Below are 57209 nucleotides of genomic sequence, written 5' to 3'. Positions count from 1 at the left end.
GCGGCCCGCGGCGCGGACGTGGTCGAAGAATGCGGGACCGGTGATGCCGCCGTCGTCGATCCGCAAGATTCGCGCCCCGGTGTCGCGGGCCAGTTGTTCGGCGAAGAGGTTCCACGACGACCAGGACGTCGCGTCGTCATCGACGAGCAGCAGGACGTCTCGCGCCCGCACCGGTGCGGTGTCCGCACCGGCGGACACCGCGTAGAGCCGGTCCGCGCCGAGCAGCCGGGCCTGCAGGCCGTGGTGGGCGAGATCCGACTTCCGCACCCAGCACACGGCCAGGTCGAGACTGCCGTCGGCGACCCGCGCGGCCTGGGAGTGCGAAGGCACAACCCACGGGTCCACATGCAACTGCGCCACACCCGAGGTGCGCGCGGTCAGGTCCGCGGGAAGCCAGTTGACGTAGCCGATCCGGACCGGCTCCGCCCCGGACAGGCGCTCGGCGCGGGCGCGCAGGTCGTCGGCGCGCTCGAGCAGTGCGCGGACGTGCGGAAGCAGTGCCGCACCGGCCGGGGTGAGGGCGACGGAACGGCGGTCGCGGGCGAACAGCTGCACGCCGAGGTCTCGTTCGAGCGCGATGATCTGCTGGGACAGGGAGGGCCCGGCGATCATCAGCCGCGTCGCCGCCCGGCCGAAATGCAGTTCCTCGGCGACGACGAGGAAGTATCTCAGCTGACGCAGCTCCACGCTTGCTCATGCTACGTGCGGTAAGAGGCTGCGCCTATCAGGCAGAAGTAAGGCGGTCGTGGCGGGCCGGCCGGATCAGGGCACACGATGAATCATGACCTCAACCCCCGAACCGAGAACGAGCATGCAGGAGTTTCTCGTCGAGATCACCACGACGATCCCCGACGGCACCGAGTCATCCGAAGTGGACGCGCGCCGCGCCGCGGAAGCGATACGCGCCAGGGAACTTTCGTCCGCAGGGCATCTGGCCCGGTTGTGGCGCCCGGTCGGTGAGCTGCGCAGTATCGGGGTGTGGCGCGCCGACGACGAAGCGGACCTCCACACGAACGTGCTCGACACGCTGCCTCTGCGGCCGTGGATGAGTATCACCGTCACCGCGCTGCGGCCACACCCGAACGATCCGGGCCAGTGGTGAGAGCGTTTTCTCCGCGGGCGCACGTCGGCCGGGCGGCTGCGGCGCTGGCGGCGAGCATGGGCGTCGGGCGATTCGTCTACACCCCGATCCTGCCGCTGATGCACTCCCAGGCGGGTCTGTCCTCCTCGCACGGGGCCGCGCTGGCCACGGCGAACTACATCGGATACCTGGTGGGGGCACTGGTCGGCATCCTCATTCCGGCGGCGGTGCGCTCGGCAACGGTCATGCGTACCTCCCTGGTGGTTCTCGTCGCGACCTTGGCGCTCATGCCCGCCACACACGATGGGTCGGCCTGGTTCGTCCTCAGACTCGTCGCCGGCATCGCGAGCGCACTCATCTTCATGATCGCCGTCAGCGCCATGCTCTCCCACCTGCGGTCGCACGCCCAGCACCTGGCCGGCTGGGCGTTCGGCGGAGTCGGAGCGGGCATCGCCCTGTCCGGCGTCCTCGTGTTCATTCTGGGTTCGATCGGCACCTGGCGCTCAGCCTGGTGGGCGGCTGCCGCTCTGGCGCTGGTCTGTGCCGCCGCAGCATGGGCACTGACACCGGAGCCGTCGCCGACCGCCACTGCCACCGGACCGGGAGCGCCCGGCCGCCCACGGACCGACCGCTGGTTCACGGCCGTGTTCGTCAGCTACTTCCTGGAAGGCATCGGCTACATCATCGCGGGCACGTTCCTCGTCGCCGCGATCGATCACACCGCGGGCGGGCGGGTCGGCAGCGGTGCCTGGATTGTCGTGGGGCTGGCAGCGTTGCCGAGTTGTGCAGTGTGGGCGTGGCTGAGCCGTCGGTGGTCGCGGCCGATCCTCCTGCTGGTTGCCCTGCTCATCCAGGCCGTCGGCATCGCGCTGCCCGCCGTCGTCGCCGGTGTCGGCCCCGCCCTGATCTCCGCCTTCCTGTTCGGTGCCACCTTCCTCGGCGTCGGGTCGTTGGCACTGGGTATCGGAGCGCATCTGCAGTTTCCGCGTGCGGTGGCGCTGCTGACCACCGGATACAGTGTCGGTCAGATTCTCGGCCCCCTCGCCGTCACTCCGTTGCTGCACGACGGCTACCACCAGGCCCTGCTGGCCGGTGCCGCTGTGGTCCTGGCCGCGGCCCTCTCCGCGGCAGCGCTGCGCTTTCGGTTCCCCGATCATGTCGGTGTGGTGCACGAACCATCGCACTCGAACAACCAACACGCGGAGACCCCGCAGGGTGCCCGCAGCGTTCCTTCCGCAGTAGTGGAGACGATCGCATGAGAACGCCCGCAAAAGATCTCGATCGTGGTCGACGACACGACGACTCGCATCAGGGCGCGTGACCCGGAAACTGTTGCTGCAATGAAGTTTCTGCCCGATCACGGCTTGTCCGGGCTACCGTCGAGCAGGATGCGGGGTGAGCTGGTCGAGACCGATTCCGGTCAGTGTCGAGGTTTCCCCATGGCTCGCGCGTCAGGAGGTCGATGACGAGATCAGTCGTACGCCTCAGTCCCCAAGCAGCTTTGAAAGAGCTTCTCACCGATGTGCCTCCTCGCACCCGGGTGGGCTGACGTGTACGCGGCACCACCCTGGAAAAGACCTCGCGATCTTCCGCAACCCGGGGAGAGTGGAAGCGGTGACGTGCAGCATCGGATCGGATGCACGCCTCCGATCCATTGCCATCCGAAGGCCGGCCAGCGCTTCCCGGAGCCGCTCATCAGCTGAACAGACTTGCTCCCGTGGAACAGCGGAACCATGCGCCGCGACCGATTACCCGCGGATCCCGACCGAGTAAGCTGTGGGGCAACGAACGTATGCAGCCGCCTGTCGACGGGCACTCGTCCGGTAGACGACTGGGAAATCGGTGATGCAGGATGGACCAAGGGCGCGGCCTCCGCCTCCCAGGCCCAGGGCTGAGCGATCGATGATGGACCCGGATGGTTCCGCTCCCATCCGCGGTGCGTACCCCACGCTCAAGGCTGAACTCGAAGCCGAGGGCTTCGGGGAAGTGGAGGTGATCGGCCGCGGCGGGTTCGGGGTGGTATTCCGGTGCCGGGAGCCATCGCTCGACCGGGTCGTCGCCGTCAAGGTGCTGGGTTCGGGGCTCGACGAGGAGAATCGAGCGCGGTTTCTGCGTGAGCAGCGCGCGATGGGGCAGCTCTCGGGGCACCCGAACATCGTCAATGTGCTGCGGATAGGGGAGACTCGGAGTGGCCTTCCGTTCATCGTCATGCAGTACCACCAGTGTGACTCACTGGAGGCTGCCATCCGGGGCCACGGACCGACGGGGTGGGAGTCTGCGATCCGAATCGCGGTGAAGCTTGCAGGAGCGCTCGAGACCGTACATCGCGCGGGGATCCTCCATCGCGATGTCAAGCCGGGCAACATCTTGCTGACCGATTACGGGGAGCCGCAGCTCTCCGACTTTGGTATTGCCCGTATCGAAGGCGGCTTCGAGACGGACTCCGGCGCGCTTACCGGTTCACCGGCATACACGGCCCCGGAAGTGCTTTCCGGCGAGTCTCCCAGCGTCGCATCCGATATCTATGGGCTCGGCGCAACCCTGTTCTCTCTCATCACCGGGCATGCGGCCTTCGAGCGCCGGTCCGGTGAACAGATCGTCGCCCAATTCCTGCGAATTACCGCCGAACAAGCACCGCGTTTGCCGTCCGCCGGCATCCCAGCCGACGTTCGCGCGGCGATCGAGACCGCGATGGCTCGGGATCCAGGCGCTCGTCCATGCACCGCAGCGGAGTTCGGAAATCTATTCCGCGAGGTCGAACGCAGGCACGATCTGGTTGTCGACGAGATGGCGATATCAACTCGAGCAGAGCGGCCACCTGTTCGTTCGGTTCAAGAACGTGCCACCGGCACAGTCAGCTATGTGCCAACCGAGACACACGCCGCTTCGCTGCCTGAGGCCGTCGGGTCGTCGTTGCAACCGCCGAGCGCGTCGACGAAGTATCGGCCGCCGACACCGACGCGGGCACTTGTACCACGCAGTAGACTCGCCGGACAGTTACGCGACGCCAGTCGCCGGCGATTGATCTTGATCCACGCCCCTGCAGGGTTCGGAAAGAGCACACTGGCCGCGCAGTGGCGCGACACCCTGATCAGTTCCGGTGTTGTGGTCGCGTGGCTGAGCATCGACTCGGACGACAACAACGTCGTCTGGTTTCTCTCACACCTGACGGAGTCGATCCGCACCGTCCGACCGGATCTTGCCGCGGAGCTCGGCCAGATTCTCGAAGAACGCGGCAACCAGGCCGACCGGTACGTGCTCACGACCCTCATCAACGAGATCCACGAACGCGGCGAGCTGCTGACCGTCGTCATCGACGACTGGCACCGAGCGACCGATGCCGCGACCATCGCCGCGATGGGATTCCTTCTCGATCATGGGTGCCACCATTTGCAGGTGCTGGTCACCAGCCGCAGTCAGTCGGGATTGCCACTCAGCCGCATGCGGGTCCGTGACGAACTGGTCGAGCTCGACGCCGCTGCCCTCCGGTTCGACCTGGACGAATCCCGGGAGTTCCTCGTCGATATGTGTGGACTGACCCTTGAACAGGGCGAGATCTCCGACCTGAGGGACTCCACCGAGGGGTGGGTCGCGGCCTTGCAGTTGGCGTCGCTGTCTTTGCGCGGGCGTGACGATCCAGCTGAATTCATCAGCCACCTGTCGGGCCGACACCGAGGCATCGGTGAGTACCTCGCCGAGAACGTTCTCAGCGCCCTCGAGCCCGACCTCCTCGAATTCATGCTGGCGACGTCGGTCACCGAACGGCTCTGCGGTGATCTCGCGGCCGTGCTCGCGCGCGTCGACGACGGCCAAGCGCTACTCGAACACATCGAGGAACGCGATCTGTTCCTCCGTGCACTCGACGACGAACGAGAGTGGTTTCGGTATCACCACTTGTTCGCCGATTTCTTGCGTCGTCGTATGCAGCGCGATCATCCCGCGCGCATCGCCGAACTGCATCGCACGGCGTCGCAGTGGTTCGCCGCGCACGATCTGCTGAGCGAGGCTGTCGGTCAGGCACTGGCCGCCGGGGACCGGGAACTCGCGGCGGACCTCGTCGACGCACGAGGGCTGGCGCTGATCGAGCACTCGCAGCTCGCGTCGGTGCTGGGTCTGATCGACAAGGTTCCCCGGGCACTGGCGGCGGATCGCCCCCACCTGCAGCTCGCCCTCGCCTGGGCGCACGTACTGCTCCACCATGACCACACCATCGTGGAGGAATCACTTCGTTCTCTCGATGCCTGTATCGCCGACCTACCCGCCGCCGACACCACTACGGCCGACCTGCGTGTCGACGCCGCGCTGGTGAGGGGAGTCGCGGACCTCTTCGGGGACCGCATCGACGGGCTGACCGAGTTGGTGTCGGACTGCCTGGACCGGCAGAAGACCCTGCGCCCGTTCGTCCTCGCCGCTGCATCCAACGTCGCGTCCTACGAGGCGATTCACCGCTTCGACTTCGACGCCGCACAGCGGTGGCAGGAATGGGGGGCGCCCTTCCACGCGCGCACGACGGGGCCGTTCACTGGGGTGTACGGGCACTGCTTTTCCGGGATCGCGGCAAACGAGATGCTGCGCGTGGAGGAGGCCGAGCGGTATTTTCGGTTGGCCTATGGTCTCGCGCGTGAGGCGGGAGGTCTCCACTCGTATTCCACGAGGCTCGCAAGCGCAATGCTGGGGGATCTGCTGTACGAGCGTGGCGAGTTGGACGAGGCCGAACGGCTGCTGGACGAGAGCTATCAACTCGGCTCGGAGGGCGGTGTCGTCGATTTCATGCTCGTCACGTTCGGCACCGGATCCCGGATCAAGGCCATCCGGGGAGATATCACAGCGGCTGCCCAGCGGCTGGACGACGGTGCACAGATCGCCGCCGAGTTGGTGCTGCCGAGGCTGGCCGCCCGTATCGGCAACGAGCGGACGAGGTTGGGGCTGTCGGCAGCCGATCCTGCGCAGCACCTGACCGAGGGCGACCCGGACACTCCCGCACCTGTGCCGGATCTGGTGGACGGGATCGTCGAGGTGACAGCAGAACTCGAGGAGGATTCGGCGATCCGGCGGCTGATGGCAGAGAAGTCGCTGCCGAGCGCGCTCGATGCCCGTGAGAGGGCAGCTGCCCTGGTAGAGCGCATAGCGACCCAGGCACGTCCCCGTGCGCTGCTGCGAGCGCGACTGTTGCACGTCGTGTCGGTTCTCGTCGCCGGTGATGAGCAGGAGGCCCTGGATGCTCTGATACCGCTTGCCGCACAGTGCGCGAGTCTGGGCGTGATCAGGCTTCTGTGTGACGAGGGGCCGCCCATGATGCACCTTGTTGCGCGGTTGCGGGGCATTCAGACGCAACGGCCCCGGCCGTCACGTGGGCCGGCGATCTCGGAGGAGTTCTTGTCGTCGGTATTGGCCGCGGAGGTGTCGACGGGCGGGTAGTGCCTGGACCAATGGCCGGTCGAACCAGGTGGCGGCCTGTCGCATGTCTTCGAACGGGTATTCGGCGGAGAACAGCAGGTGGTCGGCTCCGACTTCCTGAATGGTGTCGAGCAGGGCGGGTGTGCGGAAGTCTCCGTTTGTCCCGGTGTCGACGGCGAACGCCCACGCGGAACCGTAGATCCAGGGGCGGCCGTGCGTCGTGCCGGCTCGCCGCCTCGCACGTGGAGGGCGAGGCGGCGAGCATCGATTCGTCGGGGTGAAATCCGCATCGGCGAATCCGTCGGTGGAGGTGAAGCCGGCGGGTCCGGTCATGTAGTAGGTGACCCGCCCGCCGGGGGCGAACTCATGGTCGACCACTGTGGCCGGGTATGTCGGTGGGCCCCAGGTCTTCTCGAGCTGGCGCGGATCGACATAGATCTGCCAGATCCGCGCTCGGGGGGCGGCGAACTCGGCGGTGATGGTCAGGGTCAGTGCGTCGATGTCGTGGCTGACATTGGTGACAGGCATCGTTCATTCCTTCCGTTGGAGTTACGTTGCGATCAGTTCGTCGATGCGGGCGATACGTCCACGCCAGACCTGTTCCAGCTCGGTGAGCATGGACGACACTGCGCGAACTGCGTCCACATCGCCCGTGGCGAGTTGTTCACGGCCGCTGCGTCGTTTGACGAGTAGGCCAGAATTCCTGGAGGACGGCGACGTGTTTCTGTACCGCAGCGAAACTCAGGTCGTACTTCGCTGCCAGTGCCGAGACGGAATGCTCGCCGGCCAGCACGCGACGCATGATGTCGCGCCTCGTTCGGTCGGACAGCGCGTGGAACAGGGCATCGGCCCGGTCCTCATGGACCCTTCCCCCTTCCACGTTATACACGGTTGTCCGCCCTCATGAGATTCGGTTCTGTGGTCCATACTCGCCCGTAGAAATTCGTATCGACAGGTGGGGAAGCGGAATGAGTTATGTGCTGGACTTCCAGGAGACCGACCGGTCGCAGGGTGCCGTCATCGGCGGCAAAGGTGCGAACCTCGCAGAACTGTCGCGCCTCGACGGCATAGATGTGCCGGACGGCTTCTGCGTGACGACGGATGGCTTCCGGAGGGGCATGGCCGAAAAACCGGAAATCGACGATCTGCTCGAACAGTTGTCGCACGTCGAGCCGGATGATCGAGACGTGATCCGGGTGCTGAGCGTGCAGATCCGCCGGGTGATCGAAGAGAGCGACATCCCGGACGATCTGGCGACGGAGATCGTCTGCTCGGTCACCCGGCTCGGCGAACACGCCGCCTTCGCGGTCCGGTCCAGCGCGACGGCCGAGGATCTGCCGACTGCGTCCTTCGCCGGCCAGCAGGACACGTACCTGAACATTGTGGGCGCAGTGGCGATTCTCCGGCACGTGAGCCGGTGCTGGGGTTCGCTGTTCACCGAGCGGGCGATCGCCTACCGTCTGAAGAACGGCTTCGACCACCGGAAGGTCCACATGGCCGTGGTCGTGCAGCGGATGGTGTTCCCGCAGGCGTCCGGAATCCTGTTCACCGCCGACCCCGTCACCTCCGACCGGACGGTCGCCACCGTGGACGCGGGGTTCGGGCTCGGCGAGGCACTGGTTTCCGGCCTGGTGAACGCGGACGTGTACAAGGTGCGCGACGGCGCGGTCGTCGACAAGACGGTCGCCCGCAAACAGCGCGCCGTCCGGGCGGCACCGAAAGGGGGAACGTACATACAGGAGATCGAACCGGAGTGGCAGAACCGGCCGGTGCTGACCGACGCACAGATCGTGCGCCTTGCGCAGGTGGGGCGTGACATCGAAGCGCACTTCGGCTGCCCCCAGGACATCGAATGGTGTTTGGTCGACGATGGCTTTCTGATCGTTCAGAGCAGACCGATCACCACGCTGTTCCCGATCCCTGTGGTCGACGATGGAGAAAACCACGTGTACGTCTCCGTCGGCCACCAGCAGATGATGACCGACCCGATGAAGCCTCTCGGGATCTCGGTGTGGCAACTGACAAGTCCGGCGCCGATGCGTGAAGCCGGTGGCCGGCTTTTCGTCGACGTCACCCAGCGTCTGGCTTCGCCCGCGAGTAGCGCAGCCCTGGTGGAGACGCTCGGCAAGTCCGATCCGCTCATCGGGGACGCGCTGCAGACCGTCCTCGACCGCGGCGACTTCATCCGGTCGTCTGCCGACGAGGTGCCCGTCGGCGCACCGGCCGGTGGTGCACCCGCCCTGATCGACCCCGATCCGGCTATCGTCGCCGAACTGATCGCAGGCAGCGAGGTTTCGCTTGCGGCCATGAAGCGCGACATCGTGACCAAGTCCGGATCGGAACTGCTCGACTTCATCGAGGCCGATATCCAGGAGCTGAGGCGAATCCTGTTCGATCCGCGCAGCGGGCAGGTGATCACGACGGCAATGGAGGCCACCAGATGGCTCAGCGACCGCTTGCGGGAGTGGCTGGGCGAGAAGAACGCTGCCGACACGCTCACGCAGTCGGTTCCCCACAACGTCACTTCGGAGATGGGCCTCGCGCTTCTGGACGTCGCCGACGCGCTCCGGCCCCACCCGGACGTGGTGGCCTTTCTTCGGCACGTCGAGCATGCGGGTATCGAGGACGAGAGGTTCCTGGACGAACTGGAGAAGCTCACGGGCGGCCCGGAGGCACGAGCGACCATCGAGGGGTACCTCGACAAGTACGGCATGCGCTGCGTCGGCGAGATCGACATCACGAGGCCGCGCTGGAGTGATCGCCCCACCACGCTCGTGCCGACGATCATGAGCAACATCGAAAACTTCGGACCGGGCGTAGGCAAGCAGCGCTTCGAGCGCGGTCTCCGCGAGGCCGAGCAGAAAGAGAAAGATCTGCTGGATCGCCTACGCGCCTTGCCTGACGGGGAGCGCAAGGCCGAAGAGACCAAGCCCATGATCGACCGCGTCCGCACCTTTGCGGGATACCGGGAATATCCCAAGTACGCCATGGTCGGCCGCTACTTCGCCTACAAACAGGCCCTGTTGCGCGAGGCCGGCCGTCTCGTGGAGGCACACGGGATTCGCGAGCAGGAGGACGTCTTCTACCTGACGTTCGACGAACTCCGCAAGGTCGTGTCCACGCATCGACCGTGCGACCGCCTCGTGCGTGAGAGAAAGGAAGCGTTCCGCTCGTATGGGACGCTCACGCCTCCCCGGGTGCTCACATCGAACGGGGAAGCTGTTTCCGGGGAGTATCGCCGCGAGGACGTACCGGCGGAAGCACTGGCCGGTCTACCGGTGTCCGCCGGGATCGTGGAGGGGCGGGCACGGGTCATTTCGGACATGTCGCAGGCCGACCTGGTGGCGGGTGACATCCTGGTCACTGCCTACACCGATCCGAGCTGGACTCCCTTGTTCGTCGCCATCGACGGATTGGTCACGGAGGTAGGCGGATTGATGACCCACGGTGCGGTCATCGCGCGGGAGTACGGCGTGCCGGCGGTCGTGGGCGTGGAGAACGCCACCCGGCTGATCCGCGACGGGCAGCGAATCCGCGTGAACGGAACGGACGGGTACGTCGAGATTCTGCCCGACTGGTCCGGATGCCGAGCCGCTACCGGACACCGGGTTCCGGCACGGGATGGTGCATGGATGGATGCAGGCAGGACGGCTCCTCTTCGGATTCCGACAGGTCAAGGGACCGATACGTATTGGCCCCGAGAACCATTCGCTGCTCGGTGCTGTACACGGCAGGGCGGTGGTCGAGCAACTCGAGTGCGGTTTTGATCGGTGTGGTGCCCCCTGTGGCGGATACCTGGTCGGGGGAGGGTCTGGCTCAGCGTGTGCGCGTTGGTGAGTATTTCGTAGCGAAAGATTCTGTAAAGGAACGTAAGTACGGGGGGACAGGGTCACCTCCCTGATCCCTGCGGTGCGCTGACTGTGTGGTGACGAACCGGGGAGCGGATTGACACCGCCCCTCGGTGACTCGACCAGGTTGGGGCGTCGATCCGCTATCGTCTACGGATGAGCGATGACGCGACTCCGTCCGGTCCAACCCGCGCTCCGACGAGCACCCGGCGGGCGGTGCTCAACACGATGAAGGGCTCGGCAGGAAACCTCGTCGAGTGGTACGACGTGTACATCTACACGGTCTTCGCCACGTACTTCGAGGCGCAATTCTTCGACGAGAACGACGCCAACTCCACGCTGTACATCTATGCGATCTTCGCGGTCACCTTCGTCATGCGACCGGTGGGGTCCTGGTTCTTCGGCCGGTTCGCCGACCGCCGTGGCCGCAAGGCGGCCCTGATGCTCAGCATCACCATCATGTCGTCCTGTTCCTTCTTGGTGGCGGTCATGCCGACACGTGAAGTCATCGGGTATTGGGCGGCAGTGATTTTGGTCGTCGCTCGCCTGGTGCAGGGATTCGCCACGGGTGGGGAGTACGGCACCTCGGCGACGTACATGTCCGAAGCGGCGACCGCGAATCGGCGCGGCTTCCTGTCGTCTTTCCAGTACGTGACCCTCGTGGGCGGTCACGTGCTCGCGCAGTTCACGCTCCTGATCGCGCTCAGCGTTCTCGATGTCGAGACGTTGAACGATTGGGGGTGGCGGATCGGCTTCTTCATCGGCGGGATCGCTGCCCTGGTCGTGCTGTGGATTCGGCGCTCGATGGACGAGTCGCTCAGCGAGTCGCATCTGAAGGCCATCCGTGCGGGGGAGGACCGGACGGCGGGGTCCTTGACGGCGTTGTTCACCAAGCACTGGCGTCCGCTGCTGCTGGTGTTCCTCATTACCGCGGGTGGAACGGTCGCGTTCTACACCTACAGTGTCAACGCGCCGGCGATTGTGAAGTCCACCTTCGGGGCCGACCGGGCGCTGACGGCAACCTGGATCAACCTGCTGGGGCTGATCTTGCTGTTGCTGCTGCAGCCGATCGGCGGCATCATCAGCGACCGGGTCGGGCGCAAGCCGCTCCTGATCTTCTTCGGTGTGGGTGGAGTCCTCTACACCTACGTCCTGCTCACCTATCTTCCGCGGACCACCTCGCCGCTATCGGCGTTCGCGCTGGTCGCGGTCGGCTACGTCATCCTCACCGGGTACACCTCGATCAACGCGATCGTGAAGGCGGAGCTGTTCCCCGCCGACATCCGCGCCTTGGGGGTGGGACTGGGTTATGCGCTCGCGAATTCCATCTTCGGCGGTACGGCGCCGGTACTTTTCCAGGCGTCCAAATCGGCCGGTCACGTGGGCTGGTTCATCTCCTACGTGACGGTCGTGATCGGGGTCAGCTTGCTGGTCTACATCTTCGGGCTGAAGAACAAGTCGGTCACGGTGCTCGATCGCGAGCAGGGGAGCGCCTGGGGCGTGCCCGTGTCTTCGCGTCCAAGCTGATCCCCGGTCAGAGTTCCAGGGGAATCGGTGCCGGCACCAGTGTGAACAGGTCAGTTTCTGGCGGGTGGTGACTTCGCCGTCGGAGGTGATCGGCTCCGGTCTGGCGGGCGACCGGCATGCCGGTCGTATAGTGGCGACGACCTGGCCACCCTGGTGATCGACGAGCGGGACGGCGCGGTCGACGACCTCGACTCTGCTGCCGCATGGGGCGACACGGTCGTCAACTACCTGAGAGTCATTGTCCGGGATCGGGTCGTGCCTGCAGCGCCGGCGCGGCGGCGGCAAGCAGTGCGTCGCGGTCTCGGTTCAACGGAGGATAGATGCGTCGGGTGTTGATCGTGACCTTGGTGGCTTTGGCTTGCGCACCGCGCGACACCACCTGGCGATCCCACCCCTCGGTGTACACCGCCCCCGCCGGTCCCAGGTCGAGAATCGTAGCGTACCAAGGGATCCGGAGCGGGAGCATCGGCTCCCCGAGAAGATCGCCGATGACGTTGTAGCCCGCGTAGCGGCCCATCGGGCGCCCATGCTGGCACGACATCACCGACAGGTGGCCATCGTCCACGCGTGCCGCGGCGACGTCACCGGCGGCGAATACTCCGGGCGAGCCGACCACCCGCAGATAGTCGTCGACCGGCAAGCGACCGAGCCGGTCGCGGTCGGGACCGAGTTGCGCGGTCAGCGGATTCGCCCGCATGCCCGCACACCAGACGACGGTGCCCGCGGCCATCACCTCACCGGAGGAGAGCGTCACTCCGTGCTCGTCGACAGCTGCGACGCCGACACCGGTCATCGTCTCGACGCCGTTGTCGGACAGAGCCGCTTCGATTACCGGTCGCGCCGATGCTCCCATGTCGGAACCAACGTAGGGGTTGTGGTCGATCAGCACCACCCGCGGTTCGACGTTGCGTCCCGCGCACACCTTTGCCAGCATTCCGGGTAACTCGGACGCCGTCTCGATACCCGTAAGGCCGGCGCCGACCACCACCACGGTCGCCGCACCCACGTCCGCTCGGCCGTCGGACAGCGCGGCCAGGTGGCGCTGTAGCTTCATAGCGCCGTCGTAGGTGTCTACGTCGAAACCGAATTCCCGCAAACCGGGGATGTCGGGTTTCGCCACCCGACTGCCCAGTGCCAGGACCAAGCGGTCGTACCGCTGTGTGTGCTGTGCCCCGTGACCCGAGAGGGTGACGCTGCGCGCGGCGGTGTCGATCGCCGTCACCTCGGCGGCGACGTGCCCGACGTCGACCGGGTCGAGCACGTCGCTCAGTGGGATGCGGCACGCACTCAGGTCTGCCTCGTAGTTGCGGACCCGGATGTCGTGGAACGGCTGCTTACTGATCACCGTGACATCGACGGTGTCTGCTGCGTCGAGTTCGTCGAGCCGCCGGGCCGCTCCCAGCGCGGCCCATAAGCCGGCGAATCCCGAGCCGAGGACGAGGACCCGCTTGGAATCAGTCACCCCGATATCGTGCCAGGTCCACGCCGGGGCGACCGCTGGATCACGCGGGATCCGTTCATCCAGCCGAACTGGTTCCCTGCGTGAGCCGGGCTGCCAGGTCGACGTAGCCCTGCTTGGCATCGGAGCTGCTCGTACCCGTCAGCTTGGCCCAGGCGTCGTACTTGGCGCGGTTGACCATGTCGAGCCGACCGGGCCGCTTGCCCTCGACGTCACCCTTCGACCCCTGCTTGAACAGCGCGTACAGCTGCAGCAGTTCATCGTTGGCCGGCCTCGAGGTGAGCTTCTTGACGTTCTCCTGTGCGTCGGCAAACGCCTGATCCAGATCCGACATGGGTACCCCTGGCTCTCGGACGGACTCTTCGACGCAATCGTATCGCCGGAGCCGATGGCGCCTGATCCGTTCGCTCGGAGTCGGCGGCGCGATCGTGTTCGGGCGGAGCGAGCAGCTGCACGGGATACTGTGGGCGCGAGCACCTCGTCACCCGACAGAGGAGAACGCCCATGCGCACCTTCGTCCATCTGGTCCTGTTCGCGTGCGCCATCGCGGTCGTGGTCGGCGCCTTCTTTCCGATCGTCGGCGAAATACAGCCGAGCGATGTCGCGCTGATCGATCTGCGGGACGGTTTCCCCACCGGGTTCACCTTCGAGCAGGTCGAGAATCAGTCCGTGGTGTTCTACAAGTCGGCGACGGCGCTGCTGCTGCTGGCTGCGATTCTGCTGCTGGTCGCCGCCCTGGTGGGTTCACGCGCGGCCGGGTGGCTGGGCGTGATCGTGGGGGTCGGTACCTCTGCGGTGTTCCTGTGGCGGCTCGATGACCGCGTCGGTGACTTCGTCCGCGACAACTACGACAACTTGCTCAGCGGCCGTTGGGGGCTGTACCTCGTCGGCGGCCTGGCAATCGCGCTGCTTGCCCTGCTGGTGCCGAAGGAACGACAAACGGCGTGAGTCGAGCCCATTCGACGACGGCGAGTCGGCGTCGAGAAGCAGGGGTGACGCCGAGCGGGAATTGGTGTGATGGTGTGCGGCGATGGGGGTTCCGTCGATATGGTCGACGAGGTTGGTTTGCAGGACGTCTGGTGCGGGTTGACAGGCCTGTGGGTCACGACGAGCGCGGTGAACTGAGCAGCCGCGGTGGTGCGGACCCACACTCTGATGGAGGTGTGTATGACGGTCTCTGACACGGTGGCGCCGCTGGTTCGTGCCGTGCTGGGTGCGCAGGTCCCGGTAGGGATCAGGTGTTGGGACGGTAGTCGCAGTGGGCCCTCGGATGCGCCGTGGCGGGTGCACATCGTCAATCGGCGTGGTCTTCGGCGGTTACTGTGGGCGCCCAACGACCTCGGTTTCGCTCGGGCCTACGTCTCCGGCGATATCGACATCGAGGGCGACCTGCTTGCTGGACTGGATGTGTTGGAGCAGGTGTCGGACCCGAGTAGGGGTCCCGGTGTACGGATAGACAGACAAACGAAGAAGGCGCTGGTGACAGCGGCGCTGCGTCTGGGGATCATCGGTCTGCCACCGAAGCCGCCGGCGGAGGAGATGAAACTCGCGCGCGGGCACCGGCATGACAAGGGTCGTGACGCCGCCGCGATCAGTCACCACTACGACGTCGGCAACGACTTCTACCGGCTCGTGCTCGGTGAGTCGATGACCTACTCATGCGCGTACTGGGTGCAGCAGAGCGAGGATCTGGATGCGGCCCAGTACGCCAAATGCGATCTGGTTGCGCGCAAGCTCGGCCTGACCGCGGGGATGCGGGTACTCGACGTCGGCTGCGGGTGGGGGACCTTCGCGTTGCATGCGGCCCGGGAGTACGGCGTGCACGTCGTCGGTGTCACCCTGTCCCACGAGCAGGCGAAGTACGCCGGCAAACGGATGGTCGACGCGGGCGTGGGGGACTTGGTGCAGATCCGGGTTCAGGACTACCGCGACGTCGCCGACGGTCCCTACGATGCGATTTCGAGCATCGGCATGGCCGAGCACGTCGGTGCCGCGATGCTGTCGACCTACGCCGCGGACCTGTTCGCGTTGCTACGCCCGCGGGGGCGGTTGCTCAACCACGCGATCTCGCGGCGACCAGGCAAATCCGATGCCACGTTCTCCAAGACGTCCTTCATCGATCGCTATGTTTTCCCCGACGGAGAAATCGAACCGATCGCGCCGATGATCGAGGCGCTCGAAGGGGCCGGTTTCGAGGTGCGCGACGTCGAGTCGCTGCGCGAGCACTACGCGTTGACTCTGCGGGCCTGGGTGGGGAACCTCGAGGCGAACTGGGACGAGGCGGTGGCGTACAGCAGCGCCGGACGGGCACGGGTATGGCGGCTGTACATGGCCGGCGCGGCGTTGGCTTTTGCGGGTAATCGACTCGGGATCAACCAGGTTCTGGCAGTCAAATCCTCCGAACGGGGTCACAGCGGCATGCCCGGTACCCGTGACGAACTCTTGCAGCCATCCGCACAGATACCATCTCGACCGGGTCGCGAACAGGGAAAACCGTTGGGAAGTGGTTAATGTGACCGGCGGCAGCTCTGCTGCTGAGCGGTGGTCCGGTGTAAAGGCATAGCGCCGTTCTGCGCGTGCCGAGGGACCGCGTAAAACCCAGGCGGGTTGAACGGTGCCGAGCGCGGCGCGGCAATAGGGTCGTGATGAGATCCCCGAGTGAGAGGAGGGCGCGTGCGGTTCGCGCTGGACGATTTATTGGCTGACGTGCCTGCGGACCAGGTCGATGAAGCTCGGAGTTTCTACAACTCGCGGGCAGCTGGCCGTGGCCCCAGCACTCCCGAGGAGTTGAGGGAAACGCGGGCGAGGCGGTCCGCTCCTTCTCCCGCCGATCCACCGGCGATTGAAAAGATGGTCGAAGCCGCGGGAGTGCGTGTCCCGGTGAGGATTTTCACTCCCACAGAGGGCCGACCGCGGGGCGTCTACCTGGACATACACGGGGGCGGCTTCTACATGGACTCCGCAGCGCGAGACGACGGGCGTAACCGCAGGCTCGCAGACACTCTCCATATCGCCGTCGTCAGCGTCGACTACCGGCTGGCACCCGAGCACCCGTGGCCGGCCGCACCCGACGACTGCGAAGCGGCGGCGCTCTGGCTCGTCGAACACGCTGATGACCACTTCGGATCATCTCGACTGGCGATCGGGGGGCGATCGGCGGGGGCGACACTCGCGCTGGCAACCCTGCTCCGACTGAGGGACAGCGGCGACGTCGACGGGTTCACCGGCGCCGCACTCCAATTCGGCACCTATGACTTGAGCGCGCAGACTCCGGCCGGACGTCGGATCGCAGACGAATATTTTCTCCAGGCCTACGTCGGCCACGTGGAAGATCGCACCGCTCCCGACATTTCTCCCATCTACGGTGACCTCCACGGCCTTCCCCCGGCGCTGCTGGTCGTCGGGAGCACAGACGTGCTGTTGGAAGACAACCTCGCGATGGCAGGTCGGCTCTCCGCCGTCGGCAATGACGGCGAACTCCGGATCTATCCCGAGTCGCCCCACGGGTTCACGGGCCACCCCACGGCAATGGCCAGGACGGCGCTCAGCGGCATCGATTCATGGCTGCTCGAGCGGTTCGCCCAACCGTAGGATCACTCGATGGCGATCAAGGTTGGGGCGCTGTCCTCCACGCCGGAAACCGGCGTGCATTTTCTCGCTCTCCGCGTCGGGGCCGACCGGCAGATGCCTAGCCGTCGGGAGTCCGAGCCCGAGACGTCGCTGTGGCAATCTCGGCCAGGTGGTGCAGCGAGTTGGTGAGATGCTCAGGACCGAACGGCGGGAACTGGAGGTATTCCCGGATGAACTGCGGCACCGCCGACCAGTCGTAGGTGAGCGTGACCTCGGTCTCGGACGGACCAAGCGGCACCAGGTCGTAACGCCAGATCCAGCCGCCGAACTCCAGGTGACCGTCGTCCTTCTCCTGCCCGGTCAGCCAGCCGATGGCGCGAGGTGGGTCGAGCACCTGGACCTGGTTGGCCACCTGATATTCGCCGTGTGGATGGTTTGGGTGATACATGTCCATCCGGAAGATCTGCCCAACCTCGGTCAGCGGCGACCGGTCGGCGGCTTGCTGCACCCAGCCGGTGCCGTCGATCACAGAATGGGTTGTCGGGTCGGCCAGCACGGCGAACACCCTGGTAGCGGGCACGGCGACAGTCAGGGTGGCGCTCACGTTCTCCCGGTCCATGATGTGCACGCTCCTTCACCGAATCTTCGTGCCTCCCGCAGGAGCGGAAGGGGCATTCATTACATACAGACTGCGCGGCGACGCGGAATTCATCGGTCGTGTGGGCAGCAGTCGGTGGCCCGTCCCGAAGGCCGATCGGCTAGCGGTCTAGTTTGCCGGCGTGCGGTGATTGCGCCGTGAGGCCTGTGGCCGATCCCCGTTCGCGTATGCGTCTCGATCACCTCGAAGCCGGCCGTGACCAATTTCTGGCTGAGTTCGGCAACAGGCCATCGATAGGCAGTGGTTACGGCATGGTCGAATGTCCCTACGGTTGCTGCTTCGAAGAAGCCCACCAATAACCCTCCACCCGGCCGAATCACGCGCGCGAACTCGGCGAGCGGAGTCTGGATGTCCTGCGGACTGTGGTGAATGAGCGAGTACCAGGAAAGCACACCACCCAGTGATTCTGTCGTGGTGTCCAATGCCTCGAAGCCGCCGACTTCGAAGGAAAGGCCTGGATACTCCATTCGAGCTCGTTCAACGAACTCAGGCACCAGATCGATCCCGCTCACGGCTGGTCCGCACTCGGCCAAGAAGTCTGTCCACTGCCCCGGGCCGCACCCAGCGTCGAGCACGGGACCTGTCAGGGTGGCGGCCCAGCTGCTCACCAGGGCCCGATCGGTTGGGTGTGTCGACGTCATGGAGCCAAAGAGATTCGCGTACTCCTGGGATCTGGCCGAGTATGACTCTCGGACGGTGTCGCCTGGTTGGGTGCTCGTATTCGCCATGCCGTCCATGATTGTTCATGGGGTGCCCCGTTGCCGAACCAACGGTGGGATGAATTCTGCCGCCGCGCGTGGATCCTTGAATGCTCTTGTGGGACTTATTGTTTCTCCGGTGAGTAGAGATAGTTGGGCAGATCATTACTGCGGCCCATCAATGCAGGGGGAGACTCGAGGTCTCTGTGCAGCCGAGTTCTGAAAGAGCGTTCTCCCGTTGTGTCGGTGCAGCGAAGGCCGAAACGGACGTGGGTGACGCCCGGACCGCGCTCAGGCCTGCGACCGTCAGCTACGGCTCACTCTCGAAATGGTTACGCGTAGGCATAGTCGAAGACGGAACGAGCGCGACGCATGTCGGCGAAGTAGCGGATCATCGAGCTCGGTGCGGAATGTGCTTTCGCTCCGCGTGATTCGTGGCCGCTGCCCGGAAGGAAGGTCCTCAGTTGGCCAGCCGCTGAAGGATCGCATCCAATGCCGCGTCAGCGTTCTCACCGGCGAAGATGTTCTGTCCGTGGGCGGAACCAGGCAGAAGGATCACCACATTGTCATCGCCCGGTGAGCTGTCGGCGAGTTGCTGCGACACGTTGGCGACGGGCTCGTCCTCGCTCGCGATGAACAGCTTGGGCTCCCCGCCGAGGCCGTCGACAACCCGGTTGGGGGAGAGCAGAACCAGCTGGTCGGAAAGGTCGGGCTGCTGCGAGGCCAGTTGCAAGATCGCATCGGCGCCCGCACTTCCGCCCACCAGCGCAACGTCGGCGTGCCCGTCGTTCTGGAGCTTCGCTACGGCGGCGGCGATCGACTCCGGCGCGATGTCCTCGACTGCGATCACAGTGGCACCCTGGTCGGCGATCGCCGCGGCCTGCCTCTCCCAGCTGGCAGCGTCGAAGACGGCACCGTGGGCCAGAACGACTCCGTACCCGCCATCGCCCCACTGCAGTGCGTCGCCGCCGCCGACCTCGATCTCGGTGCCGTTGGTGTTACCGTCCGTCGATGGTGTGTTGTCCTCGTCGGAGCAGCCCGTGACGACGAGTGCGAGGAGCAGCAAAGGAAGGGCGAGTAAGGCCTTCATGTCTCAAACATACTGCCGAGGAGTCCACCGTTGGCGCGATTGCGGGACGCACACCGGCATACCGGTATACCGGATGAGGGTCGGTGACCGGTCCCTGATTCGGCTACTGGTCGGACGCCGTTGATCACAAATTTCTCGCCCTCCGCGCTTGACCTTCGAGTCGACTCGAAGGCTTACCGTCGTTGCATGAGTATTCAGTGAACTCGTGCTCGGTTGCCGCGACCCTGAGGTGCTGGCGCGGTTCTGGTGCGAGGTCCTCGACTTCGTAGTGCTCGACTGCGAGGAGGACTGTATCGTCGCGATCGTCACAGCAGCTCGTACTTCCGACGGATATGCCTACGGGTGGGCACGCCCGTCGTCCGGTCAGCGGGCGTAGCGCGGGTCGATCGGAGGCAGGGTGGTGGGGCCGAAGTTGTTCGCGATCGGCATCATCGCCGTGAACCAGGTGCGGGCCGGCTCGGTGCCGCCGAACAGGTTGCCGTCCCCACACGAGCGCAGCGGGCTGGTGCAGATCTGGCCGGGGGTCGGCGAGTCCCCGAATACGTAGACGCTGCCGGCCAGGTTGTTGGTGTACCCGATGAATGCCGACGACATGTGCGATTCGGTGGTCCCGGTCTTGCCGGACATCGGCAGCTTCCACCCGGCGGCCGCGGCCGCGGCCGACGCCGTGCCACCGGGCAGGTCGTCCTTGCTGAGCCCGTTGGACAGGGTGTCGGCCAGGCCGGGATCGACGACCTGCTCGCAGGCTTGCTGGGTGAGAGGGACCAGCCGGCCCTCGCGGTCGACGATCGAGTCGATCGGGGTCGGTGGGCACCACTTGCCGTGTGAGGCCAGGGTCGCGGCGACATTCGACAGTTCGAGCGGGTTGATCCACACCGGGCCGAGGGTGAACGACCCCAGATTCTGGTCCTTCTGCATGTCGGCCAGGCTCTGGTCTCCGAACCCGGAGGTGCCCGGTTCGCTGTACGACCGCATGCCGAGACGCACTGCCATGTCCACCGTCGCATCCACCCCGGTGGTCTGGAGAAGTTTCACGAACGCGGTATTCGGTGACTGGGCGAGGGCGTCGGTGACCGACAGTGCTCGCGGATACGGGGCGGCGTTCTGAACGCAGTAGGTCGCCGCCGGGCAACCGGGGGCGCCGCCGTCACCCATCCCGCGGGCGTCGAACCGGCCGGGCACGTCGAGGATCGTATTGAGTCGCAGACCCTTCTCCATGGCCGCTGCGGTGGTGAAGACCTTGAATACCGATCCGGCGCCGTGCCCGGACAGTGAATAGGGCAACTCCTGAACCGTCTCGGCGGCGGCCGCGTCCAGGCCGTAGTTGCGGCTGCCCGCCATGGCCAGGACCCGATGTTGGTCCTGCCCGGGCTGGACGACGTTCATCACACTCGCGATGTCAGGGAGTTTCGGGTCGGCGTGGGTGGACACCGCCGACTTCACCGATCCCTGCACGGCCGGATCGAGGGTGGTGCGGATCAGGTAGCCGCCCTTTTCGATCTGCTCCCGAGACAATCCGGCGGTCTGGAGGTACTGCAACGCGTAGTCGCAGAAGAACCCGCGGTCGCCGGCGGCGATGCATCCGCGGGGCAGGTTGTTCGGTTTCGGAAGCACTCCGAGCGGCGATTCCTTCAGGGCGCGGATCTCGGCGGCCCGGTCCGGAACATTGACGATCAGGGTGTCCAGGACGACATTGCGGCGCTCGAACACCCCCTCTGGGTTGGTGTACGGGTTGAGTGCGGAGCTGGACTGCACCATGCCCGCGAGCATCGCCGACTGCGCGAGGTTCAGGTCCTTGGCGTCGATGCCGAAGTACGTGCGGGCGGCGTCCTGCACCCCGAAGGAACCGTTGCCGAACGGCACCAGGTTCAGATACCGGGTGAGAATTTCCTCTTTGGAGAGTTCCTGATCGAGGGTCATTGCCATCCGGATCTCCCGGATCTTGCGGACGGGCGTGGTCTCGATCGCGGCACGGCGTTCGGCGTCGGTCTTGGCGACCACGTGCAGCAGGTAGTTCTTCACATACTGCTGATTGATGGTCGAGGCACCCTGTTCGATCTGACCCCTGGTGGTGTTGGTGAAGAACGCCCGCATCGTGCCCTGCCAGTCCACCCCCTGATGTTCGCCGAACCGCCTGTCCTCGATGGAGAGAATCGCCAGTTTCATGTCGTTGGAGATCTGGTCGCTGGGCACCTCGAAACGGCGCTGGTCGTACAGCCAGGCGATCGGGTTCCCGGTGACGTCGGTCATGGTCGTCACCGCCGGCACCACCCCGTCGGCCAATTCGGCCGAGGAATTACCGACGCTGTCGGCGGCGCGGTTGGATGCGTACCCGAGTCCGGCGGCGATCGGGAACATCACCCCGGCCAGCATTACCCCCGCGGCCAGGGTGGCGCCGGTGAGTTTGAGAACAGTCTTGGATTGCATTACGGCACCTCATTCGACGGTCCACCGGCAATGAATCAACCGGTGCTGGAACGATTATCGGGCCACGCGGCACGGCCGGGGCGGGAATGACACGCGTGCGGCGCACATTCCGGTGGCGGTCACGAGAGGGTGGGAGAGGTGATGGATCTGACGGTACGGCGGCGGCCGAGGCCTGGCCTGTCACACCCGCAGCACACAGGAGCTTCGTCGCACGGGCATCGGGGACACCGCCGAAGTCGAGGACGGTGCCCGGGCGCGGACCGGCCAGGACGGCAGCCCGCAGTCGGCGCCGCGCACCGGGGTGCGGCGCCGTGCGAGCGCGCTCACCAGCACCGCCAACGCTCCGGCGAACGCGGTCAAGGTCAGCTGCAGATGCACCGGCGGGTCCGTTCCCCGGTAGACCGTGTCGGCGGTGGCGGACGTGGAAGTGTTCGGATCCGCTTCGGCACCGAAGAGAGCCGGGAGCGCCTCGTGTACCGCGCCCGCCGCGTTGGTGTGGCTGGCCTGCAGGGCCGTCAGCACCGCACCGATCGTCGCGAGCACGGTGACGAGAAGCAGCGCCGAGCGCCGCCGCGAAGATTGCCGACCGCCACACACAAGGGTCAAGGTAACACCGATAGCGTGTTCCCTGACCGGTTCCGGGGATAGGGGATCAAGGCGGTGAACCGGTGGGCGATCGGCCACCCGTAGAGGGGACCGATCAGCGACCACGCGAACGGAACTTACTCGACCGGAACATAGGGTCAGACCAGTTGGTCCGCGTCGGGATCGTCTGCGATCTCGGTGCGGCGGACCTGTTGGGCGTGTCCAGTCGACGTGGGTGAGCGTTGGGCGGTGGGTGAGACAGGCGATGATCGACGGCAACCCGTCGGATGGCCCGGTGGCCGCGACCGGGGTGTGCTTCGTTATGGTGGAGTGCGCTCGCTCGGTCCTCACTTCCGTTGCAGGGGTGGTGAAATCGACACCAAACAGCCCCCAACCCACAGAAGGGTTTTGGTGACCCGCGGACCTGCGAGATCAGTGACCACCTGCCGGAGTGGATGTCGGCGCCCCCTGGCGGGAGGGGATCATCGCCCAGGGCCATGAACCGGGAGAACGTCGAGGAAGCCGATCGCGCGTTCACCGAGGAGGACGTATGCCGAGCCGGTCAATTGACCGACGGTGACGAAAAGTCACGTTCCTCGGGCTATCCCGCGTCGGCGCGGTGCGCGGTGCCGAAGCGGCGTTGGTAGACCGTAGGCGACATCGACAGCTCCCGCACGAAGACTCTTCGTAGGCTCTCGTAGCTGGGGAATCCGGCGAGTGATGCTGCCTGCGTCGCGTTGTGTCCCTGGTCGAGGAGGGCCTTTGCCAGGTCGAATCGGACCAGTTCGACGTACCGGGCTGGTGTGGTGGACAGCTCGGTTCGGAAGAGTCGCGTGAGGTGTCGAGGGCTCACATTGAGATGTCGGGCGAGTTCGGCGAGCGAGTGGTTCCCGGCGGGGTCCGCCGTCACAAGATCCACTATTCGGCGGAGGGCTGGAGTGCGCGGCGGTGGGCCCTGGAGTGGGGCCGAGAACTGCGATTGTCCGCCCGCACGCTGCAGGTAGACCACCAGGCGGCGGGCGACGTCGCGGGTCAGGTCGGGGCCGTGGTCGTCCTCGACCAGCGCCAGCGCCAGGTCGATGCCGGCGCTCACGCCCGCGGATGTGTACGTGGTGCCGTCGCGAACATAGATCGAGTCGGGTGAGACGAGGGTCGTGGGGTGCCGGGCGGCGAGTTCGTGTGCGACTTTCCAGTGCGTAGTCGCGCGTTTGCCCTCCAGGAGGCCGGCCGCGCCGAGGATGAACGCTCCCGTGCAGATGGAGCCGATCCGGGCGGCTCGCATCGCGAGGGTGGCGGTGGCCTCGACGAGGTCACCGGCGATGGCGGTGCGCGGGTAGATGTCGCCGCCTGCGACGAGGAAGGTGTCGGGGGCGGGCTCCGATCCCGCGTTGCCGTCGACGGAGATCGTGATGCCGATCGAGGACGCGACGTCGGCACCGGTCGGTGACAACAACACGATCTGGTAGTCGGCGCCGCATCGATTGGCCTCCGCGAACACCTCGGCGGGGCCGGCGACGTCGAGAAGCTTCACCCCGTCGTAGACGAGGATCGCGACCCGATGCGGGTGGGGGCTCGTGTGCACGCTCACCGCCTGTCCGGATTCGGGTGCTTTGTGGCCGGACGGAGGCGGCGCCGGAGGGCCGAGGGAGGGCACCGTGGAGGGACGGACACACCGTCCGTTCTACAACATCGACACCGGAAAGTGCAGGACCATGACCGAGATCATCGCAGGAGTAGAGATTCCCGAGACGCGGGCGGCAGCCGAGGCCTCTCGTTTCATCAGGGAGACGACGAACCCGCTGATCTTTCATCACTCGCGGCGCGTGTTCCTCTTCGGCACGCTCGAGGCCCGCGAACGCGGCCTGCAGCCGGACCCTGAGCTGCTCTACATCTCTGCCCTTTTCCACGACACGGGCCTGCTCACACCCTTCTCGGACGTCGAGCAGCGGTTCGAGCTCGACGGGGCCGATCACGCCCGCAAGTTCCTGCTCGATCGCGGTTTCTCCGACGCCGCCGCGGAGGTGGTCTGGACGGCGATCGCGCTGCACACCACGCCTGGGATTCCCGGCCGGATGGGCGACGAGGTCGCTTCCACGAATTTCGGTGTCCTCACCGATGTGGTCGGGCTGGGTCTGGACGGGCTGGCCCCGGACCAGGTGGAGGAGATCACCGCCGCCCATCCGCGGGGTGACTTCAAGAACGAGTTTCTGCGTGCCTTCGTCGACGGGCTCGGCCATCGCCCGGACACCACCTACGGGACGGTCAACGCCGATGTGCTGGAGCACTTCGTTCCCGGCTTCCGCAGCATCAGCATGGTGGAGCGCATCATGGGGTCGGCGTGGTCTGCGTGACTGGCAGGCACCGTGCGATCTTCAGGCAATTCTCGTTTCAGCACTATCGGCGTGGGCGCCCTGATCCCACGACCATTCGGCAACCTACACAGAAGGACCATTATGACCAGCGTGAATATCGGCAAGCAGCACCCGTGCGTATACCAGAGCCTGATGAAGATGGATGCCGAAGTGAAAGCTGCCCTGGAAGCGGCGGGGGTGGACCCGCTCCTGGTGGAGTTGGTGAAGATCCGCGTCTCCCAGCTCAACGGCTGCGCCTTCTGCCTTCGCCTGCACACCCGTGACGCCCTGGCGAAGGGGGAGACGACGGATCGACTCGCGGTCGTCGCGGCGTGGTGGGAGGCGCAGTACTTCAGCGACCAGGAGCGGGCGGCGCTCGCCCTCGCCGAGCAGGTCACCGCGCTCGCTGTTCCGGAACGGCGGACCTGGGATGACGGCTCCCTCACCGACGCGCAGGTGTCCGCGATCAGCTGGCTCGCGACGGTGATGAACGCCTGGAACCGGGTTGCCGTCACCAGCCACTACCCGGTTGCGCCGTAGAGTTCTCGGCCCTCGGCGCTTTCTCCGAGGGCCGATTTACGGATCGTCGGGGCACCCGCGCTCGGCGCCGTGGTGACAGGGGATCGCGATGCCGAGGGAGAAGAGGTCCGTCAGTGAAACGTAGGCACTCACGCCCAGGTCGCGATCCGGGTGGACCCCTTCGGCCGTTCCGCCTGCAGACGCAGCAGTTCACCGCGGACCTCGGCGTCCAGCGCGATGTCGAGGACCGTCCACGCCAGGGCCGTCGCACCGTCCAGGACCGCGGCGTCGGCGGCGGGACTTGCTGCGGCGTCGGCGAAGTCGGAGTTGTGTGGAATGGCGGTGCTTCCGAGCACGGCGACCGTGGGATGGATCGACGGCACGACCTGGGACACGTTCCCCATGTCGCTGGACCCTCCGCCCAGTGAGGCGGACGTCAGTTCGCGACCGGTGGCCTGCAGGTTCCGGTCCCAGATGTCCGCGAGCAGCGGGTTCTGGATCATCGGTGCGTACGGCGGTTCCGTCGTCGTGTACGTCCACTCGCATCCCGTGGCGAGGGCTCCCGCTTCGAAGCAGGCGAGCACACGGGTCTTCACTTCGCGCCACTCCTCGATTTCCGGCGCCCGCACCTCGACCTGTACGACGGTCCTGGCCGGGATGATGTTGGTGACCTCACCGCCGTGCGAGACGAACGCGTTGACGCGTGTTTTCGCCCGGAACTGCTGGCGGACCAGCCCGATGGCGTTCAGCGCGATCGTCGCGGCGGCACCGGCGTTGATTCCGTGCTCGGGTGCGCCGGCGGCGTGCGCGGCGCGACCGGTGAACGTGACCTCGAACCGGTCGACCGCCTGCATCCACAGTGAGGCACAAGGCATGTCCGTTCCCGACGCGCCATGCACCATCAGGGACAACGCCGCGTCGTCCCACGCCCCTGCCTCGAGCATGGGAATCTTGCCGCCGCCGTGCTCCTCGGCGGGGGTGCCCTGCAGTTTGACCCGGAGACCGGCCTCGTCGGCGACCGCCGCGAGAGCGAGGGCGGCGCCGACCCCGGCGGCCGCGATCATGTTGTGCCCGCACGCGTGCCCGACCTCGGGCAGCGCGTCGTACTCGGCGCAGATCGCGACGGTGAGGTCGCCGCTCCCGTAGATCGCCTCGACGGCCGTGTCGAGTCCGTAGACGCCGACGGTCGTGTCGAAGCCTGCTCTTCGGAGGGCGTCCCCGACGAGCGCGGCGGCCTGATGCTCCTCGAACGCGATCTCGGGTGTGCCGTGAATGCGATGGCTCAGTCCGAGCAGTTCGTCCTCGTGGTTCCGGAGCACTTGTGCCGCCGTGTCCTTCAGCGCTCCCGTGCGCGAGTCGGTGGTGTCGCCTGCGGAGGTGGCGAGAGTCATGTGCGGGTTCCTTCCTCGGGGTGGGTGACAGAAGATCACTGCGCGGCGACGGCGTCGCGAAGAGGCGGGGCGACGACCCCGTCGGGAAGTGGTGAATCGTAAGGGGTCTCGGAGGTGCGCGCCGTGAACTCCTTGCGCGCCGAGGCCAGCAACTCGGTGTCCGTGAGGAGGTCCGCGGCGGTCGTGGCCATGATCTTGGCGGCATGGATCATTCCCTTGTGCGCGGCGGGAAGCTTGCCCTGGGCGACCATCTGCCACGAGTGGGCGGCCGTGCCGGCGCTGACGCACGCCGTGGCACACTGCACGAGCGGTGTCACCCAGCTGACGTCGCCGAGGTCGCTGGATCCGGTCATCGTCGGCCGCGGAGTGCGTGCGTCGAACGTGACGATCCCCGTGTGCAGCGCGCTTCCGTCGCCCTCGAATTCACCGCCGAGAGTGCTCGCCGCGCGTCCCGTTACGGCCCCGGTGACGAACGCTGCCGCGGACTCGAGGTCGGTGTCGTCGAAAGGGACCGGCCCGAGGGCGCGGAGCCGCTCCTGCATCGAATCCTCGAGGACCGTGTTGGGCAGGATGTCCGAGCATCCGCCGTCGATCTCGATCTCGATCTCGACCGCGGTCTCGGTCATCAGGGCGGCGCCCTCGGCGATCTTCGTCACGCGGGCGAACAGCTCGCGCATGCCGGCCACGTCGGGCGACCGCACCAGGTAGTAGGCCTCGGCGGTGGCCTGGACGACATTGGGTGAGCGACCGCCGGTGTCGAGGATCGCGTAGTGAATCCGGCAATCCGACGGCATGTGCTCACGCAGGAAATTCGTGCCCACGTTCATGCCCCGATCCGTGGTCCTCACCTGCTTGGCCATCACGATCCTCGATGGTGTCGACCTCATCATGTTCGGCGCAGTTCTGCCAACGTTGTTGGAGATCAAACAGTGGGGAATCAACACCGCGACAGCGGGATTGATCGGAAGTCTGTCACTGTTCGGCATGATGGCGGGTGCCATGCCGGCCGGCTACATCACCGACCTCATCGGCCGGCGACCCGTCGCACTCGCCTGCATAGTGAGCTTCAGCCTGTTCACCGGGTTGTGCGCTATTGCGCCGAACGTTGAGGTCTTCGGTCTCTTCCGGCTGCTTGCCGGACTCGGTTTCGGCGGAGCTCTCCCCACCCTCATTGCGCTCACCCAGGAATACGTCAAGGTCGACCGACGACAGTTCTACAACGGGGTCATTCAGACCGGCTTCCCGATCGGCGGGTGTCTGGTCGCCGTTGCTGCCATCTTCATGATTCCCGCTTTCGGATGGAAATCGATGTTCGCCGCGGGTGGCCTGCTCGGCCTCGTGTTGTTTGTGACTGCCTATCGGAATCTGCCCGAATCGATCGCATTCCTGACCGGCAAGGGTCGGCACGATGAGGCACGCACGCTGGCGCAGCGTTACTCGATCGATGCCGCCGCCGAGTCGGGAATTGCCCTCGAGCAGTCGAGAGGCGCCACTACCGAAGCGAAGTCGGGAGTGAGGCTCCTCTTCGCGCCCGGTTATCGGATCGCGACGATCATGTTCCCGCTCGTCACCTTCTTCGGCCTCCTCGTCTCCTACGGGATGAACACTTGGATTCCGCAGATGCTGAGGGCTTCCGGCTACGACCTCGGATCCGCGTTGGTGTTCCTACTCGCATTCAACCTCGGCAGCGGGTTCGGCATGGTAGTCATCACGGGTCTGGCGGATCGGCTGGGATCGCGCACGGTGATTTCAGTGAGCTTCATCGGTGGTGCACTCGCAGTCTCCGCGCTGACCCTGCAGCCGGCGCAGGCGCTCGTATTCGGATTGGTTCTGCTGATCGGTTTCTGCGCCTCGTCCACGACCGGTGTCTACGGATTCGTCGGCGTCTACTACCCGGCAGCGGCGCGCGGGACGGCGCTCGGGCTGGCGGTCGGGCTTGGGCGGTTGGGCGGCGTTTGCGGGCCCATTCTCACCGGCCTGATCATGAGTTCAGCTCTGGGATCGAGCTGGGCCTACTACTCATTCGCGGTGGCCGGAGTGGCTGCGGCAGTGCTGGTGTCGTTGGTACCCCGAACGAATCGAGTCGTGGACGTAACGCCTGCGACCGTCGAGAAGACCGCAGAACTCACCTGAGTCCGGCTCTTCCCGACCGCAGTGAAGTGAGGTGCGACCTCGTGTGCGAGAACGGCACGGCTGCCGGTGGGAGCGGTGAACCCGCTGCGGTGCACGGTGTGGCGAGTGGTGACATGGAAAGGCCGACTGATATGAGAACGAAAACGAGACTGACATGCCCGTGTGGAACTGCGATCACCGGCACGGACGTAGACGATCTGGTGGCGAAGACTCAGATGCACCTGACCGAGTCGCATCCGGGAATGGACTACTCGCGCGACGAGATCCTTTTCATCGCGTACTAGATGAGAACGAGGGGAGAACTCCGAGGGCAACACTGATTGACGTTCCAATTCACCAATATGTGACCGCGGTCCGACGACAGCGCGGGCTCGAGAGTTTCTGTCGTCCAATATCTTCCGAGCTGTTGAATTTTCGAACTGAGGAGTGTCTATGAAACTCGAAGGTAAGGTCGCGCTGATCACCGGTGCCGGGTCTGGGCTGGGGCGTGAGGCGTCACTGTTGTTCGCGTCGGAGGGCGCGAAGATCGCGGTGGTCGACATCGATCCGGAGCGTGCGAAGGGCACAGTCGAGTTGGTCGAGAAGCAGGGTGGTTCGGCAGTCGCGGTCACCGCGGATGTTCGGGTGGAGCGGCAGGTGATCGACGCGGTGGCGGCGACAGTGGCGGCATTCGGCAAGCTCGATATCGCATGGGCTAATGCGGGGATCGTCTCTCGTGGTGGTGTGCCGTCAGTGGCCGGTGGTGAGCAGGTCGAGTTCCAAGATCTGACGGATGCGGACTGGCAGGATGTGATCGGTGTGAACCTGTCGGGTGTGTTCTACACCGCGAAGGCTGCGGTGCCGGCGCTGCGGGCGAATGGGGGTGGTGCCATCCTGGCGACATCGTCGGCTGCGTCGTTCGTCGCGTAACACAGCATCGCGGCGTACTCGGCTACGAAGGCCGGTGTGAACGGAATGGTCCGGGGTTTGAGTCTGGATCTCGGCAAGTATGGGATCCGCGTCAATGCGATTGCCCCGACACACGGAATGTCGCCGAACTTCCTGGCGCCGGCGGGTGCGCCGGTGGTGGGTCGGTCCTACGAGGAAGTGGCTGGTCCCTGGGATCCTGAGGTGTCACCGATTCCGCTGAAGCTGAATCGTCCACCCTCATTGACGGATAACGCACGGGCTGCATTGTTCCTGGTGTCGGATGAATCGGCGTATATCTCCGGTGTGACGTTGCCGACGACCGACGGCGGCACGTTGTCTCGTGTGGCGATGATGTTCCCGGAGGATGGGAACGATCCTCCGCCGATGGTCACAGGCGAAGAGTGACGGTCATGACTGTCCGTGACCCGGAACCGAACCACCGGGACGTGTCGCCTCGTCGTGGATCGATCGGTGTGTGCGGGACACGGCCACTGTTACGGCCGTTCCCCTGGGGTCATCGACTGTGATGATGCCGGGTATCCGGTGATCCTCCCGGAGTCACTGGAGCTGGACGAGCACGTCGGGGCGGCCGAGGAGGCCGAGGAGGCCGTCATGGTGTGCCCCGAACGAGCCCTGGTACTCGAAGCGCTCTAGATCTGGGAGTCGCCCCGGTGGCTGCTGACGTGTCGATGGTCGCGGAACAACTGGTTGATGTGCGGGGAGGCGGACAGGTGTACGTGGGTGAGGTGCCGCCTCCCCGTGTCGGTCAGTCGCCGATGACGGCGTCGGCCTCGATCTCGATGAGCAGGCCGGGGGCGATCAGCGCGCTGACCTCGAGGATCGTGGTGGCGGGACGAATCTCGCCGAAGACCTCGCCGTGCGCGATGCCGGCCTCTTCCCACCGGCTCATGTCGGTGAGATACATGCGGGTGCGGATCACATCGGTCGCGCTCGCGCCGGCCTCCGTGAGTGCTGCCTCGATCCGGCGCAGCGCCTCCCGGGTCTGTTCACCTAGATCGTTTCCACCGACGGGGCCGTCGGGACCCGACGCCGTGGTGCCCGACACGGACACGAGCTGACCGATGCGCACGGCACGGGAATAGCCGATCTTGGCCTCCCACTCGGAACCGGACGAGATGTTGTTTCTGTTCGACATGAGCGACATTGTCGCAAGCCCCGATCTGACGCTCACCAGTGCGGTCGAGGGAGTTCCCGTTCCGGCTCCGCGAACCGTGCCGTCGCGGACGTCATACGCTCGGCGATCCCCGGATGACCGGCAGCATGTCCGGCGCCGTCGACGACGTCGAGTGTTGCAGCGGGCCAGGCCTGCGCGAGTGTCCAGGCGATGTCCGGGGGTCCGCTCAGGTCGAGACGCCCGTGGACGAGCGCGCCGGGAATCTCCGCGATTCGGTGCATGCGGTCGAGGATCTCGCTGTCGCCTCGCCACGCCGTGTGCCGCCAGTAATGGGTGACGAGGCGTGCGAAGCAGGCCCGGAACCGGGGATCCTCGTACCGCGGATTGGTGCGGTGGTCGGCGGTGACGTGGACATGCCGGTCTTCCCACTCGCACCACTTCCGTGCTGCCTCGTATCGCACGGAGGGATCGGGATGCTCGAGGAGGTCGCTGTACGCCTCGGCGAGGCTGCCTGCTTGCTGCGCGACCGGAACTCCGTCCCGGAATCGGGCCCACTCCGCGGGGAAGAACCGTCCCACATCGCGCGTGACCCATTCGACTTCGCGAGCGGTGGTGGTCACGACCAGACCGAGTACCAGTTCGGACACACGGCCTGGATGCGCCTGGGCGTAGGCCAGACCGAGAGTCGAACCCCACGACCAGCCGAGGACGAGCCATCGATCGATGCCGAGTTCCGCACGCAGGCGTTCGATGTCCGAGACGAGGTGGTCGGTGGTGTTGGTGGAGAGGTCGACGCGCGGATCGCTCGCGTGAGGAGTGCTTCGGCCGCAGCCGCGTTGATCGAAGAGGATGACGCGGTACAGCTCGGGATCGAAGTACCGCCGCATTCCCGGAGTGCACCCGGAGCCGGGGCCGCCGTGCAGCACCACTGCGGGTTTGCCGACGGGATTTCCGCACTGTTCCCAGTGGATGAGGTGTCCGTCGCCGACGTCGATCCTGCCGTCAGCGTGTGGTTCGGTCGCGGGATAGAGGCCGTTGGCGTCCCTGGCGGTCACACGTCGACAGTAGTCCGATCCGGCGAAGCCTTGACACCGGTTAGAACAAATGTTCGCATGTACTCATGAGGTGGGATGGGCAAGCGGTCGACGCCGACGACGGTGCACTGCCGGGGCTGGAACGCGCCGGGCTCGTGCGCAGCGTGCAGACACCCGAATTCGACGGCATCACCTTCCACGAGGTGCTGTGCAAGAGCGCGCTGAACAAGATGCCCGAGGAGTCACAGCTGCCGTTCCGGTTCACCGTCAACGCCTTTCGCGGATGTTCGCACTCGTGTCGCTACTGCTTTGCGCGGCCCACCCACGAATACCTCGACCTCGACGCGGGCCGCGATTTCGACAGTCAGATCGTCGTGAAGACCAATGTCGCGGCGGTGCTGCGCAAGGAGCTGGGGCGTCGGTCGTGGAAGCGTGAACACGTGGCGCTCGGCACCAACACCGATCCCTATCAGCGAGCGGAAGGCCGGTACCGCCTGATGCCCGGCATCATTCGCGCGCTGGCCGAATCCGCCACCCCGTTCTCGATTCTGACCAAGGGGACGTTGCTCCGACGCGACCTCCCGCTGCTGGCTCTCGCTGCCCAGCAGGTGCCGGTCAGCATCGGCGTGTCGCTCGCGATCCACGATCCCGACCTTCAGAAATCGATCGAGCCGGGAACGCCCACTCCGAAGGCGCGCCTCGATCTGATCCGGGCGATCACGGACGCCGGCCTGCCCTGCAATGTGATGGTGGCCCCCGTCATTCCCTTCCTGACCGATTCGGTGCGGCATCTGGACGGACTACTCGAATCCATCGCCGATGCCGGCGCCTCGGGTGTGACCGTCTTTCCGATGCACCTGCGCGGTAGCACCAAGGGCTGGTTCATGAACTGGCTGTCGACGGAGCATCCGGCGCTCGTCCGTCAGTACCGGCAGTTGTACGGGCGGGCGGCCTACGTTCCGCCCGAATACAAGTCGTGGCTGAAGCAGCGAGTCGACCCTCTCGTCGACCGGTACGGCCTGGGCGGTGGGGCGAACCATCGCGAGGCCGGGAACACCGAGGCCGTCGAGTCCGATCGCGGTGAACTGGTCGGAGCCGGTCGTCCCGGGGCGGCGCTCACTCTCTTCTGACGTGAACCGTCCGCTTCGGCTCGTACCACTCTGTGCCGGCAGGTTCTCCCGCCATGTTCCAGCTCCACGAAATGGCCGGTGCGATGCGAACATAGAGGCCGGGGCCGACCATGCCGTCCCGTTCCACCGGCTGATCGGCCGTGCCGTAGATCCGGATGGACCGCGCGACGAACGGTTCGAACGACACCAGGTCGTCGACGACCAACGACACCTTGGCGTTCCCGGCCCGGATGTTCCGGAACTTGCGGGTACCGGCGACCGACGGGCCGGAACCTCCCACCCAGAAGTCGGTTCCGTCGAACTCGAATGCGAGTGGAACCACGTCGGGTTGCCCGTCTGCGCCTACGGTGGCGACGCGAGCGATCGGCTGCGACCGCAGGTAGGCGATCTCTTCGTCCGTGAACGACATGGAAGTCTCCTTTTCGATGTCACCCGATGTCACGGTGTCGACACTAGAGCGTGTCTGCTTATGGCGGACGCGATGATGGATGACGAGCGCCGCGTAGGAGGTACCCGGGGGCCTGTCCCGTACGCCATTGCCAGGTCTGCGCTGCCACGCAGCGGGTAGCCTGAGACTGCACCAGGGTCGGGATGGATCCAACTCGAGAGGCTGACGCCGTGCGTCGTGCAGGAATTCGTCGTTCGTTCGTAGCCTGGGCCGCGGCATCGGTGGCGGTCCTCGCGATCCCGATCTGCTCGTCCGTCACCGCGATGGCGGACACGCCGCCGGTCCCGGCAGCGACGACCACGGCGTTCCAGGTCCCGGTGCGGTTCGTCGCAGGATGCCTGTTGCTGACCGTGTTGGCCTGTGACTACCCGCCGCCGCTGTCGACCGTGACACCGTCGGCAACGACGGGTGCATCCGGCGTGGTGGCCTTTGCGGTGGAGCGTTCCGCGACGACCTCGAGATACTGCGTCGCCGTGTCGGTGAATTGGCGGAACCTGACCACCGGCGTCGCCGGCACCATCGCCCTCCAACTTGTGGAGCGCGACCCCAGTGGGCCCACCGCACCGGGGGATTGGTGCCGATACGCGCCCGCGACGGTCGTCACCGGCAGCGGGATGATCGCCGCGGTCGCCGACGTCGGCGCGTACCCTCCTGTCGATGGGTACCAGATGCTGGTCCACCCGGGGCTCGGCACCTTCCCTGTGCCATAGAGCATCTGTGCTAAATGACGGGCTCGAGTGCGGACCTGTGGGCTGTGATCGAGCCGGCCTTACCTGCCCGGTCGGACCCAGGGACGTCCTTGGAATGGCCCTTTGAATCACCGCTCGTTGCTGGCGGTGCGAAGTCCGGATTGATCGAGTTGATCATCAGTTCTCGCTGGGTGAGTGCCATCTGCTTCTTCGTTGCGCTCACAGCTGACCTCCCTGTCCCGTGGACCCGAGGGTATTGCCTCGCCTGCGACACGGCCGTGCGCAGCCACCAACTGGCGCATCATCGCCGGCCGCGGCGTCCGCGAACTCCGCTTCGTGCGGCCGGTACGCCCCGCCGACATCCTCACCGGATTCTTGGTGATCGAGAACATTCGGGCGGCGCGAGGAACCGGTGATGTGATCACCCTGAAAGGGACACTGGTGAACCAGACCCGGGACACGGTGTTCACCATGCGCACCGGCATCGAGGTACACCACCGACCCTCCTGCGACGCTCACTGCGACGTCTTGTCGAAATCCGGTAACTGCCACGACCCATCGAACGCCGGCGCGTCGGGGCCGTAGATGCGGAAGTAGACGAACCAGCCCTGCCCCGGGAGGGTCTGAATCCAGCGGCCGGCCTCCTCCGACGCCGGGGAGTCCGGACCGAAGTGCAACACGATCGGGGCCTGCGGGTCGAGGTCGGACAGTTCGAACAGCGACCGGAGCGCAGCCCGGTTCTGCTCGGTCCGGATCTCACTGCGGGTTTCGGCGTCGTAGACCGTGATCGACCAGAACAGTGTCGCCGGCACCGGCTGCGGCACCGTCAGGGTGTAGGTATTCGAGCCGTTCAGGTAGGTACCGTTCGCGTCACGTAGTCCGAGCCAGTACAGCGATCCGGCGCCCGGGCTGCGGGCGAACATCGCGGGGGATTCGATCTGCGGCTGGTAGAACCACTTCTCCCGGGCGTACAGATCCACGTAGTTCGCCGTCTCGAATGTTCCGTTCTCCGGCCGGAGCACCGCCCATTCCCAGTGCCGCCCCTCCCACACCGTGCGTTCGGGACGCCGGTCGGCGAACGACTGCACACACAGCTGGGCGTGCCCCAGTTCGGCGGCCCGGGTCAGGATGATGCTCATCCGTTCGTCCGGCTCGAACGGGGCGCCCTTGGCGATTCCGAGCGCGGCGAGCTCACCGTACTGACTCCGATACCCCTCGTACGCGGGTTCGGCGTCGATGATGTCGTGCAAAACCTGCCAGTACTGGAGATCGTCCTCCCACCGCACCGGGGTGAAATCGAGATCCGCCTGGCGGCTGAGATCGATCCAGGTCGGCTCAGTCCATTCGGCGACCGGTTCGTGCGGGTACACCGTCACCGACTTCATCAGCGTGATCGCACCGGCGACGTCCTTGCCCTGCGGCAATGCCCGCACCAGCACCAGCACCCGGTTGGTCGTGGACCGCCCCGAATAGACATCGTCGGGGATAACGCCGTCGTATCCCGGCGGGATTACCAGATGCTTGCCGCCCGCGGCCTTCGCCGGACCTGGGAGCCCGATATCCATCACCCACAGTTGATTCAGGTCGTTGACCGCGCCCATCAACGGTCCCGGGGGCAACTCCAGCACCATCGGGCCATCGCTCAAGTCCAGCGCCAGCCCGGTATATGGGGTGTCGGAGTTGGGGGTGAACACGAACTGCTGCGGGGTGCCCTCGAGCAGGGCGAAGACCTTGTTCGGCACCACCCCACCCGAGAGGTTGCCGCGCCAGGTCGCCTCGAGCGAGACGGTCGGATAGAAGAACCGGTAACACTGGATTGCCCGCACCAGATCCACGTCTTCGTATGCCCGCCGAATCGTCTCCTCGGTGGGATACCCGCCCTCGAATCGAGTCCTGTCACCATCGAACATCGTCGACACCTCCGCCATCGAGCCGGCAACCCCTTCCGTTCATGCTTCGCATACCGCCTGGAGTGCGCCTTCACCCGAAGCGGGTGAACCGGGCTGAGCTCTCGCGCCTGATCACAAGAGAAGCCCGACTCGCCGCCCTCCTCGCCCGCGTAATGGTCTTCCCGACGAAATGGTCCGGTGCGGTTGAGCCGTCGTGGTGGTGACCTCTTGCGGGCCGTGCCGTCGGCAGGCTCGACGGCGGGGCACCGGTATGCCCGACATCCGAATCCCCGGGCGGTCGGATGGGTGCCCTGTGCTAGTTCCCTGTTCCCGCAGCCTGATGTGCGTGGGCACGGCCGGTCGCAGCGCGCATGGCGGAGCGGCGGTCCCGGTTTCTCGAGGCCGCGCCGACCGTCTTCGCCGCGAAGGGGTACGCGACGAGCAGCGTCGTCGACAATGTCGGTGCCTGTTGGGTCGATGCAACAGCAAGGCCCGTGACCTGCAGAAGAGCGCAACCCCGCCTCAGCTGCTGTTCTGATGCCGCCGATCCGAGGGGCTTGCGTCCCTTCTCGCACTCCTCCGTCTGATCTGGTACCCAACCCGACGGATCAAGGAGTCACCATGACCAACCCCCACGAGTTCGAGAACCCGGCGACGGATCGGACGGACCGAACCCCACAGGCTGCGGCGCCCACGTGTTGCAGCACCGAGAGGCAAACCATCTGCTGCGACCAGAGTGAGAAGTCGACGTGCTGCGGTCCGGCGGCGACGGCGGGTGGTGGATGCGGCTGCCAGTAGCCCTCAGATGACAACGGTGCGGTGCGAGCGTTGGGCTCGCACCGCACCGTCGTCTGTGCGTGGTGCCGCGCGGTCTACCGGTGCGCCGCTCCCGAGCGGGTGTGACGGTCTACTGGTCCGCGGGTGAGGGGGCGCCGCAGGCGCAGGATCCGCTGCGGGGCTGGTAGTCGTGCACGTGACCGGTCCGGTCCTGGCTGATCTCACAGCAGGCGTGCAGTCGGGCCTGGAGGGTGGCACGGCCGCGTTGAACGCGGGATTTCATGCCGGACACCGAAATCCCCGCCTCCCCGGCCGCGGCGGCGTGGGTTCGGGCGTCGAGGTCGACCATCTTCACCGCCGCGGCCTGCTCGGCGGGCAGTCCGGAGAGCATCGGCACCAGGCAGGAGGCGAGTTCCTTCTCCGCCGTCTCGTCGTCGTCCGGTTCGCCCTCGCGCGGGTTGTCGGGGACAGTGTCGACGGCCAGCTCCCGCCGATGGGGCGCGGACCGGTAGTAGTCGGTGATCGCGTTGCGGGTGATGGCATACATCCACCCCAGGAGCCGGTCCTGCTCGCGCAGGTTGTCCAGGCTCTTCGCCATCCGCAGGAACACGATCGACAGAATGTCGTCGGCGTCCTCGAGACGTGAAACCCGGCGGGCGATGAAGGCCCGCAAGTCGCTCGAGAAGCGGCGCCAGAGCTGGTCGAGATCAGCTGGTGCCGACTGCGGTGTCGTCGTGGTGGTGGTGGCCGTGTCCTCATTCATGATTTGTGGTTCCTCTCCGTCTTACAGGATCCCCGCCCCGAGGCGCGGTGGCGACCCCCTGGGTCAGGGTCGTTCCAGAGGTACGGACGACATTGACCGTCATCGGACGCACCTGCGTCCGAATCCGAAGTTCCTCGTCTGTATGGGTGTCGATGTCGATTCCGGGTTCTCCGGTTCGACGTACCAGTAGAAGCGCGGTGAGGAGGTGAGAGCGATGCTGACCACACATCTGTTGTCGGGCCTGACCGACGAAGAGGTCGATCTGATCGTGGCGGAGGAACTGCATCTGCTCGACGCCGCCGCATGAGCGCCGTCGACGCCCGCACCGGGCGCATCCGCTGACCACAGCACTCTCTCAGCCTCTGCCCCCTCCACCGGGGTAGGGGCCAGAGGAGTGCCCGGATCCGGACGGACAGCAGACACGAAGAACCCGCCCCATCCTTGGGAGGAGGACAGGGCGGGGTGTCGTCGTTCAGCGGGTGCGTGCGGACCGAACCACGCGGGTGAAGGCGGGCGCGGCGGTCACCACCGCCCACAACCCGATCGCCGCAACCAGGGCTGCGGCGGTGTCGCCGGCGGTGGCGGTGCCGAGGACGTGGCCGCGCAGGGCGTCGGTGGCGTGCGCGACCGGATTCACCGTCGCCATGGCCTGCATCCAGCCGGGCATGGTCTCGATCGGCGCGAACGCACTCGAGATGAACATCAGCGGCATCATCACCATCATCCCGGCGAACTGGACCACGTCCGGCCGACGGAGCCGGTCCCCGATCAGCCCGAACAGGGCGCTCATCGCCCCGGCCAGCACCACCAGCACGATGACCGCGGCGACGGCATCACCGGCGGTGCCGTGGAACTCGAAACCCAAAGCCACGGCGGCGATCCCGAGCAACGCAGCCCGGGCGAGGGTGAAGACGGCCTCGTTGATGGTGCGAGCCACCCCCGTCAACGCCGCCCGCATCGGCAGGGCAGCGAAGCGGTCATGGAGGCCGTTGGTGTGATCGATCGCGGCGGACACTCCGGCGTTGGTGCCGGCCATCACGGTGGAGACGGCGAGCATCGCCGGAGTGAGGAAGACGATGTAACTGACCCCGGCCGGAAAGCCGGGTCCGGCCGCGACGCTGCGGAACACCTGACTGAACAGCACCAGCATCGCCATCGGCATGGTGAGCGAGAACATCAACAGCTGCGGAACACGTGCGCTGGTGCGCAGGTTCCGGACGGTGAGCGCGGCGAGCTGGTCCAAGGCAGAGGGCCGCCCGATCGCGTTGGTGGTGGTCATTTGTGGGCTCCTGTGTGGGCGAGGTGGGTGAAGACGTCGTCGAGGCTCGGGGAAGCTACGTCCAGGTCGGTGACCTCGATGCCGCGGTCGTGCAGGTCGGCGACCAGCGCGATCGCGGCGGGGGCGTCGTCGACGGTGACCGACGCCCGAACCCGGTTGTCGTCGACCCGGTCGGCGTCCGGGATGAACGGCAGCGCGACGAGCTGATGGGCGGGGACCGTCGCGCTGACGACCTTGCCGCCGACGATCCGTTTCAGCTCGGCGGGGGTGCCGCGGGCAGCGACCCGGCCCCGGCTGAGGACCACGATGTGGTCGGCGAGCCGGTCCGCCTCCTCGAGGTACTGGGTGGTGAGCACGACCGTGGTGCCCGCGTCGGTGAGCTCGTCCACGACGTCCCACAGCCCGGCGCGGGCGAGGGGGTCCAGGCCCGTGGTCGGCTCGTCCAGGAACAGCAGCGACGGGGATCCGACGAGACTGGCGGCCAGATCGATCCGGCGGCGCGAGCCCCCGGAGAGTTCCCCTACCCGCCGAGCCGCGTACTCGTCCAGACCGAGCCGGTCGATCAGCGCGTCGGCCCGCGCGCGGGCGGTGCGCCGCGGCCCGGTCAGGCGGCCGATCAGCTCCAGATTCTCTCGGGCGGTGAGGAATTCGTCGAGACCGGCGTATTGGCCGGTCACCCCGATCCGGCGGCGGACCTCGGTGGCGTCGGCGACGACGTCCAGGTCCTCGATCTGCACGCGGCCGATGGTGGGACGCACCAGGGTGGTCAGCGTGCGGATCAGGGTGGTCTTGCCGGCACCGTTGTGGCCGAGCACACCGAGCGTGGTCCCCGCGGCAGCCTCCAAGTCGACACCGTCGAGGGCCCAGTTCTTGCCGAAGGCGACGTGCAGATCCTCGACGAGGACGGCGGGGGCGGTCATCTCACACCCCCGCCGTGGCCGCCGGCCTCGAGGCCGGTTCCGGGGGGAGAGAACAGGTGGGTGGTCATCGGAGGGTTCCTCTCGAAAGAAGGTGTGCTCTCACCCGGTTCTGGATGAGAGTCCGCTTCCTCAGACGAAGCAACTTCGCGTTGGACGCGCCCACCGCCGAATCAGGCCTCGAGGATCGCCGGTTTCAGGCCGCGGCGCAGTGCGTGATGGGCGGCGGCCAGGCCGGACTGCCAGCCGCCGACGACGAGGACGTCGTAGTCGCTCAATTCAGTTGTCCCTTCCAGGGTTGTCGAGAGGGTCAGGTAGTGGTGGCGGCATCGTGGCGCCGATGCCGGGGGATGCTGGCGGCGCCGATGAGGGAGGCGACTACGGCGAGGGCGGCGAGGATCAGGTAGGCGTGGGCGTAGCTCCCGGTCCGCGCCGACAGTGCGGTTCCGGCCCAGGGGGCCAGTGCCATGACGATGACCACCGGGGCGGACATGAGCCCATTGAGGCGCCCGTAGTGGGTGGCGCCCCATCGGTCGGTGATCGCGGTGGCCTGGATCAGGGTGAAGATCCCGCGGATCAGCCCGGCCCCGATCGCCACCCCGATCAACGCGGCAGTGGTGGAGGCGATCCCCAGCAATGCGGTGCTGGCGGCGGTGGCGGCGAGGATCACCACGATCCGGGTGCGGGCGGTGGTGCGGGCGGCGATCGGGAGGTAGCCGAGGCGGCCGAGGACCTGACCGGCCCCACCCAACCCCAACGTCAGGGCCGCGAGGGACGGGGAGAAGCCCTGCTCGATCAGCAGTGGCACCAGGTTGAACACCCCGGCGAACGCGGCGAACGCCCCGAGACTCAGTGCGATGACGAGGGCGAGGAACGCGCGGCTGCGAGAGGCATCCCGGTGATCGACCGGATGGTCCCCCACTGGGGTGGGTGGGTGCGGCCACCGCCCGCGCAGGCCGAGCAGGTGCCCGGGCACGGTGATGACGGCCAGGATGGCGGCGAGGACGAGATAGGTGGTCCGCCAGTCGTACCGGTCGACCAACGCCGCGGTGAGCGGGGCGAAGACGGTGCTGGCCAACCCGGCGGCGAGGGTGAGGATCATCAGCGCCTTGACGTAGCCGTCGCCGTACCAGCGGGTCAGCGCCGCGAACGCGGGCGGATACAGCACCGCGCCCATCGCGATCCCGGCAGCGAGCCACCCGGCGTAGAAGGTCGGCAGGTTCGGGGCGGCCGCGACAACCAGCAGCGCGGGGACGGCGAGGACGGATCCGGCGGTCATCACCGCCCGCGGCCCGAACCGGTCGATGATCCGTCCGACCGGGATCCCGGTCAGCGCGGCGGCGAGCTGGGACAGGGAGAACGCCGCCACGATCACCGGCAGGGACCACCCGGTGTCGGCCGAAATGGACACCGACAGCACCGGAAACGCGTAGTAGAGGATGCCCCAGCTGGTGATCTCGGTCAGGCAGAGCACCGCAAGGACCCGTCGCAGACCACCCTCGGCGAGCGTCGGGGTGTTCTGCGGCAGGGTCGTGGTCGGGGCCATCGGTTATCCGCCCGCGCGGGCGGACAGGGTGATCAGCTGCGGGTCCGGGGCGACGCAGCACCCCACGGACTCTTCCGCTGCCGCGGGGGTGTCGGGGTCGTCGAAGACCCCGGCTCCGCCGCAGACTCCGGTCTCCGGCAGGGTGAGCTCCACCCGGGCGGCGGCGTCGTGGTCGCCCGCCAGGGCGGCGGCGATGCTGCGGACCTGCTCGTACCCGGTCATCGCCAGGAATGTCGGGGCGCGGCCGTAGCTTTTCATCCCGACCAGGAACACATTCGGCTCCGGATGCGACAGTTCGGCGACCCCGTGTGGGTAGACGGTGCCGCAGGAATGCACGTTCGGATCGATCAGCGGCGCCAACTCCACCGGCGCCTGCAGCACCGGATCCAGGCCCAGGCGAATCTCCGAGAGCCAGGACAAATCGGGCCGGAACCCGGTAAGCACCACCACCCGATCGACGTCCTCGATCCGGGCTCCGGTGTCGGACACCAACACCACCCGCTCACCGTGGGACTCGATGGCTGCGGTGCGGAATCCGGGAACCACCTGCAACAGCCCGTCGTCGACCGCCGCCTTGGCGCGCAATCCGAGGGCGCCGCGGGCGGGCAGCTGATCGTCCTCGCCGCCGCCGAAGGTGGAGCCGGCGTCGCCGCGGCGCAGCACCCAGCTGATCCGGGTACCCGGCGCCTGCTTCTCCAGATCGGCCAACGCGACGATGGCGGTCAGCGCCGAGTGCCCGCTGCCGGCGATCACGATGTGCTTGCCCGCGTACCGGGCCCGCACCTCGGGGTCGTCGATGTTCGGCACCCGGTACTCGATCCGGTCGGCCGCGGACTTCTCGCCGAGTGCGGGCAGGCCTTCGCCGCCGAGGGGGTTGGGGGTGGTCCAGGTGCCGGAGGCGTCGATGACGGCCTGCGCGAGGATGCGGTCCGCGGTGCCGTCGGCGCGGCGCAGGTGCACCGAGAGCGGTTCGGTGTCGCGGTCGGCGTCGACGACCCGGTCCCGGCCGCGGCGGGCCACGCCGACCACCTCGGTGCCCAGCTGCACGATGTCGCCGAGGGCGGCGGCCAGCGGCGAAAGGTAGTCGCGGGTCCAGTCCTGGCCGGTCGGGTACGCCTCGTCGTCCGGGGCCACCCAGCCGGTGGCGTCGAGCAGGCGGCGGGCGGCGGGGTCGATCAGCTCACCCCAACGGGAGAACAGCCGCACGTGGTTCCACTCGGAGATCGCCGCACCGGCCACCGGGCCGCGTTCGAAGACCAGCGGGGTCAGGCCGCGCTCACGCAATTGTGCCGCGGCTGCGAGGCCGATCGGGCCGGCGCCTACGACGACTACGGGCAAGGTGTTCATCTGGATAATCCTTTCATCGACGTTCATCGATCCTCTAACGTCGGAGAGTATCGATGAGCGTCGATTAATGCAACCATCGATGGATGTCGATATAGTGAAGGGCATGACTTCCCTGGACATGCCGGCCGTCCGCACCCCCGGCACCGCGCAGGTGGATGCGTTGGCGCCGGAGGACGCGGTCACCTACGCCGGCTGGTTCGCCTGCCTGGCCGATCCCACCCGGGTGCGGTTGCTGCATCAGGTCGCCTCCCGCCCGGCTGGGATCACCGTGGGTGAGCTGGCCGAGGCCCTGGGCATCGGTCAGCCCACCATTTCGCACCACGTGCGCAAGCTTGCCGACGTCGGGTTCGTCTCCGTCCACAAGGACCGCACCAGCACCGTCGTCACGGTCAACCCCTCCTGCTGCACCGGACTCCCGCACGCCGCCGACGCGGTCATGGGCGTGCTGACCCCGCGGCCGTGCTGCCCGGACGACCTCCCCGACGACGTGACCGTGCGCCCCATGACGGAACAGGACTGGGACGACGTCCGCCGCATCTACGGTGAGGGCATCGCCACTCGCACCGCCACCTTCACCACCGAGGTCCCTACCCGGGAAACCCTGGACGCCCAATGGCTGCCCGGGCATCGGTGGGTCGCCGAGATCGACGGCGTCGTGGTCGGCTGGGCCGCACTGGGTCCGACCTCCGGGCGGGACTGCTATCGAGGCGTAGCCGAGAACTCCGTCTACGTCGCCGTCGGGATGCGCGGGCGCGGCGTCGGCAAGGCCCTGCTGCGCACCCAGGTCATCGCCGCCGACGAAGCCGGGATATGGACCTTGCAGACCTCGATCTTTCCGGAGAACCGGGCCAGCATCGCCCTGCATCACTCCGCCGGATTCCGCACCATCGGCGTCCGCGAACGCATCGCGCGACTCGACGGCATCTGGCGCGACACCGTCTTCCTCGAACGCCGCTCAGCCGCCGCGGACCAGCCATGACCGAACCTCCACGACCGGTGGATCGAGCAGCGATCGCCGCGGATCTCGAGCGCGCCAGGGTCCTCCTGCACGAGCTCGTCGACGGCGCGAGCGGCGACAAGCTCGATCGACGCTCGTCCGGTACCCGATGGACGAACGAGCAACTGCTGTTCCACATGGTGTTCGGCTACATGGTGGTTCGCCGCCTACTGGTGCTGGTCCGGGCGTTCTCCCGGCTACCTGACCGCGCCGGCCGAGGATTCGCCCGCGTCCTGGACGCCACGACACCGGCGTTCCACCAGATCAAACTACCTCGGCTCGTGCGCGGCGGCCACCGTCTTCGACCACCGCCGGATGGGCCGGAAGTGCGACCGCGTCATCGCCACGCTGCAACGCTCCCTGGCCGACGAATCAGAAGCAAACCTGCGGCGCAGCATGGCCTTTCCGGTGCGGTGGGACCCGTTCTTCACCGAGACCATGACCCTCGAGCAGGTCTACCGGTACCCGGGCAAGCACTTCGACTTCCACCGCGCCCAGCTCACACTCGGCTGAACGCATTCCGCCGAAATCAGCTCGCGTGCGTCCTTCCGAACCGGCCGTCGTCTATTGATGTGCCGACATCCCGGCACCTGGCATCGAGGACGAGGACACGACATGACCACCATTCCCACCGATAGAGACACCGACCGCGCGCTCAAGGCCAAACACCGAGCGTTGTGGGCCTCCGGCGACTACCCGACCGTCGCCGCCGAGCTGATCCCGGCCCTCGGCGAGGTACTCGTGGAGGCAGCCGACATCCGCGCCGGCCAGCGGGTGCTCGACGTGGCCGCCGGCAGCGGCAACGCCGCGATCCCGGCTGCCGCGCGCGGCGCCACCGTCGTCGCGTCGGACCTGACGCCGGAACTGTTCGTCGCCGGGCGAGCGATCGCCGCCCAGCGCGGCGTCGAACTGGACTGGGTCGAAGCCGACGCGGAGGCGTTGGCGTTCGACGACGACAGCTTCGACGCCGTCATCTCGGTCGTCGGGGCAATGTTCGCGCCGCACCATCGGCAGACCGCCGACGAGATGCTGCGAGTCTGCCGGCCCGGCGGCACCATCGCGATGATCAACTGGACACCGCAGGGCCTGATCGGCAACCTGTTCAAGACCATGGGACCCTACGCACCGCCCCCGCCGCGCGGTGCGACCCCGCCGCCGTTGTGGGGCGACGAGCAACACGTCCGCGACCTGTTCGGCGACAGGGTGACTGCGCTCGACGCGCACCGCCAGTCGCTCGTGATCGACCGCTTCGCAGACCCGACGGAGTTCCGGGAGTTCTGGAAACGCAACTATGGCCCGACGATCACCGTGTACCGCCACATTGCCGCGGACCCGGATCGGATCGCGAACCTCGAGCGGGATTTCCTGCAGTTTCTCACCGCATGGAATCGGGCCGATGCGCCTGGCCGGACACTCTACGAGGCCGAGTACCTGCTCGTCACTGCACGCAAGAGGTAGCCCACATCGGCCCTCGGTCACCGGCAGCGCATCCCAGGATCGCGCTCGTCGACACCCCCCACCGGGCACACCTCGCCGAGGGCCGTGAACATGCGGGCCAGATCCCCGGCCCGGTCCTCGGGCGGCCGGCAGCACGATACACGCGCACACGCGTCGGCGAGTTTGATGTCGAGAAGCGATCCCTATCGGACGCAGCTCTGAACTGCACATTCTGCTGAGTAAAAGGCACTCGCTCAACGCCTGTACGACGCAGGTGAACACACCTCGCGCAGATCGCCGACATGCTGAAAGTGCCGCGCACCACGGTCTATGGGCTTCTGCACAAGCGCGTGGACATCGCGCCGGTCACGCAGGAGATCCTGGTCGCCGATCCACGTGCACCTGTACCCACTTCTCGCACGTGCCCGACCTGCGGACACGAGCCCACTACTCGCGCCGAGGCAGCACACCAACGCGCTGACCTCGCGGTGATCTGGCTCCACCCCGATCCCGATCACCGCGGAACGCTGATCGGTCGACAGCAATGCCGCCACTGCGAACCCGGGCAACCAGCGTTCGACCTCGGCTGCAGTGTCTGCGGCGACGGGCCCATCCACGCCGACTACTTCGCCGAACTCGCCGAGGACGGCGATCTGGCCAAGCCGGTTCAACGATGGCTCACCACAGCCGGATGGACAATCACCCCAGATCTTCTATGCCCAGACCATGCATGAGACGCCGTGGGGTCACGACGCCGCGGACAGAACGGATATCCATTCACGGGGAGAGGGGTTCACCCGACGCACACGACCGAGGAGCGCCATGCCTGTGGGAAATCTGGTTGTCCGTTCGGCGGTGGCGGGTTCGCTCGCCGCCGCCGCACTGTTCGGTGCACCGGCGGCCGCCGGAGCGGAGACGGCGACGCTGACCCCCACCTACACGATCGGGCACGGGCTGAACCCCGGCGACATCAGCGTGTGCGGAGGGCGGATCGACGCCCGGGCGTCGTCCGATTACCCGGCGCCGTACGGGCCGAACTACGTGCTGTTGACGACGTACTTCGCGGGCCCCTCCCGGGTCTGCCTGGTCGACGGAACCCTGCATTGGCGCAACCTCGACACCGGCGCCTCCGGAACGAAGCAGTGGGCGTTGAGCGGATGGGACGGTCCGGGCGCGCCGACAGCCGTGTACTTCGATCCGGGGGCCGGAAGGGTCAGCGTCGAGATCACCACGAGCACCCCGAACATTCCGGGCGGGGGCGAGTTCACGGCGTCCTGAACGGGGGTACGACGGGTTCAGGCGAAGACGTTGTCCAGCCAGGACTTCCACGCGTCCTGCGACTTCTCCTGGTCGACGCCGACAGCGAACAGGTGGTGCGCCGCGTCGACCGTACCGCCGAACGCGTTGCGGCCGTAGAACCGGTACAGCGCATCGTCGGTCCGGATGCCGATGAAGTGCGGCGTCAGGTAGTCGACGACGCCGTCGACCGTGCCGAAACCTGGGACGTCAACGGACACCGTGTCGTCGGTCGCGGAGGTGTCGGTCAGGCCGAGCGCGCCGCGGAGCGCGGCCATTGCGCCGGGACCGGTGGAGGCCTCCGGACCGCCGGTTGTGATGTAGGTGGCTGCGCGGCCGGCGAAGTACTGGACGTACTGGCCGAGGCTGTGGAGGTAGAACGTGGTGTGTTTGTCGGCGCCGTCGTACTGCGCGTCCCAATCGTCCGTGAAGATGCCGCTGTGGACGTAGCGCAGCGCCGCGGTGCCGCCGTCGCGGGCCTCGATGAGGTATTCGAGGGCGTTGAACCAGCCGTCGGGGCCTTCCTGGCGCACGGCGAACTTCCGCGGCGGCTCCCACGCGACGACGGTCGGGTCGTCGGGTCCCTCGCTGCCGACGCCGGGATCGAGTTCGGAGGGAAACATCCACCCGCCGGTGCCGCTGGTGACGGCGGCGAACACGTCTTCCGGGGTGGCGTTCAGGACGACCTCGCGGCGAATCTCGAAGTTCTCGGACATGGCTAGCTCTCCTCGTGACGGTTGTCGGGTGACTTCGCTTGCTCGGACGGTGTTTTCAGGCTGGGGTGCAGTGCGACGACGAGGCGGTGCCTGCGCCCGTTCGGGGCGTTCTCGTCGTGGTATCGGGCCACCAGATGCTTCACCGACTCGCCGAGTTCGTCGGCGAAGGCGGACCGGTCGGCCGCGGACGCGAACCGGACCTCGCTGTCGATCGCGTAGGTGGCCAGCGGCTGACGCGCCGCGGTGGCGCCGGCGATCAACTCGCCGACCTCACGCACCAGTCGCGCCGCCAGTGCGACCAGCCAGCGGGCCGACAGTTGGTCCGGTGACCGGTCGGGATCGGGTGCGAGGGCGGCGAACGCGGCGGGGGAGATGACGTAGGACGCCGCGGTGGCCTGGAACACCCGCTCGGTGACGTTGCCCTTCTTGCGTTCCTCGACGAGTTCGACGAGGCCGTGCTCCTCGAGTGCGCGTAGGTGGTAGTTGGCCTTCTGCCGCGTCAGTCCGACCGCCGCGGCGATGGAACTCGCCGAACCGGGTTCGGCGAGCGCCGCGAGCAACCGCGCCCGGACCGGGTCCAGAGAGATCTCCGCGGCGGCCGCTTGGTCGATCACTGCTACGTCCAACATGCCTCAACTGTCGCACCGACAGCAATTTCTGTCAAGACAATATTTATTGTCGGAGATCGAGTGGTCAGCGCAGCGCGGGCGGGTTGTTGAGATCGCGTGCGGAATAGGTGTCGCAGGCCTGGACCTGGCCCGTCCGGTAACCGGTCGCGAACCACTTCTGGCGCTGCTCCGAGGAGCCGTGCGTCCAGCCCTCCGGATTCACCCGGGCGCCCGCGGACTGCTGGATCCGGTCGTCACCGACCGACGAGGCGGCGGAGAGAGCGTCGTCGATATCGGTGTCGGTGAGCGTGTTCAGGAACGGCGGTCCGCCGTCGGGTCCGGGGAGAGTGTCGGCGTAGTGGGCCCACACGCCCGCGTAGCAGTCGGCCTGCAACTCGGTTCGCACCGCAGCCGAGTCGGCGCCCCGCGGGTCGGCCTGTGCCCGCCCGATGTCGCCGAGCTGGTTCTGGATGTGGTGGCCGAACTCGTGCGCCACGACGTACTCCTGCGCCAGCGGTCCGCCGCTGGACCCGAAGCGGTCGACGAGGAGCTGGAAGAAGCTGGTGTCGAAATACGCCGTCGAGTCCGCCGGGCAGTAGAACGGTCCGACTTCACTGGTGGCGTTGCCGCAGCCGGTATTGACGGAACCGGAGAACAGCACGACCTCCGGCGGCACGTACGCGGTGCCGGTCTGTTTCCCGAGTTCCTGCTGCCACACGGAGTCGAGACTGCCTGCGGTGAACACCACCCGGCAGTTCACGTCGCGGTTGGCGTCCGCGCCGGTCTCGCATCCGGCGAGGCCCGCGCCGGAATTCTGGCCGGCGGAATCAGTGGTGCCGCTGAGGCCGCCGAGCAGCGAGCCGGGATCGCCACCGAGGAGCAGTGCGAGAACCAGCACGATCAGACCGCCGGCGCCGCCGCCCATCGCGAACTTGCCGCCGAGGCCACCGCCGCCCCCGCCACCGACCGACACCCGGCCGGAGTCCATTCGGGCGCCCTCGTTGAAGGTCATGTCGTCGTCGCTTTCTCGTCAGTTTTCCGGTGCGTGCCGATCGAGCCTCGCACGCGAAGCGGGTATGCGTTTCCGCTCACGCACGGTGTCTCCGTAGGATCTCAGCCAACGAAGTAGCTTGCCCCATGTTTCGAAAGGAATCCCGTGCTGCGCACACATCTCGCCGGTTCATTGCGAGCCGAGCAGGCCCAGCAGACCGTAACCCTCACCGGTTGGGTTGCCAGGCGTCGTGATCACGGCGGGGTGATCTTCATCGATCTACGTGACGCGTCGGGTGTGTCCCAGGTGGTGTTCCGGGAAGGCGCCGCCGCCGAGCAGGCACACCGTCTGCGCGCGGAGTACTGCGTCAAGGTGACCGGTGTGGTCGAGGTGCGTCCCGAGGGCAACCAGAACTTCGAGATCCCCACCGGAGCCATCGAGGTCAACGTCACCGAGCTCGAGGTCCTCAACGAGAGCGCGCCGCTGCCGTTCCAGCTGGACGACCAGGCCGGTGAGGAAGCGCGCCTGAAGTACCGCTATCTCGACCTGCGCCGTGAGGGTCCCGGTCACGCCATCCGCCTGCGGTCCAAGGTCAACGCCGCGGCACGCGCCGTGCTCGCGCACCACGAGTTCGTCGAGGTCGAGACGCCCACGTTGACGCGGTCGACGCCGGAGGGCGCCCGCGACTTCCTGGTTCCCGCGCGACTGCAGCCGGGCAGCTTCTACGCGTTGCCGCAGAGCCCGCAGCTGTTCAAGCAGCTGCTCATGGTCGGTGGCATCGAACGCTACTACCAGATCGCGCGCTGCTACCGCGACGAGGACTTCCGCGCGGACCGCCAGCCCGAGTTCACTCAGCTCGACATCGAGATGAGCTTCGTCAACCAGGACGACGTCATCCTCCTCGCCGAGGAGGTGCTGTCGTCGCTGTGGAAGCTGGTCGGGCACGAGATCAAGACACCGATCGCGCGGATGACGTACGCCGAGGCGATGCGTCGCTACGGTTCCGACAAGCCGGACCTGCGTTTCGGTGTCGAACTGGTCGAGTGCGCCGAGTTCTTCAAGGACACCACGTTCCGCGTGTTCCAGCAGGAATACGTCGGCGCGGTGGTGATGCCCGGCGGTGCGAGCCAGCCGCGTAAGCAACTCGACGCCTGGCAGGAATGGGCGAAGCAGCGCGGGGCGAAGGGCCTGGCGTACGTGCTCGTCGGCGAGGACGGCACGCTCGGGGGACCGGTGGCCAAGAACCTCACCGACGCCGAACGCGAGGGCCTCGCCGCGCACGTCGGTGCGAAGCCGGGCGACTGCATCTTCTTCGCCGCCGGCGCCACCAAGTCGTCCCGGGCGCTGCTCGGTGCCGCGCGCGGCGAGATCGCCCGCAAGCAGAACCTCATCGACCCGGACGCCTGGGCGTTCGTGTGGGTCGTCGACGCACCGCTGTTCGAGCCGACGGCGGACGCCACCGCGAGCGGCGACGTCGCGCTCGGCTACAGCGCCTGGACGGCCGTGCACCACGCGTTCACCTCGCCCAAGCCGGAGTCGATCGACACGTTCGACACCGACCCGGGGTCCGCGCTCGCGTACGCCTACGACATCGTCTGCAACGGCAACGAGATCGGTGGCGGCAGTATCCGTATCCACCGCAAGGACATTCAGGAGCGAGTGTTCAAGGTGATGGGCATCTCCCACGAGGAAGCCGAGGAGAAGTTCGGCTTCCTGCTCGACGCGTTCGCGTTCGGCGCCCCGCCGCACGGCGGCATCGCGTTCGGCTGGGACCGCATCACCGCCCTGCTGGCCGGTGTCGATTCGATCCGTGAGGTCATCGCGTTCCCGAAGTCGGGTGGCGGCGTCGATCCGCTGACGAGTGCTCCGGCTCCGATCACCGCGCAGCAGCGCAAGGAGTCCGGGGTGGACGCCAAGCCGGAGCCGAAGGGCGACGCCGCGGCGGCCAAACCCGCCGCACCCGCAGACAAGTAGGCGGGTCCACCGGCGCGATCTGCCGGCAGGACCCGAATGACCGGACGACGCGGAACAGCCGGGGGACACGATGTTGCACCTGCGAGTGATCTGTCCGGCCGAGCGCACCGAGGACGTCCTCGGTGTGCTCGCCGCCGAACCCGGCGCCACCCACGTGGTGGTCCTGCGCGACGCTGCGATCGACCCCGCCGGTGACGCGATCCAGACCGACGTGGCCCGCGAGTCCGCGAACGACGTGATCGATGCGCTCGAGGCCCTGGGAATCGATCGCACCGGCGCGATCACGGTGGAGCCCGTCGAGACGGTGCTGTCGAAGTCCGCACACGACGCGGAGAGGGCGGCCCCCGGTGATCCGGCGGACAGCGTCGTGTGGGAGGAACTGGTCAGCCGGACGCGCGAGGAGTCGACGCTCAACGGCACCTTCCTCGCATTCCTCACCATCGCCTGCCTGCTGGCCGCGGTGGGTGTGGTGACCGACTCGCCGATCACCGTCGTCGGGGCCATGGTGGTGGGGCCGGAGTTCGGTCCGCTCGCCGCGCTCGCCGTCGCACTGATGCGGCGCAAGCTCAGCCTGGCCCGCCGGTCGCTGATCGCCCTGCTCTTCGGGTTCCCGTTCGCGATGGCGGCGACGCTGGTCGCGACGCTGCTGATGGAGCGGGTCGGCTGGATGGAGTTCGAGAGCATCGAGTCCCTCGACCAGGTCGATTTCATCTACCGGGTCGGACCACTCTCACTGATCGTCGCGCTCCTCGCCGGTGCGGCAGGCATGCTCGCGCTCGTGTCCGCGAAGTCGGCGGCACTCGTCGGTGTCTTCATCTCGGTCACCACCGTTCCCGCAGCGGGTTTCGCCGTCGTCGCGGTCACCGTGGGCGAGTGGCGCGTCGCGGCGCTCGCGGCGCTGCAACTCGGTGTCAACATGGTGGGCATCGTGGTCGCCGGCGTTCTGGTGCTGGCGCTGCGATTGCGCAGCGGCGGCGATCCGCGCCGGCTTCTCGAACAGGCGCGGAAAGAGCGCTCCCTGGCCCAGAGGCGGAGACCCTGATGAGTGTCTCGCCGCACGACGGCACGGGCTACGACGAACTCTTCGGCGACGGCGGCGACATCCGGGAACCGTGGGCGGAGTTGGCCCAGGACTTCACGGCAGCCGGGCCGGACTCCGTCCGCCGCCTGCAGTCCCGCATCCGGCTTCTCGTCGACAACCACGGAATCACCTACAACCCCCTCGACGGATCGGACGCCCCGACCGCACCGCCGCGGTGGGAGATCGACGCGGTCCCGCTGATCGTCGCGGCCGAGGAGTGGGAGCAGCTCGCCGCGGGCTTCGTGCAGCGCTCCCGCCTCCTCGACGCGGTGCTCGCCGATCTGTACGGACCGATGGCGCTCGTCCGGAGCGGCGCCGTTCCGGCCCGCACGGTGTTCGGGCACCCGGGGTACGTCCGTGCGGCGCACGGCATCACGGTGCCGGGCCGCCATCAACTGTTCCTGCACGGACTCGACGTCGGTCGCGGAGCGGACGGCACGTTCCACGCGCTGCGCGACCACACGCAGTCCCCGGCGGGCGCCGGGTACGCGATGGCGGACCGCCGCGTCATCGCCCGGGCGATGCCCGGCATCTACGAGACCGTGGGCCCGCGCCCGCTGTCCTCGTTCGCCCAGTCGATGCGGCTCGCGGCGATCGACGCCGCCCCCGCGGGCACCGAGGACCCCCTGGTCGTCGTCCTCAGCCCCCGAACCCGGTCCGAGGCGGCATTCGATCAGGCATATCTCGCGACAGTCCTCGGCTTCCCACTCGTGGAGAGCGCCGACCTGGTGGTCCGCGACGGCCACGTGTGGATGCGCTCCCTCGGCAACCTGGAACGCGTCGACGTGATCGTCCGGCGGATGGACGCCGACCTCGCCGACCCCCTCGACCTGCGCCCCGACTCCCGGTCCGGTGTGGTCGGGCTCGTCGAGGTGCTGCGACGGGGAGCGGTGACCGTCGTCAACCCCCTCGGCAGCGGAATCCTCGAGAACCCAGCCCTCACCCGGCTGCTCCCGGAACTGTGCCGTCGCCTCCTCGACGAGGACCTACTGCTGCCGTCGGTTCCGAGTTTCTGGGGAGGCGACCGGTCGGAGCTGTCCCACATCCTCGCGAACGCCCCGTCGATGGTGCTGCGCGCCGTGGCCGGGGGTCCGCCCATCGTGCCCGCCGAGCTCGGTGACGCCGACCGGGACGCCCTGCTGGACCGGGTGCGGGCCGAACCCGAGCGGTGGGTCGGGCAGATCGTTCCGGACCCCTCGTATGCGCCCGCGGCCGACGGATCCGGGGAGGTCGTCCTCGCACCGGTCGGGGTGCGGCTGTTCGGTGTCGCGCAGCAGGTGGGATTCACCCCGATGGCCGGTGGACTCGGCACGTCCCTCGTTCCCGGGGCCGAGCGGGGGGACCGGCGCCACGCCGGCGCGAAGGACGTCTGGATCCGGCTGGCCCAGCGCACCGCGTCCACCGATCCGGGGGACACCGTCGACCGGGACGGGGACGCCCTGCCCACGTATGCGGCGACGACGTCCGACCTGATGACGTCGCCCCGCGCACTGACCGAACTGTTCTGGATGGGCCGGTTCGCCGAGCGCGCCGAGGGCGCGGCACGACTGATGATCGCCGTCGGCGAGAAGTACCGCGACTACCGCCTGCGACCGTGGCTCGCGGGCGGCGGAAGCCTCCCGATCCTGCTCGACACGGTCCTGCAGGTCGCCGACGCCGGGAACCGCCCGGAGGGGCCCGATCGCAGCGCCGAGTCCGGTTCGGATCCGGTCGCCGACCGGCTGCGGGTGCGCTCGGAGTTCCGTTCGCTGACCGTGGACCCCGACCGGGACGGGTCGCTCGCGCACGCGGTCCGCGGCGTCGAGCAGGCCGCGCGGGCCGTGCGCGGGCAACTGTCGAACGACATCTGGGCCGTCCTCAGCTCCGTCGAACGCGCGCTGGGACAGGTCGCCGCCGACACGGTCGACGACGGGTCCGTGCTGTTCGAGGCGCAGTCCGCGGTCCTCGGCGGGATGCTCGCCCTGTCGGGAGTCGCCGCGGAGTCGCTGGTCCGCGACACCGGCTGGCACGTCATGGACATCGGGAAGCGGATCGAGCGGGCATCCACCCTGATTGCGCTGGTCGAGTCCACGCTGCGACGGAAGAGGGATCCGGCGACCGAGCGGGCGGTGATCGAATCGCTTCTCGTCGCCACCGAGAGTTCGGTCGTCTACCGCCGCCGCAATCGCAACATCCGCCCGGCGGCCGTGGCCGAATTGCTGCTGTTCGACGTGAAGAACCCGCGGTCGCTGGCGTTCCAGCTCGAGGCGCTCCGTGCGAATCTGGCCGCACTGCCGGACGCCTCGGGTGCGTCGCGCGCGGAGCGGCTCGTCGAGGACATGGTCAATACCGTGCGCCGCGTCGACCCCGTTCGACTCGAATCGGTCGACCGGAACGGGTCCCGGAAGGAGCTGGGTGAGTTGACGGTCACGATGCGCGCACTGCTGAGCGAACTGTCCGACGTGATGCTGAAAGGTCAGCTGTCCCTGCCGGGCGGCACCCAGCCGCTCTGGGGCAGCGGGACCACGTGGAGCGCCTCGCAGGGCGGGGTCCCCGCATGACCGACGTGTCGCCCCGCGCGGACGAGGCCGCGGAACGGCCGGTGCTGCGCCGATACAAGATCACCCACCGCACCACGTACACGTACTCGGGGCCGGTCTCCTCGTCGTACGGCCGGGGTTACCTCCTGCCACGCGACACCGACGAACAGCGGTGTGTGAGTTCCGTCGTCGACATCTCGCCGTTGCCCGCGGACCGTTCCACCGGGTCCGACGTGTACGGCAACCGGGACCTCTACTTCCAGGTGAGCGCGCCGCACGAGGAACTGGTCGTCGCGGCCGAATCCGAGATCGAGGTCTACGGGCCCGACAAGACCAGGCTCGTCGTCGCACCGGCGAACGCGCCGTGGGAGTTGTCCCGCCCCGTGGGCACCGAGGGGGCGATGGCGCAGGAGTTCGTGCTGGACCTCGCACCCCCCGAGATCAGCGACGCGGTCCGCGAGTACGCGGCGCCGAGTTTCCCGCCGGAACGGCCCCTCGTCGACGCGGTGGTCGATCTCACCACCCGCATCCACCGCGACTTCCAGTACAAGTCGGGGTCGACGTCGATCTCCACCCGTGTCGCGGAGGTACTGGAGAAGCGGTCGGGCGTGTGCCAGGACTTCGCCCGGCTCGCCATCGCCTGCCTGCGGTCGCGTGGACTCGCGGCCCGGTACGTGTCCGGCTATCTGGCGACGCAGCCGCCACCCGGCAAGGAACGGATGATCGGCGTCGACGCGACGCACGCCTGGGCGGCCGTGTGGATGCCGGGGGACCGGTGGCTCGCCCTCGACCCCACCAACGACCAGCTCGTCGACGAGCGGTACACCGTGGTCGCGTGGGGCCGGGACTACGCTGACGTGCCGCCGCTGCGGGGTGTCATATACACAGAGGCACGAAACAGCACCATTGCGGTGTCGGTTGACGTGGCGCCGATCGAAGTGCTCGCGCCGGATCAGCCGAAATGCTGAAATTCATCGGGGCTTCCGGTGGAGGACTCGATGATCCGTGTCACTAGCAGGTAGGTTGGTCGGCGATGACTGCAATACTGGCAGACCCCGTTTCAGAGGTAGTTGCCGCAGCCGAGAAGCTGCTCACCCGTCGCACAGGGGCACCCGTGACACTGGTGGATCCCGTGGATCTCGGCGGTAGTGGCCGCACCATCGTGCTCCGTGTGCGCGTGGCGGAGAATCCGTTCTCCCTCCCGCGGACGTTGGTGATCAAGCAGGTCCGTGAGGAGTCCGGGGTATCCGGCGCGCGGGCCGTCGATCCTGACGATCTCGCCGGCGACAGCCGCAGCGCCTTCCTCCGGGAGGCCGTCTCGTACCAGTTCGCCACGGCGCTGGCGACGGACAGCCGCCCCGGAGCCGAACTGCTCGCATCCGACCTCGACGCCCGGCTCCTCGTGCTCAGCGACCTGGGGGACGCCACCCCGATCAGCGCCCTGCTCGAACACTCCGACTCCGACACCGTCACCAACACCCTGATGGCCATGGCCCAGGCGCTCGGCCGCATGCACGCGGCCACCGTGGGCCGCGAGGAGGACTTCACCGCGCTGCTGCGCCGCGCCGAGGTCGCGCACTGCGACGACACCGTCGCCGAGCAGGTGGAGCGGGCCGTTCCCGCCGTGCCCCGCCTGCTGTCCGACATCCTCCGCGTCGACGTCTCGCCGGACCTGACCGATCAGGTGGCCCGTGCCGCGAAGCTGTTCGAGAGCGGCCGGTTCCGGGCGTTCAGCCCCTCCGACCTGTGCCCCGACAACATCATCGTCAACGACGAGGGTGTGCGGTTCCTCGACTACGAGTGGGGCGGCTTCCGCGACGCCATGCTCGACATCGCGTACGCGCTGGTCTCGTTCCCCGGCTGCCTGTGCAGCATCGAACTGTCCGAGGACCGGACACAGGCGATGATCGAGGCCTGGCGCGCGGAGGTCGTGGGGATGTGGCCCGCGCTCGCCGACGACAACGTGCTCGCTGCCCGCATGGTCGAGGCTCAGCTGATCTGGGTGTGGCTCAGTACCTACCTGTTCCTGCCGGAGAACCACACGCGCATCGCCGCCGTCCGCGAGCATCACCTGTCCGTGCCGCGGTCCGAGGCGCTCACCCAGCGCTGGGACAAGCTGGCCCGCTCGGCCGATCACGCCGGGAACACGGTGGTCGCCCACCACGCCCGCGTCATCGCCGACAAGATCCGGGGACTGTCCGTCGGCTGACCCGCGGTCCGGCCGGACTGGGTCGGACGGTGCGGTTCCAGTAGCGTCGAACTTGTGAGCGATCTTTTCGGTTCGGATGTCGGTGAGGACGAGTCGGCAGGCCTGTTCGAGACGGCGCAGCTCGACGAGGCGGCGATCCCGCGATCGGTTCCCGGTCCCGTGTCGGTCGACCACCACGCACCGCTGGCCGTGCGCATGCGTCCCCGCACGCTCGGTGAGGTGGTCGGGCAGCAGCATCTTCTGGGCCCCGGTGCGCCGCTGCGGCGCCTCGTGGAGGGGTCGGGGGCCGCGTCCGTCCTCCTGTACGGTCCGCCCGGCACCGGCAAGACCACGCTCGCGTCGCTGATCTCGGGGGCCACCGGCCGCCGCTTCGAGGCACTGTCCGCGCTGTCCGCCGGGGTGAAGGAAGTGCGCGGCGTCATCGAACTGGCACGCCGGCGGCTCCTCGCGGGCGAGCAGACGGTGCTGTTCATCGACGAGGTGCACCGCTTTTCCAAGACCCAGCAGGACGCCCTGCTGGCGGCGGTGGAGAACCGGATAGTGCTGCTCGTGGCGGCCACCACCGAGAACCCCTCGTTCTCCGTGGTCTCCCCGCTGCTGTCCCGCTCACTCGTCCTGCAACTGCAGTCGCTGACGGCGGACGACATCGAGAACCTCCTGGAGCGGGCGCGCACCGACGAGCGGGGTCTCGGCGGGGAGATCGAGATCGCGGGTGACGCGATGGACCATCTGGTGCGCCTCGCCGCCGGCGACGCCCGGCGGGCGCTCACCGCGCTCGAGGCGG

47 protein-coding genes and 5 pseudogenes (2 of these 52 running past the window's edge) are annotated in these 57209 nt (G+C 67.2%); 27 read left to right on the top strand and 25 right to left on the bottom strand.

Annotation, left to right across the window (positions count from 1 at the left end):
* On the bottom strand, positions 1-687 hold the 5' portion of the coding sequence (locus OYT95_RS00795) for a LysR family transcriptional regulator (protein ID WP_268790628.1). It extends 225 nt beyond the left edge of the window; 687 of the gene's 912 nt are visible here — the first part of the coding sequence; it begins with the start codon at positions 685-687; its stop codon lies off the left edge, out of view.
* A gap of 94 nt (positions 688-781) precedes the next feature.
* On the opposite strand from OYT95_RS00795, the gene OYT95_RS00790 reads away from it, so the two are divergent.
* From OYT95_RS00790 to OYT95_RS00780, 3 genes are all read left to right on the top strand, one after another.
* Positions 782-1102, top strand: coding sequence for a muconolactone Delta-isomerase family protein (locus OYT95_RS00790; RefSeq protein WP_235214430.1), 321 nt, complete (start codon positions 782-784; stop codon positions 1100-1102).
* Positions 1103-1158: 56 nt separating this feature from the next.
* Positions 1159-2340, top strand: coding sequence for a YbfB/YjiJ family MFS transporter (locus OYT95_RS00785; protein ID WP_268792319.1), 1182 nt, complete (start codon positions 1159-1161; stop codon positions 2338-2340).
* A 643-nt stretch (positions 2341-2983) separates the two neighbouring features.
* Positions 2984-6499, top strand: coding sequence for a serine/threonine-protein kinase (locus OYT95_RS00780; protein WP_268790627.1), 3516 nt, complete (start codon positions 2984-2986; stop codon positions 6497-6499).
* Positions 6500-6751: 252 nt separating this feature from the next.
* Here the strand turns inward: OYT95_RS00780 and OYT95_RS00775 are convergent.
* Both OYT95_RS00775 and OYT95_RS00770 read right to left on the bottom strand, forming a co-directional pair.
* Positions 6752-7006, bottom strand: a pseudogene (locus OYT95_RS00775) (SRPBCC family protein); the annotation flags it as partial.
* 21 nt (positions 7007-7027) lie between these two features.
* Positions 7028-7358 (bottom strand): annotated as a pseudogene (locus OYT95_RS00770) (ArsR/SmtB family transcription factor).
* Positions 7359-7446: 88 nt separating this feature from the next.
* Between OYT95_RS00770 and rph the strand changes: the two are divergent.
* Together rph and OYT95_RS00760 are read left to right on the top strand one after the other, a co-directional pair.
* A complete protein-coding gene (gene rph, locus OYT95_RS00765; RefSeq protein WP_268790626.1) occupies positions 7447-10245 on the top strand; it encodes a rifamycin-inactivating phosphotransferase in 2799 nt (932 codons plus the stop codon).
* A gap of 237 nt (positions 10246-10482) precedes the next feature.
* A complete protein-coding gene (locus OYT95_RS00760; RefSeq protein ID WP_128638693.1) occupies positions 10483-11853 on the top strand; it encodes an MFS transporter in 1371 nt (456 codons plus the stop codon).
* Positions 11854-12088: 235 nt separating this feature from the next.
* Here OYT95_RS00760 and OYT95_RS00755 read toward each other — a convergent pair whose 3' ends face one another.
* Both OYT95_RS00755 and OYT95_RS00750 read right to left on the bottom strand, forming a co-directional pair.
* Positions 12089-13315, bottom strand: a complete 1227-nt coding sequence (locus OYT95_RS00755) for an NAD(P)/FAD-dependent oxidoreductase (protein WP_268790625.1) — start codon at positions 13313-13315, stop codon at positions 12089-12091.
* Between the two features lie 55 nt (positions 13316-13370).
* Positions 13371-13646 carry an acyl-CoA-binding protein gene (locus OYT95_RS00750; protein ID WP_268790624.1) on the bottom strand — a complete coding sequence of 92 codons (276 nt, stop codon included), beginning with the start codon at positions 13644-13646 and terminating at the stop codon, positions 13371-13373.
* Between the two features lie 170 nt (positions 13647-13816).
* Between OYT95_RS00750 and OYT95_RS00745 the strand changes: the two genes are divergently transcribed.
* The 3 genes from OYT95_RS00745 (at position 13817) to OYT95_RS00735 (ending at position 16903) form a co-directional block, all read left to right on the top strand.
* Complete coding sequence (locus tag OYT95_RS00745) at positions 13817-14260, top strand: hypothetical protein (RefSeq protein WP_268790623.1); 444 nt, start codon at positions 13817-13819, stop codon at positions 14258-14260.
* Between the two features lie 219 nt (positions 14261-14479).
* Positions 14480-15823 (top strand): SAM-dependent methyltransferase, encoded by a 1344-nt coding sequence (locus tag OYT95_RS00740; protein ID WP_268790622.1) that lies wholly within the window; start codon positions 14480-14482, stop codon positions 15821-15823.
* 162 nt (positions 15824-15985) lie between these two features.
* Positions 15986-16903 (top strand): alpha/beta hydrolase, encoded by a 918-nt coding sequence (locus OYT95_RS00735; protein WP_268790621.1) that lies wholly within the window; start codon positions 15986-15988, stop codon positions 16901-16903.
* Positions 16904-17000: 97 nt separating this feature from the next.
* Here the strand turns inward: OYT95_RS00735 and OYT95_RS00730 are convergent, their stop codons facing one another.
* The 3 genes from OYT95_RS00730 to OYT95_RS00720 form a co-directional block, all read right to left on the bottom strand.
* On the bottom strand, positions 17001-17501 hold the full coding sequence (locus tag OYT95_RS00730) for a polyketide cyclase (RefSeq protein WP_174484706.1): 501 nt from the start codon (positions 17499-17501) through the stop codon (positions 17001-17003).
* Positions 17502-17590: 89 nt separating this feature from the next.
* On the bottom strand, positions 17591-18268 hold the full coding sequence (locus OYT95_RS00725; protein WP_112302422.1) for a class I SAM-dependent methyltransferase: 678 nt from the start codon (positions 18266-18268) through the stop codon (positions 17591-17593).
* Between the two features lie 430 nt (positions 18269-18698).
* A complete protein-coding gene (locus tag OYT95_RS00720; protein WP_174484705.1) occupies positions 18699-19328 on the bottom strand; it encodes an alpha/beta hydrolase in 630 nt (209 codons plus the stop codon).
* 205 nt (positions 19329-19533) lie between these two features.
* Here OYT95_RS00720 and OYT95_RS00715 point away from each other — a divergent pair.
* Positions 19534-19623: pseudogene (locus tag OYT95_RS00715) on the top strand (VOC family protein); the annotation flags it as partial.
* Positions 19624-19691: 68 nt separating this feature from the next.
* Here OYT95_RS00715 and OYT95_RS00710 read toward each other — a convergent pair.
* The 3 genes from OYT95_RS00710 to OYT95_RS00700 form a co-directional block, all read right to left on the bottom strand.
* Positions 19692-21755, bottom strand: a complete 2064-nt coding sequence (locus OYT95_RS00710) for a transglycosylase domain-containing protein (RefSeq protein ID WP_268790620.1) — start codon at positions 21753-21755, stop codon at positions 19692-19694.
* Positions 21756-21935: 180 nt separating this feature from the next.
* Entirely contained in the window at positions 21936-22361 is a 426-nt protein-coding gene (locus tag OYT95_RS00705; RefSeq protein WP_146777814.1) for a hypothetical protein, read from the bottom strand.
* A 580-nt stretch (positions 22362-22941) separates the two neighbouring features.
* Positions 22942-23928 carry a GlxA family transcriptional regulator gene (locus tag OYT95_RS00700; RefSeq protein WP_409372746.1) on the bottom strand — a complete coding sequence of 329 codons (987 nt, stop codon included), beginning with the start codon at positions 23926-23928 and terminating at the stop codon, positions 22942-22944.
* Between the two features lie 124 nt (positions 23929-24052).
* On the opposite strand from OYT95_RS00700, the gene OYT95_RS00695 reads away from it, so the two are divergent.
* The gene (locus OYT95_RS00695) at positions 24053-24691 is read left to right on the top strand and encodes an HD domain-containing protein (RefSeq protein WP_268790618.1); all 639 of its coding nucleotides are present in this window, start codon (positions 24053-24055) and stop codon (positions 24689-24691) included.
* A gap of 102 nt (positions 24692-24793) precedes the next feature.
* The gene (locus OYT95_RS00690; protein ID WP_268790617.1) at positions 24794-25231 is read left to right on the top strand and encodes a carboxymuconolactone decarboxylase family protein; all 438 of its coding nucleotides are present in this window, start codon (positions 24794-24796) and stop codon (positions 25229-25231) included.
* Between the two features lie 128 nt (positions 25232-25359).
* On the opposite strand, the gene OYT95_RS00685 is transcribed toward OYT95_RS00690, so the two are convergent.
* Positions 25360-26601 (bottom strand): amidohydrolase, encoded by a 1242-nt coding sequence (locus tag OYT95_RS00685; protein WP_268790616.1) that lies wholly within the window; start codon positions 26599-26601, stop codon positions 25360-25362.
* A gap of 35 nt (positions 26602-26636) precedes the next feature.
* Positions 26637-27428, bottom strand: a complete 792-nt coding sequence (locus OYT95_RS00680) for a hypothetical protein (RefSeq protein WP_268790615.1) — start codon at positions 27426-27428, stop codon at positions 26637-26639.
* Between OYT95_RS00680 and OYT95_RS00675 the strand changes: the two genes are divergently transcribed.
* The 3 genes and pseudogenes from OYT95_RS00675 to OYT95_RS00660 all read left to right on the top strand — a co-directional run bounded on the left by OYT95_RS00675 (position 27427) and on the right by OYT95_RS00660 (position 30297).
* Complete coding sequence (locus OYT95_RS00675) at positions 27427-28734, top strand: MFS transporter (protein ID WP_328286572.1); 1308 nt, start codon at positions 27427-27429, stop codon at positions 28732-28734. The two genes, OYT95_RS00680 and OYT95_RS00675, sit on opposite strands and share 2 nt — an antisense overlap.
* A 432-nt stretch (positions 28735-29166) precedes the next feature.
* Positions 29167-30048: pseudogene (locus tag OYT95_RS00665) on the top strand (SDR family NAD(P)-dependent oxidoreductase).
* A gap of 15 nt (positions 30049-30063) precedes the next feature.
* Complete coding sequence (locus tag OYT95_RS00660; RefSeq protein ID WP_442972538.1) at positions 30064-30297, top strand: ferredoxin; 234 nt, start codon at positions 30064-30066, stop codon at positions 30295-30297.
* Between the two features lie 112 nt (positions 30298-30409).
* Here OYT95_RS00660 and OYT95_RS00655 read toward each other — a convergent pair whose 3' ends face one another.
* Positions 30410-30808, bottom strand: coding sequence for a RidA family protein (locus OYT95_RS00655; protein WP_268790612.1), 399 nt, complete (start codon positions 30806-30808; stop codon positions 30410-30412).
* A 23-nt stretch (positions 30809-30831) separates the two neighbouring features.
* Positions 30832-31833 (bottom strand): prolyl aminopeptidase, encoded by a 1002-nt coding sequence (gene pip, locus OYT95_RS00650; RefSeq protein WP_268790611.1) that lies wholly within the window; start codon positions 31831-31833, stop codon positions 30832-30834.
* A 65-nt stretch (positions 31834-31898) separates the two neighbouring features.
* Between pip and OYT95_RS00645 the strand changes: the two genes are divergently transcribed.
* Complete coding sequence (locus OYT95_RS00645; protein WP_037237616.1) at positions 31899-32942, top strand: Rv2578c family radical SAM protein; 1044 nt, start codon at positions 31899-31901, stop codon at positions 32940-32942.
* Here OYT95_RS00645 and OYT95_RS00640 read toward each other — a convergent pair.
* The gene (locus OYT95_RS00640; RefSeq protein ID WP_268790610.1) at positions 32929-33351 is read right to left on the bottom strand and encodes a PPOX class F420-dependent oxidoreductase; all 423 of its coding nucleotides are present in this window, start codon (positions 33349-33351) and stop codon (positions 32929-32931) included. The two genes, OYT95_RS00645 and OYT95_RS00640, sit on opposite strands and share 14 nt — an antisense overlap.
* Before the next feature lie 209 nt (positions 33352-33560).
* Here OYT95_RS00640 and OYT95_RS00635 point away from each other — a divergent pair, with 209 nt between their 5' ends.
* Positions 33561-34100 (top strand): hypothetical protein, encoded by a 540-nt coding sequence (locus OYT95_RS00635; RefSeq protein ID WP_268790609.1) that lies wholly within the window; start codon positions 33561-33563, stop codon positions 34098-34100.
* Between the two features lie 494 nt (positions 34101-34594).
* Here the strand turns inward: OYT95_RS00635 and OYT95_RS00630 are convergent, their stop codons facing one another.
* From OYT95_RS00630 to OYT95_RS00600, 6 genes are all read right to left on the bottom strand, one after another.
* A complete protein-coding gene (locus OYT95_RS00630; RefSeq protein WP_268790608.1) occupies positions 34595-35989 on the bottom strand; it encodes a DUF1254 domain-containing protein in 1395 nt (464 codons plus the stop codon).
* Positions 35990-36875: 886 nt separating this feature from the next.
* The gene (locus OYT95_RS00620) at positions 36876-37508 is read right to left on the bottom strand and encodes a sigma-70 family RNA polymerase sigma factor (protein WP_268790607.1); all 633 of its coding nucleotides are present in this window, start codon (positions 37506-37508) and stop codon (positions 36876-36878) included.
* A 472-nt stretch (positions 37509-37980) separates the two neighbouring features.
* Positions 37981-38787, bottom strand: a complete 807-nt coding sequence (locus tag OYT95_RS00615) for an ABC transporter permease (RefSeq protein ID WP_268790606.1) — start codon at positions 38785-38787, stop codon at positions 37981-37983.
* Entirely contained in the window at positions 38784-39707 is a 924-nt protein-coding gene (locus OYT95_RS00610; protein WP_268790605.1) for an ATP-binding cassette domain-containing protein, read from the bottom strand. Before OYT95_RS00610 ends, OYT95_RS00615 begins: the two co-directional genes overlap by 4 nt.
* A 307-nt stretch (positions 39708-40014) precedes the next feature.
* Positions 40015-41250 carry an MFS transporter gene (locus OYT95_RS00605; RefSeq protein ID WP_268790604.1) on the bottom strand — a complete coding sequence of 412 codons (1236 nt, stop codon included), beginning with the start codon at positions 41248-41250 and terminating at the stop codon, positions 40015-40017.
* Positions 41251-41253: 3 nt separating this feature from the next.
* Positions 41254-42597 (bottom strand): NAD(P)-binding domain-containing protein, encoded by a 1344-nt coding sequence (locus OYT95_RS00600; RefSeq protein WP_268790603.1) that lies wholly within the window; start codon positions 42595-42597, stop codon positions 41254-41256.
* A gap of 103 nt (positions 42598-42700) precedes the next feature.
* On the opposite strand from OYT95_RS00600, the gene OYT95_RS00595 reads away from it, so the two are divergent.
* The 5 genes and pseudogenes from OYT95_RS00595 to OYT95_RS00575 all read left to right on the top strand — a co-directional run bounded on the left by OYT95_RS00595 (position 42701) and on the right by OYT95_RS00575 (position 46309).
* Positions 42701-43576 (top strand): helix-turn-helix domain-containing GNAT family N-acetyltransferase, encoded by an 876-nt coding sequence (locus OYT95_RS00595; RefSeq protein WP_037237687.1) that lies wholly within the window; start codon positions 42701-42703, stop codon positions 43574-43576.
* Positions 43573-44107: pseudogene (locus OYT95_RS00590) on the top strand (DinB family protein). The gene OYT95_RS00595 and the pseudogene OYT95_RS00590 overlap by 4 nt, the downstream one beginning before the upstream one ends.
* Before the next feature lie 102 nt (positions 44108-44209).
* Positions 44210-45052, top strand: a complete 843-nt coding sequence (locus OYT95_RS00585; RefSeq protein ID WP_268790602.1) for a class I SAM-dependent methyltransferase — start codon at positions 44210-44212, stop codon at positions 45050-45052.
* Positions 45053-45333: 281 nt separating this feature from the next.
* Positions 45334-45765, top strand: a complete 432-nt coding sequence (locus tag OYT95_RS00580; protein WP_112302390.1) for a Hin recombinase — start codon at positions 45334-45336, stop codon at positions 45763-45765.
* Between the two features lie 88 nt (positions 45766-45853).
* Positions 45854-46309, top strand: coding sequence for a hypothetical protein (locus tag OYT95_RS00575; protein WP_268790601.1), 456 nt, complete (start codon positions 45854-45856; stop codon positions 46307-46309).
* Positions 46310-46326: 17 nt separating this feature from the next.
* Here OYT95_RS00575 and OYT95_RS00570 read toward each other — a convergent pair whose 3' ends face one another.
* The 3 genes from OYT95_RS00570 to ypfJ form a co-directional block, all read right to left on the bottom strand.
* Positions 46327-47043 carry an SRPBCC family protein gene (locus tag OYT95_RS00570; RefSeq protein ID WP_268790600.1) on the bottom strand — a complete coding sequence of 239 codons (717 nt, stop codon included), beginning with the start codon at positions 47041-47043 and terminating at the stop codon, positions 46327-46329.
* A 2-nt stretch (positions 47044-47045) separates the two neighbouring features.
* Positions 47046-47672, bottom strand: coding sequence for an ArsR/SmtB family transcription factor (locus tag OYT95_RS00565; RefSeq protein WP_037237591.1), 627 nt, complete (start codon positions 47670-47672; stop codon positions 47046-47048).
* 64 nt (positions 47673-47736) lie between these two features.
* The gene (gene ypfJ, locus OYT95_RS00560) at positions 47737-48663 is read right to left on the bottom strand and encodes a KPN_02809 family neutral zinc metallopeptidase (RefSeq protein ID WP_037237588.1); all 927 of its coding nucleotides are present in this window, start codon (positions 48661-48663) and stop codon (positions 47737-47739) included.
* Between the two features lie 144 nt (positions 48664-48807).
* Here ypfJ and aspS point away from each other — a divergent pair, with 144 nt between their 5' ends.
* From aspS to OYT95_RS00530, 6 genes are all read left to right on the top strand, one after another.
* A complete protein-coding gene (gene aspS, locus OYT95_RS00555; RefSeq protein ID WP_037237587.1) occupies positions 48808-50616 on the top strand; it encodes an aspartate--tRNA ligase in 1809 nt (602 codons plus the stop codon).
* 70 nt (positions 50617-50686) lie between these two features.
* Positions 50687-51658 (top strand): DUF389 domain-containing protein, encoded by a 972-nt coding sequence (locus tag OYT95_RS00550; RefSeq protein WP_268790599.1) that lies wholly within the window; start codon positions 50687-50689, stop codon positions 51656-51658.
* Positions 51658-54237 (top strand): circularly permuted type 2 ATP-grasp protein, encoded by a 2580-nt coding sequence (locus tag OYT95_RS00545; RefSeq protein ID WP_268790598.1) that lies wholly within the window; start codon positions 51658-51660, stop codon positions 54235-54237. The genes OYT95_RS00550 and OYT95_RS00545 overlap by 1 nt, the downstream gene beginning before the upstream one ends.
* Positions 54234-55184, top strand: a complete 951-nt coding sequence (locus OYT95_RS00540; RefSeq protein ID WP_268790597.1) for a transglutaminase family protein — start codon at positions 54234-54236, stop codon at positions 55182-55184. Before OYT95_RS00545 ends, OYT95_RS00540 begins: the two co-directional genes overlap by 4 nt.
* A gap of 65 nt (positions 55185-55249) precedes the next feature.
* Positions 55250-56425 carry a phosphotransferase family protein gene (locus OYT95_RS00535; protein WP_037237575.1) on the top strand — a complete coding sequence of 392 codons (1176 nt, stop codon included), beginning with the start codon at positions 55250-55252 and terminating at the stop codon, positions 56423-56425.
* Between the two features lie 54 nt (positions 56426-56479).
* Positions 56480-57209, top strand: the 5' portion of a protein-coding gene (locus OYT95_RS00530) for a replication-associated recombination protein A (RefSeq protein ID WP_268790596.1). Its footprint extends 704 nt past the window's final position; 730 of the gene's 1434 nt are visible here — the first part of the coding sequence; its start codon is at positions 56480-56482; the stop codon falls past the right edge of the window.

Source organism: Rhodococcus sp. JS3073, from assembly GCF_026810085.1.
Classification (GTDB): domain Bacteria; phylum Actinomycetota; class Actinomycetes; order Mycobacteriales; family Mycobacteriaceae; genus Rhodococcus_F; species Rhodococcus_F wratislaviensis.
Note: the sequence above shows the minus strand (reverse complement) of the source record. Positions and strands in the feature narration are given on the sequence as shown.

Coding starts and splice junctions, on each gene's coding strand:
- OYT95_RS00750 (WP_268790624.1), bottom strand. CDS start 13,646: ATGTCGGATCTGGATCAGGCGTTTGCCGACGCACAGGAGAACGTCAAG.
- OYT95_RS00585 (WP_268790602.1), top strand. CDS start 44,210: ATGACCACCATTCCCACCGATAGAGACACCGACCGCGCGCTCAAGGCC.
- OYT95_RS00690 (WP_268790617.1), top strand. CDS start 24,794: ATGACCAGCGTGAATATCGGCAAGCAGCACCCGTGCGTATACCAGAGC.
- OYT95_RS00640 (WP_268790610.1), bottom strand. CDS start 33,351: ATGTCGTTCACGGACGAAGAGATCGCCTACCTGCGGTCGCAGCCGATC.
- OYT95_RS00575 (WP_268790601.1), top strand. CDS start 45,854: ATGCCTGTGGGAAATCTGGTTGTCCGTTCGGCGGTGGCGGGTTCGCTC.
- OYT95_RS00720 (WP_174484705.1), bottom strand. CDS start 19,328: ATGAAGGCCTTACTCGCCCTTCCTTTGCTGCTCCTCGCACTCGTCGTC.
- OYT95_RS00680 (WP_268790615.1), bottom strand. CDS start 27,428: ATGAACGTGGGCACGAATTTCCTGCGTGAGCACATGCCGTCGGATTGC.
- OYT95_RS00710 (WP_268790620.1), bottom strand. CDS start 21,755: ATGCAATCCAAGACTGTTCTCAAACTCACCGGCGCCACCCTGGCCGCG.
- OYT95_RS00740 (WP_268790622.1), top strand. CDS start 14,480: ATGACGGTCTCTGACACGGTGGCGCCGCTGGTTCGTGCCGTGCTGGGT.
- OYT95_RS00630 (WP_268790608.1), bottom strand. CDS start 35,989: ATGTTCGATGGTGACAGGACTCGATTCGAGGGCGGGTATCCCACCGAG.
- OYT95_RS00615 (WP_268790606.1), bottom strand. CDS start 38,787: ATGACCACCACCAACGCGATCGGGCGGCCCTCTGCCTTGGACCAGCTC.
- OYT95_RS00685 (WP_268790616.1), bottom strand. CDS start 26,601: ATGACTCTCGCCACCTCCGCAGGCGACACCACCGACTCGCGCACGGGA.
- ypfJ (WP_037237588.1), bottom strand. CDS start 48,663: ATGACCTTCAACGAGGGCGCCCGAATGGACTCCGGCCGGGTGTCGGTC.
- OYT95_RS00600 (WP_268790603.1), bottom strand. CDS start 42,597: ATGAACACCTTGCCCGTAGTCGTCGTAGGCGCCGGCCCGATCGGCCTC.
- OYT95_RS00725 (WP_112302422.1), bottom strand. CDS start 18,268: ATGGCGAATACGAGCACCCAACCAGGCGACACCGTCCGAGAGTCATAC.
- OYT95_RS00570 (WP_268790600.1), bottom strand. CDS start 47,043: ATGTCCGAGAACTTCGAGATTCGCCGCGAGGTCGTCCTGAACGCCACC.
- OYT95_RS00610 (WP_268790605.1), bottom strand. CDS start 39,707: ATGACCGCCCCCGCCGTCCTCGTCGAGGATCTGCACGTCGCCTTCGGC.
- OYT95_RS00565 (WP_037237591.1), bottom strand. CDS start 47,672: ATGTTGGACGTAGCAGTGATCGACCAAGCGGCCGCCGCGGAGATCTCT.
- OYT95_RS00760 (WP_128638693.1), top strand. CDS start 10,483: ATGAGCGATGACGCGACTCCGTCCGGTCCAACCCGCGCTCCGACGAGC.
- OYT95_RS00780 (WP_268790627.1), top strand. CDS start 2,984: ATGATGGACCCGGATGGTTCCGCTCCCATCCGCGGTGCGTACCCCACG.
- rph (WP_268790626.1), top strand. CDS start 7,447: ATGAGTTATGTGCTGGACTTCCAGGAGACCGACCGGTCGCAGGGTGCC.
- OYT95_RS00550 (WP_268790599.1), top strand. CDS start 50,687: ATGTTGCACCTGCGAGTGATCTGTCCGGCCGAGCGCACCGAGGACGTC.
- OYT95_RS00535 (WP_037237575.1), top strand. CDS start 55,250: ATGACTGCAATACTGGCAGACCCCGTTTCAGAGGTAGTTGCCGCAGCC.
- OYT95_RS00545 (WP_268790598.1), top strand. CDS start 51,658: ATGAGTGTCTCGCCGCACGACGGCACGGGCTACGACGAACTCTTCGGC.
- OYT95_RS00675 (WP_328286572.1), top strand. CDS start 27,427: ATGCCCCGATCCGTGGTCCTCACCTGCTTGGCCATCACGATCCTCGAT.
- OYT95_RS00695 (WP_268790618.1), top strand. CDS start 24,053: ATGACCGAGATCATCGCAGGAGTAGAGATTCCCGAGACGCGGGCGGCA.
- OYT95_RS00605 (WP_268790604.1), bottom strand. CDS start 41,250: ATGGCCCCGACCACGACCCTGCCGCAGAACACCCCGACGCTCGCCGAG.
- OYT95_RS00745 (WP_268790623.1), top strand. CDS start 13,817: ATGCGCACCTTCGTCCATCTGGTCCTGTTCGCGTGCGCCATCGCGGTC.
- OYT95_RS00790 (WP_235214430.1), top strand. CDS start 782: ATGACCTCAACCCCCGAACCGAGAACGAGCATGCAGGAGTTTCTCGTC.
- OYT95_RS00580 (WP_112302390.1), top strand. CDS start 45,334: ATGCTGAAAGTGCCGCGCACCACGGTCTATGGGCTTCTGCACAAGCGC.
- OYT95_RS00620 (WP_268790607.1), bottom strand. CDS start 37,508: ATGAATGAGGACACGGCCACCACCACCACGACGACACCGCAGTCGGCA.
- OYT95_RS00595 (WP_037237687.1), top strand. CDS start 42,701: ATGACTTCCCTGGACATGCCGGCCGTCCGCACCCCCGGCACCGCGCAG.
- OYT95_RS00655 (WP_268790612.1), bottom strand. CDS start 30,808: ATGTCGCTCATGTCGAACAGAAACAACATCTCGTCCGGTTCCGAGTGG.
- OYT95_RS00540 (WP_268790597.1), top strand. CDS start 54,234: ATGACCGACGTGTCGCCCCGCGCGGACGAGGCCGCGGAACGGCCGGTG.
- OYT95_RS00645 (WP_037237616.1), top strand. CDS start 31,899: ATGAGGTGGGATGGGCAAGCGGTCGACGCCGACGACGGTGCACTGCCG.
- OYT95_RS00730 (WP_174484706.1), bottom strand. CDS start 17,501: ATGGACCGGGAGAACGTGAGCGCCACCCTGACTGTCGCCGTGCCCGCT.
- OYT95_RS00785 (WP_268792319.1), top strand. CDS start 1,159: ATGGGCGTCGGGCGATTCGTCTACACCCCGATCCTGCCGCTGATGCAC.